This is a genomic window from Aestuariicoccus sp. MJ-SS9 (assembly GCF_032586235.1).
In the GTDB taxonomy this organism is placed as follows: Bacteria; Pseudomonadota; Alphaproteobacteria; order Rhodobacterales; family Rhodobacteraceae; genus Aestuariicoccus.
In genome coordinates this window covers 1-52,407 of the sequence record NZ_JAWHTD010000018.1, presented here as the reverse complement: position 1 = coordinate 52,407, position 52,407 = coordinate 1, and the positions used below count along the sequence as shown (strand labels likewise).

Here is a 52,407-nt window from a genome sequence, read left to right as displayed (position 1 = left end):
TTACGACCTCTCCCATGCTGCCGCCGAAGACATCACCTTCAGGCGTCAGACCGGTCTTGAGGGCGTAGGCGAGATTGGAAATGGTCCACCCATTGTTTTCCAGGACCTCAGCAGTGATCGGGGGCGCGTCGCTGCCCGGCAGATCGGGGTTGCCCATGAACTTCCGGTCTGACATCCGCGCGCCGGCAAGGTTCCGTTCGGTGTGACAAGCACCGCAATGCGCCGCGCCTTCCACAAGGACACGCCCGCGGTTCCAGGCCTTGTTCATCCCCTCGACCGGATCGGTCGCTGGCTCTGTTAGAAAGGCGGCACGCCAGGCCTTCAACGTCCAGCGCTGATTGAACGGAAAGGCAAGATCGTGGTCCGGCGCATCCTCGGCCACGGGCGCCACGGTCTGGAACGCCGCCCAAAGATCGGCGATCTGCTGATCCGTGAACGAGCCGTAGAAAGGATAGGTGAAAGCGGGGTAGTAAGGATGCCCGTCAGGTGAAATGCCCTGTCGGACCGCGCGGGCGAAATCCGCCGTTGTCCAGGAGCCGATGCCGTGTTCCGGATCGGTGGTGATGTTGGGAGAGATCAGCGTGCCGAACGGCGTCTTGAACGGAACACCGCCCGCAAGCGGGCGGCCGCCATTCTCGAAATCCGTGTGGCACGAGATACAGCCGCTGGCCCGGGCAAGGTAGGCGCCCGCCTGCACATCCCCGATATCGGCGATGTCGGGTGTCTCCGCCGGGATAGGCCAAACCACCAGGGCACCCGTGGTCGTCATGGCCATCAGAAGCATCGCCGCGAAAAGGATGCCAAGCCTGCGCATGCTCAGTCCTCCTCGGCGCGAAAGCGCGTGTGACAGGCCGAACAGGTCTGGCTCATCATTGTGAAGACCGCCTCTGCCGGCATCTCGGCCAAGTGTTCGGCATCCATCATCGGCACGGTTGTAGCCATCATGCCAGACCCGCCCATCATGCCGCTGGAACCGCCCATCATGCCGCCCGTATCGCTCATCATCGTTCCCGAGCCCATAGGGGTGCTGGACGGTTCGTTCCCGGCGGCCCGTCCAAGGCCGGCCGCCATGACCTCCAACTGACGCGCTAAGGCAGAGAAAGTTTCCCACTCTTCCCAGGTTGTGTCCATGGCCTCGGACGGCGTGGCGTTCGAGCCTTCAGGAAACAGATCAGTCATTGCCGAGCCGGAATGGGCCTGAACGATTTCTGCCGCATTACGCACCTGGTTGGGATCGTATGCCACTTCTCCCGAGAACATGGCGCCGACCGTCTTGGTCGCGTCTCCCATCGCCTTCATGGCGTCCATACGCTCTTTCACGACCCCGGTTGCGCTGGAATGCGCAAACACCGCGACGCCTGTGATCGTGAGAAAAACTGCGGCGACAGCCGCGCGAAGATATGTGTTCATGATGCTCTCCTGTCTGAGCAAGCCGTTTCTGGATTTTCGGATTAACGATCAGGAGAGTCGCGGAGGCGGCGGGTCGAAATTCAAGATAATGGAGGAAAAGGAAAAATCATGGACGCCCAGAGCCGCGCCAGCGTCGCTGCGTACCGGGGAAAGCCTTAGACTCTGGGAGGCGAGAACGGCACCTGTGCAAAGCGCCGTGGCATGGCAGCCGGTGTGGGCGCTCGCTGGCTCGTCCCCGGCAGTATGCCCTTGTGTTTCGCCGGCCGCGTGGGTCAGCTGGTGCGCGCTTTCTCCGGTGTGGACGCTTGTTTCGGGCAGGACCATCGCAAGCATGAGCGACAGCGCAAGCGCCGCCATCAGCAGGGGCTTGGCCAGGGTGTTCCGGGTGCGCGCCATCACAGTATCCCGTTTGCCGCCTGCAGCGCGCGGACATAGGTCAAGATGGCGTCCACATCGCCCTTGGTCAGCCCGTCGACCGGCGGCATGCTCCCAAATGTCCAGTGATGCGCCCGAACGCCGTTCTGTGTTGCCAGCCAGAAGGCTGCATCGCCATGATGGCTTGGCTCATAAATCTTGTGCACAAGCGGTGGGCCCGCGCCGTCCACGCCGGCGGCGTTTTCGCCGTGGCAGGAGATACATTTCGCTTCGAAGGCGCGCTTTCCCAACACGGCGCGCTCGGACAGTGCGTCCGGCAAAGCGACTTGCACCAACGCCGCGCCGGGTTCTCCGCTTGCCGAAGCGGCAGGTGCCGCGTCGTCATCGGTGGCGAACCGCATCAGGGCAAAGCCAGCCGCCACGGTAATTGCAGGTGCCGCCACCAAATAGGTCAGTCTGCTCAACGTCTTCGCCTAACCGTTTCTCGTTTCCAGAAATTCGGTGTCGTGTCTCAGTGATAGTTAACGAAAAGATACCAATATTTCAAACCATGGCGGATAGGACGGATGACATTGGGCACAAGCGTGCTCAACCGACATCGCTGTTCTTGACGAAATCGACTGACCCGGCGTGGTTTCTTAGGTTGCCAAAGAATTACTCTTCGGGCTCCAAAAAACAGATAAACAAAGGATAACGCGCTTCCCAGCCATCGCTGATCCTCCTATTTGCGGGACAATCTATCCCAGTCGGTGGACTACGATCACGGGGCTACTCCGATTAGAGATAGTCCACGACAGAGGTCCAGACACTGGGTGCTAGGTCCAGATATATTTGATCCTAGAACAGTCTGTCGCCTCATGACCTGATTTGGAGCTACTTGTAGGGTTCCAAGGACGCCGACAGCATCATAAGGAAAATAACCAACATGCGGTTTCGAACAACGATCAGCCTGATCCTCGTTCTGTCTGTCGTTGGGCTCAGCTACGAGATTGCGGCTGGCCGTGTACTGGCCCCGTTCTTTGGTACGTCGCTTGTGACCTGGACGGTTGTCATCGCGACCGTCCTCGCCGGGTTCTCGCTCGGCAGTGCGTTGGGCGGCCTCATCGCCGAGCAGGAACGCCACGTGGCCTTGCGCAGGGTGCGTGCGGCGTTGGTTGCAACGGCGGTCCTGATGGCGGTGTCGCCGACCGTGATCGGCGCTCTCTATGCCATGGGCGCCCGGGGCACCGGCGGGATGATTCTCGCTGTTTTCGTGGCGTTTTTTCCTGGATCGGTGCTGGTCACGCTGCCCTCGCCACTCCTGGCCAAGCTCGCCGTCGAGGCCCGACCGGGGCGAGAAGGTTCATCGCTCGGTCTGGTCCTGGCGGCCGGCTCGCTCGGGGCGATCTTCGGTGCCGTCCTTGCCGGCTTTGTCACCTTGCCGCTTATCGGCTCGGCGGCGACCTTCGCCGGATGCGGAGCCGCAGCCCTTCTCTGTGTGCCATTCCTACGCGGCGCCGAACCGGCATCCGCGGGGTCTGTTGGTCCCGCGGCGGTTGTGGTGGCGGTGAGCGTGCTGACCGGGCCGGTGTGCAAGTACGAGTCCGGCTTGTCGTGCATCGACGCTGTGCGCCGCGGCAGCACGGTGCATCTCTACGCTGATCGCACCGCGCAAGCCGCCGAGCGGATCGGCCAAGCAGACCAGGAAAGTTTGCCGGGACTGGTGATGCCCTATACCGAATGGCTCTGGGCCAGGATGGATCGTGACCTGGGTCCAGCGCCTTCCGTGTTGTTCATCGGTGGAGGCGGCTACACCCTGCCCACCCGGCTCCTGTCGATGCGGCCTAACGCAGAAGCGGTGGCCGTCGAAATCGATCCGCTTGTCACATGGACAGTCCGACAGCACATGCCCGGGGCTGGTGCTATGATCGAACGGGAAGGGTATGATGCAAGCGCCGATGCGCCCCGGGGCGAGACGGACCGGCTCGGGATCGCCCACGCAGACGGGCGAGTCTACATCAACGAGACAGAGCGCCGATTCGATGCGGTCGTCATGGATGCCTTCTCGTCAGGGTCGGTCCCGGCTCATCTGGCGACACTCGAGACCTACGACAGATTAACTGAGATCAGCGATGGCCCAGTTTACGTGAACCTGATCGATGCGCCTGATGGTCCACTAGCGCGGGGACTCAACGCCATACTGGCGAGCCATTATCCGTATGTGGAGTCGGTTCAAGGACCGGTCAGCACTCGTGGACTCGCCAACATCCTCCTCGCGGCTTCTCGCCACCCTCTAATCCCACTGGAGTCGTTGCCTGCAAACTATGCCGCCGTAAAGATTGCGGCAGGCCGGGCCTTTACGGACGATCGCGGCTGGGTCGGCCATCGGTAGAATGAGCACATGCCCGCACCTGGTCCCTCAGCACGGCATATCCGTTCGACACGCTTGTGGTTCACATGCCAACCTGCGTTGTTCAGCAGGCCAGTCACCATTCGATAACCGTAGCGCCCGCACCCCGATGCATGGGCTCTCGCGAATCAGAAACTTCCACCTCTGATTAGACGCAGGCCTGAAAGGCTCTATTCCGCTCTCATTCTTGCCGCCCCATGAGCGCCGTCGGTCTCGGCGTGGCCAACCATCCCAGAAATTGCGTGAGGCTATCGACCTGATCATCGTGCTTTCCCTTCGGAAAATGTGTTAGCTCCCTACGGAAGTCTGCAATCCACGGAGCGTCTTTTGGTACGGCAATGCGCCCAGCTTCGATCTGGGGGGAGACCGCGAGCAACCTTGTCGCCTTGTCGTTCTTTGGCCGAATACCAATCACGTTGTGTCGCGTCTCCCGTCTCAGGTCTTGAATCAGATTCGTCCCGGAACCGGCATCTTCGATGAGCACGGTGGCCACTTTGTGCCGACTTGCCTCCGAGATGATACGTCTGCGCAAGTCAGGGTATTCCAGTCGCGCGCGAAATAGATCGACCAACCATGCATCTGCACCGCGTACCATCCAGGTGGTGCAAACCGAATAATCATTCGCCTCGTCCGCCTTTGACGCCGTATCCCAGGATTGTACAATCTGGTAGCCTGCTCGCAGATCAGGCGTCCGGTCGTAAGTCTTGAACCAGGACCACTTCACGAGCCCGCCGTCTATCGGGGCAGGTCGTTGCTGATATTGCGCGGAGAACGCATAGGACCCAAGCTCATGTCGATATCGTTCGAGAAGCGGGCGGGGCAATCGCTCTGGATGCAGCAGATGCCCTTCGTCACGATCTATCGTGCGTCCCGAGCCTAGAGGAATTGAGACGGGTGCATCTGAGATCGCCTGTAAATCCAGATGTTCCCAGCCACCTTGCTCCAGCAAGACGCCGGCCAGGTCCGCCTCGTGCACACGCTGCTGAATCACGACAATTGCACCAGACAAGGGGTCATTGAGCCTGCTCAAAAGAGTTGTGCGATACCAGTCAATGACCTGTTGGCGTTTGGCCTCGGACGCGGCCTCGTCGGGTTTGTGCGGATCATCCAGCAGGATAATGTCGCCACCGCGTCCGGTGACCGTGCCGCCGATCGAGGTGGAGAACCGACCACCCCCTCTTGTTGTTTCAAAGTCGGCACGCCCGCCTCGGCCTCTGGCTATGCGCGTGCCTGGAAAGCAGGCGCGATACCAGGGGGCTTCGATGACCTTCTGACAGTCCAGCGCAAGCCTGTCCGAAAGACCTTCGGCATAGGATACGGCCAATATGCGCATCTTGGGATTGCGCCCCAGAAGCCATGCCGGAAAAGCGACGGACGCCGCGATCGACTTGAGTGACCGCGGTGGCATGGTGATGATCAGTCGGGTTATCTCTCCCCCTACGACGCGATCCAGTTGATGAGCGATCGCGTCGACATGCCAGTTGTGCAGATACGCGCTGCCGGGCGCAACGGTGGCAAAGCTGCGCTGGATGAAGGAGGATAGGTCGGATCGCAAGAGCGCGTTCAAGACGGCGATGTCGTCAAGCTCATTCATCGCCCTTGCTTCCTGCTGAACCGTCCTCAATCTCTGCACTGGAAAACTCGTCGAGAACTTTCTGAGCATACCTTTCCAGGATCTGCGCCTCGCTGGCTGTGAGAGACCGATCAGACATTCGCGCGTCCCGATCCGCTTCATATTTGAGGGCAAGACCAAAGAGCTCGGACAGAGCCCTGATGTCCCCCTTGAGGGCGCGTTCGCGCAGGCGCATCAACGCCGCCTGACGGCTGCTGACGCGTTTCGGTTGACCGCCTTCGGTGATCGAGACCGGTGCCGTCAGAACCTCTTCAAGCTCCGTCGCAAAATTGCGACGATCTTTAGGACGTCCCTTGGGATTGCCAGATTGACCTTTCTTGAACCGCGTATGTTCCGGGGGCTTTCCATATCCCACCTCGTATTTGCGTTTATCCGTCATTGCATGTCCTCCAGATGCTGGAGTTGGCATCCATCGGAGACACGGACCGGCTCGTCGCCGGTCTCCTCGCGCCAACGCCGCAGGGCGACGTCCACATAGGCAGGGTCAATGTCCATCCCTCGGGCATCCCGGCCACATCGTTCGGCGGCTATCAGTGTCGCGCCAGCGCCCAGAAATGGATCGAGCACGATGTCACCGCGCCGGGAAACATCTAGGAGCGCGTCCTTGATCATCGCGACCGGTTTGGCGGTCGGATGCGCACGAAGGTCCTCCATGCGCCCGCGGCGAAATGTGTTCACACCGGCGTAGGTCCAGAGGTTCGTTCTGTTCCGGCCATGCCGTCCAAGTTCGACATTGTTGCGATGAGGGGCATCGCCAACCTTGAATACAAATACAAGCTCGTGCTGGCTGCGATAGAGGCTGCCCATGCCACCGTTTGTCTTGGCCCAGACACAGAGGTTCAGCATGGTTCCAAAGGCCGCGCGGCCAGCTGCCTGCATCTCCGCGATATGACGCCAGTCCATACATGCAAACCAAACAGCGCCATCCCGACTGTGTTGCGCGGCCAGTCCAAACGCTTCCGACAGGAACGTCGTGAATTCTGCCTCGTTCATTTCGCCAGAGGCCTCGGCAAATTCACGATGCCGCACCTTTCCTTTGCCAGATACGTGACCGTTTATCGGAACGTTGTACGGTGGATCGCTGAAACCGACATCTGCCTTCGCGCCCTCCATCAGAAGGCCGACATCATCTGCTGTCCGGGCGTCGCCACACATCAACCGGTGGCGACCGAGCGTCCAGACGTCGCCCCGTCGCGATATCGAGGGGACTGAACGATCAGGCTCCGGGGCTGTTTCAGGCTTCGCTTGTGAACCAGCCGCCTGCTCAATGATCAGATCGGTTTCGGGAACCTCGAAGCCTGTTACATTGAGCTCGAAACCGAGGTTCATCGACGAGAGGTCGGCGAGTTCCTCGGCTAGAAGCTCAAGGTCCCAGCCCGCATTCAGTGCGATCTTGTTATCCGCGAGCATCAACGCGCGTTTCTGCGCGTCCGACAAATGTGTGATCTGGATGGCTGGTACGGTCTCCAGTCCAATTGATTTCGCGGCGTCAAGTCGACCGTGACCGGCAATCAGACCGAGGCTTTCATCCACCAGTATCGGGTTGGTGAAGCCAAACGTCTGAATGCTCGCGGCAATCTGGTCAATTTGCGTGGACGAGTGCGTACGCGCATTGCGCGCGGATGGTGTCACGTCGCCAACGGCGACGATCATGAATTGCATGCTCATAGCAAGCTCCATTTGAGTCCGTCAGCGCGGTGCGCCAGCGGAAATGATTAGGGGAATGCACCAAGGTGCATTTGAGAGAATTCCGACGACCAGTCTCTCGCGGGTCACCGGGCCCCTTCCTGGAGCGTGCCGCCACAGAGCATCTTGCTTGTGGGCTTTTCGCTGGAGCCGAGGCGGCCATCCGGCACTCCATCTACCCGTCCAGCGGCACGGCAGATGTCAACCTCATCACATAACATCATACAACATGCGCGAGAACAATCAAGGAACATCTTGCCGTGCAGCATCAACTTGCTCCAAAAGCCACGCTTACAGTCCGTCAGAAACGACTGGACTGCTGCGGCAAAGCACGCATGAGTGTCACCACGCCCGAAGCCGTCTCGGGCGCTCCTCGGTACCGGGCCCGTGATCCGCGGGTCCCATGACAGAGGAGACAGACATGACCAAACCCAAACAGACAAAGACCGCCAAGGTTCAAAGCATGCTGCGACGCCCATCTGGCGCAACCATCGACGCCTTGTGCAAAGCGACCGGCTGGCAGGCGCATTCGGTGCGAGCGGCCCTGACCGGATTGCGCAAGGCCGGGCATGCGATCGCGCGAGAAGAGGCCGACGGCAAAACCGGCAAAACCGTGTTTCGCATCATCGCACCGGCGGAGACGCCGTCATGACCGTGGCAGAGATCGAGGCAATGGACCGGGCGGCTCTTGTAACCGCCTGGACAAAGATTTTTCGCACCCCGGTGCCCAAAGGCCTGAGCAAGGCGTTGATGCGCAGGTTTCTCGCGATCGAGATCCAGACACGGCAGATGGGCGGCCTGTCAAAGAAGACGAAGTCGCTGCTCGACAAACCCTCGGATCAGGCCACGCGGCCGACGAGCCCGGCTTTGCAGCCCGGTGGACGACTGCTGCGGGAATGGAATGGTGTGACACATGTCGTCGACGTGACGAATAACGGCTTCATATGGAAAGATGGAAGGTACCGATCCCTCTCGAAGATCGCCCGTGAGATCACGGGAGCCCATTGGTCAGGACCGCGGTTCTTTGGCCTGACCGGAGCGGCGAAACCATGACTCAGAAAAAGGTCCGCTGCGCCATCTACACCCGCAAGTCGTCGGACGAGGGCCTGAATCAGGATTTCAACTCGCTGGATGCACAGCACGAAGCCTGCGCCGCCTACATCGCCAGTCAGAAACACGAAGGCTGGAAGATGTTGACGACGCGCTATGACGACGGCGGTATTTCCGGCGGCACTCTGGAGCGTCCAGGCCTCCAGCACCTGCTGGCAGACATCGATGCCGGGCGGATTGACATGGTGGTCGTTTACAAGATCGACCGGCTGACCCGCTCACTGGCCGATTTCGCGAAGCTGGTCGAGAGACTGGAAAAGGCCGAGTGCTCCTTCGTCTCTGTTACGCAAGCCTTCAACACGTCCTCCTCGATGGGGCGGTTGACCCTGAACGTGCTGCTGTCCTTTGCTCAGTTCGAACGCGAAGTCACCGCCGAGCGCATCCGCGACAAGATCGCGGCCTCCAAGAAGAAAGGCCTCTGGATGGGCGGCATCCCACCGCTTGGATATGATCCGCACCCCGACAAGACCCGACGCGAATTGGTAGTGAACGCGGACGAAGCCGAGACCGTTCGCAAGATCTTCCAACTCTATGAAACGCACCGCTGCCTGAATACGGTCGTGCGTGAGACAGAGATATTCGGAATACGCTCCAAACGGCATATCTTTGCGACGGGTCGCATCCAGGGCGGCGGGCCATTCACCCGGGGTCAGATCTATCACCTTCTGACCAACCCGGTTTACCTCGGCCGCATCCGGCACAAGGATCAGACCTTCAAAGGCCAGCATCCGGCCATCGTTGACCAAGGGCTCTGGGACAGCGTGCAGCGGCACCTTCAGGCCGCCAGCGCGCGGCGGCGTGGCCTCCCGGCCGGCACCGCATCAGGATCGGACGCACCGCTGAAAGGCAAGGTACGCGACGAGAAAGGTGACATCCTGACACCGACGCACACGACGCGCCATGGAAAGCGGCAACGATACTATGTCTCAAACCGGCTGATCTCGGGCGGTGCCGATCCGACGGGATGGCGCCTGCCAGCCGCGACCTTCGAAGCGGCCGTCGTCGACGCGATGGCCAATCACCTCGAGGAGCAGGCGAAGCGACATGCGGTTCTGAAAGAAGATGATGTCGCCAGATCAGGTTGCGCGTCCAGAGCCGTGGCCGCCTTGGCCAAGAGAATGCGAACCGAGCGATGCAAATATGCGGCGCCACTTATTCGCGCCGTAGCCCTTGGCAACCAAGAGCTCAGTATCCAGCTCGATCGCGACGCCGTCGCCGAAGCGACGGGATTTCAGGCAACGATGCTCAGCGATGCGCTCTGCAAATTGACGCCGTCGTTCGCCTGCAAGAGGCGCGGTGTCGAGACGCGCATCGTTGCCGGGGACCCAAATCCCGAACCAGACCAGACCCTGCTCCGCGCGTTGCGGAATGCGCATGCCTGGTCAGGCGCGCTGAGATCAGGTGAACAACTGAAGGAGCTCGCCCGGCGCGTCGGGCACTCCGAGCGCTACATCCGACGGATCACATCCCTGATCTCGCTTTCGCCGCGCTATCAGGCGGCGATACTCGACGGCACGCAGCCAGCGCACCTGAATCTTGAAACGCTGGTGCGGGGAAATATCCCCCTCGACTGGAGTCATCAGGAGCGGCTGTTCGGACCGAATTCCTGACATTCCCTGATATGGGAAATCGCTTCCCTGTTAGCCTCCCCAAATTCCCTGTTCCGCAGATTGAATTCCCTGTTGTTGGATGTAGGGAATTTAACTGCAACCCACTGATATTACTGACACTATCTCGCCCCGATCCACTCAATGCATACGGAATCGCGAAGATTTCCCTGTAAATTGCCTGTTATCAGGGAAAACGGACCGAGGACTTCAGGCCACTGAGGCTGCCGAGGGAAATGGCGCAGGATGTGGCTGCACGGTCCGTCTCAAGAACAGATACCGGTTCACAAGCCGCTAAACTGACGCGGGAATTCCGGTCAGAACGGAAGTGTCAGATTGAGACAGGGGTGGGTGGCGGACCGAGGAGGATTCGAACCCCCGACCCCTTGATTCGTAGTCAAGTACTCTATCCAGCTGAGCTATCGGTCCACAGGACGTGCAATTAGACCCTGCGCCGAGGCTTTGCAAGAGCCGATTTGGGGAATGCGGGAAGGTTTTCCGCTGGCGCTGCGCGCCTTAGCCGACATGGCCCATCGGCAGGCGGATTTCGAAACAGGTGCCGGTTTCGTCGCTGCGCGCCAGTTTCAGCGTGCCGCCGTGGCCGCGTACCAATTCCGACACGATGGCCAGCCCCAGACCCGAGCCTCCCTTGCGCGCGCCGCCCTGGAACGGCTGGAAGAGGTGATCGCGCGCCTTGGGCGGCAGGCCCGGGCCGGTGTCGGTGATCTGGATCAGCCAGTCGGCCTCTTCGGCCCGCGCGCGGATGTTGATCTCGCCCGGCTGGCCGGACCCGACGATGGCCTGACGGGCATTCCGCACCAGGTTCGAGAGCGCGCGGTAAAGCTGCTCGGGGTCGCCGCGCACCATGAGGTTGGCGGGGATATCCTCGGACAGGCTCAGGTCATGCTCGCCGATGGCCAGCCGCTCGGCCTCGATCACCTCGCCCACGAGGCTGGCGAGGTTGAAGAGCGTCAGCGTGGGCGCGGGTTCCTCGGCGCGGCCGAAGGCCAACGTGCTTTCGCAGAGCGAAACCGCGCGGGTAATCGAGTTCACCAGCTTGGGCGCCATGCGCTTGACGGTGGGGTCCTCGGACATCTCGATCCGGTCGGTAAAAAGCTGCGCCGACGTCAGGATGTTGCGCAGATCGTGGCTGACGCGGGCCACCGCGCCGCCCAGCTGGGCCAGCCGCTCCTTTTGCTTCAGCGCCTGGGTCAGCTGCGTCTGCAGCGATTGCAACGCCTCTTCGGCCTCGCGCAGCTCGCGCACGCTGGCCGAGGGCTGGATGATGCGATGCGCATCCTCAGGCGCGGCGGAATAGCTTTGCATGTGGCCCACGACGCCCTTGATCGGTTTGACCAGCAGCACGCGCACCGCCAGGAACAACAGCAGCGCCGTGATTACCGAGATCACCGCCGACAAGACCAGGATGCGCAGGCCGTAGTCGATCATCGCGGTGCGCAGATCGGCGGTGTCCATGGTCACCTCGATCAGCAGGCCCGCATCGCGCAAGGGGTTGCCGATGATGCGGATCACCTCGGGCTCGGGCGTGGCCAGCCGGATCATCGCATCGCGAATCAGCTCGAGCGCCCCGGCGTCGCGCAGATCGTAAGAACCGCCGATCCGCCCCGGCATCGGCGACGACAGCACCAGCTGGCGCGCCTCGTCCCGGCGCAGGACCACGTTGAAGACGCCTGCGTTGGCCAGCAGTTCCTCTTCCAGATCGGGGTCGATCATGTCGTCTGCCAGCAGCGCCAGCGACGCGATCTGCGCCCGCTCTAGACGCGCCAGCAGGTAATCCTCGCGGAACCGTGCCACCGAGGGCACGAAGATCAGCACTTCGGCCAGCATCACGAAGATCGTGGTCAGGATCAGGAAGCGGCCGGAGAGCGAATTCAGCATGGGCACTTTCGGGTCGTCAGGGCAGCCAGCGTTGCACCAGCCTCACCACTTTCTTGACCGTCTCGTTTTCGAACAGTCTTGGCGAGAAATAAGCGCCCGCGGCCCGTTTGTTAACCTCTCCGACGGTCGGATAGGGCGAAACCATGTTTGCGACGTGCTTCATCTTGAGCCCGTTGGCAATGACAAGCGACCAAAGGTTGATCAACTCGCCCGCCTGATGCCCGGCGATGGACACGCCCACGGGCTTGCCCTTGACCACCATGACCTTGATCAGCCCGGTTGTCTTGCGTTCGGCGATCAGGCGGTCGTTGTGCTGAAACGCAAAACGGACGACCTCGAGCCGGGGGCCGTATTCCTTTTTCGCCTGCGCTTCGGTCAGGCCGACCTGCGCCAGTTCGGGCTGGGTGTAGGTGGCCCAGGGGATGTGGTTCGTGCTTGCCTTGGCCGGAAGACCAAAGAGCGCCGAGCGGATCACGATCCCGGCGTGATAGCCGGCGACATGGGTAAACTGCAGCCCGCCCGCCGCGTCGCCGATGGCATAGACCTTGGGGTTGGTCGTCTTGAGGCTGGCGTCGACCTTTATCCCGGTGCGGGAGGTCTTGATCCCGGCCTTGTCCAGATCGAGCTTATCGGTATTCGCCTTGCGCCCGACCGCCACCAGAATGTGGCTGCCCTTGAAGACGCGGCCGTCCTGGGTTTCGACCTCGATGGCGCCCGGGGTGCCGCGCACCTCGCGGGCCAGGGCCTCTTCGGCGATCTCGATGCCCTCGGCGCGCAGCGCCTCAAGCACGATGGCGGCCATTTCCGGGTCGTCCTTGCCCAGCGCCCGCGCGCCCTCGATCACGGTGACCTCGCTGCCCAGACGCCGGTGCGCCTGCGCCATCTCCATCCCGATGGGTCCGCCGCCGATGACCAGCAGATGATCGGGCCGGTCGTTCAGCGCCCAGAGGGATTCGTTGGTCAGGTAGGGCACGGTGTCGAGCCCGGGGATCGGCGGCACCAGCGGCGACGATCCGGTGGCGATGACGATGCGGCGCGCGGTGATGCGGTGCGCCCCCGCTTCGACCGTATCCTTGCCGACGAAGCGCCCGTATTCGCGGATCACCCGGATGCCGAAGCCCTCGAAGCGTTCCTGACTGTCCACCGGCGCGATCCGGGCGATGACGTCCCGCACATGGTCCTTGGCGGCGGCGTAATCGACCCGGGGCTCGGCATCGGCGATGCCGTATTGCCGCGCGTGAGCCATACCATAGGCCGACTTGCCGCTGGCGATCAGCGCCTTCGACGGAACGCAGCCGTAATTCAGGCAATCGCCGCCCATCTCGTGGCCTTCCAGCAGCACCACATCGGCGCCCATCTGGCTGGCCCCCGCAGCCACCGACAACCCGCCGGAGCCCGCGCCGATGACCAGAAGGTCTGTCTTGATCGTCTCCATCGCTCAGACCCCTTTCTTGCCGCGCAGGGCCTTCAGCGCGATGGGCAGGGCGGCCAGCGCGCAGAGCCCCAGGATCGGCAGCAGGATATGCGGCTCGAAGATGATGCCCAGGTTCGGCGTATCGCCGCGTTCAAAAACCTCGCCCAGCCCGGCGCCCACCGAGGTATAGACCACGCCGCCGGGGATGATGCCCAGAAACGTCGTCACCACGAACCGCCACAGCGGCACACCGACGAAGGCCGGCACCAGGTTGGCCACAAAGAACGGCACGGCGGGCACAAGCCGGATCAGGAACAGCATCGACCACTGGTTCTCGTCGATCCCGTCCTTGATCCTTTTCACAGCGCCGTCGCTTGCCTCCATCCTGGCGGCGAGCCTGTCGCCCAGCCCGTAGCGGGCGGCCAGAAAGATGATCGTCGCGCCGATGGTCGCGGCGGTGATGTTGAAAAGCGCGCCCGGGAAGGTCGCGAACAGGAACCCGCCGGTCAGCGTGGCCACGGTCGCGCCCGGCAGCGAAAAGGCGACGATCCCCACATAGGCCAACATGAAGACGGCCACCGTCAGCGGGTAATTGGCGTCGCGGAAGGCGATCAGCGCCTCGCGGTTGTCCGCCAGCGTCTGAAAGCTGAGGTAGTCGCGCAGCGTGAACGCCCCGGCGATGGCGACCGCGCCGATCACGATCAGCGGCAGATGGCGGCGCCATCCGGGTTTCGGCGGGGTGTCTGTCATATCGGTCATCTCGGTGCTGTCCTCGGGGCTGGTGTCGGGTTGATCTGAACATGCGGTCCAGCCCGCCCGAACAACAGCCGCCTCACAGGCGCTTGATCGCGGGTGACACGAAGCGTGAGGATTTGCGGGGTGCGGCGCCAGACTGAAACATTTGACGCGGTGCTTTCGGGGCGAAATGTTGCATTTCTGCGGGATCGGAGGTTTGACATGGTCGCCAAGCCTGCCTATAGCACGGGCTTCGAACACCCGGCCCTCGCGAATCCGCGCCGGAGGGCCACCAAACGTACGGAGCCGACCGATGTCGAAACGCACCTTCCAGCCGTCGAACCTGGTTCGCAAGCGCCGCCACGGGTTCCGCGCCCGCATGGCCACCAAGGCCGGCCGCAAGATCCTGAACGCGCGCCGCGCACGCGGCCGCAAGGAACTGAGCGCGTAAGGGCCCTGGGCGCCCGCGCCCGGACTGCCGCCATGAGCGACCCGACCGAAACCGCCCCGGCCCCGTCCGCGGCGGTTTTTCGGCGTCTCCAGGTGCTGAGCAAGCGCTCCGATTTCCTCGCCGCCGCCCGCGCGCGGCGTCAGGGCACCGCGTCGATGACGCTCCAGGCCAGGTTCCGCGATGACGGCGATCCGGCGATCCGGGTGGGGTTTACTTGTTCCAAGAAGGTCGGCAAAGCCGTGGCCCGCAACCGCGCCAAGCGCCGCCTGCGCGAGGCCGCGCGCCTGGTTTTGCCCGAGAACGGCCGTCCCGGCTGGGATTACGTCCTGATCGGCCGGCCCGAGGCCACCGCCGCCCGCCCTTTCCCCGCGCTGCTCGACGATCTGCGCCACGCCCTGCGCAAGGTGCACTGATGAGCCGCCTGGCCCGCATCGCCGCCCTGCCCGTGCGCGCCTACCGGCTGGTTTTCAGCCCCTGGGTCGGCCACAACTGCCGCTATCACCCGACCTGCAGCGCCTATGCGCTGGAAGCGCTGGAAAAGCACGGCGCGCTGAAAGGCGGCTGGCTGGCCGCGCGGCGGATCGCCCGGTGCAACCCCTGGGGCGGCTCCGGCGTCGACAACGTCCCCGACGACTGACGCACGGCCCTTGCCGGACCGCGCCCAAGAGCTTATGCCGCCCCCATGCTAGACGACGCCGACGATATCCATCCGCTGTTCTACGGGGCCCCGAAAAGCACCGAGTTCAAGAAATTGCGCAAACGCATCGTGCAGAACGTGCGCGAGGCGGTCGAGCAATACGGCATGGTCGAACGCTCCGGCGGCGCGCCGCCGAAATGGCTGGTGTGTCTCTCGGGCGGCAAGGACAGCTATACCCTGCTGGCCGTTCTCTATGAATTGAAGTGGCGCGGCCTGCTGCCGGTCGATCTGCTGGCGTGCAACCTCGATCAGGGGCAACCGGGCTTTCCGGCGACGGTCCTGCCCGCCTTTCTGGAAAAGATGGGGGTGCCGCACCGGATCGAGTATCAGGACACTTATTCCATCGTGGTCGACAAGGTGCCCGCCGGGCGCACCTTTTGCGCGCTGTGTTCGCGACTGCGGCGCGGGCATCTTTACCGCATCGCCCGCGAGGAAGGATGCTCGGCAGTGGTTCTCGGCCACCATCGCGACGATATTTTAGAAACATTTTTCATGAATTTGTTTCATGGTGGCCGGCTTGCGACAATGCCGCCCAAGCTGGTGAACGAGGAAGGCGACCTTTTCCTTTATCGCCCGCTGGCCCATGTGGCCGAGGCGGATTGCGAGCTGTTCGCGCGGGCGATGAACTATCCGATCATCCCCTGCGATCTCTGTGGCAGCCAGGATGGCCTGCAAAGACAACAGGTTAAGCAGATCCTCGACGGCTGGGAAAAGAACAGCCCCGGTCGCAGGCAGGTGATGTTCCGCGCACTGATGAACGCGCGTCCGTCGCATCTTCTCGACCCCAAGCTCTTCGATTTTGCGGGGCTCGCGCGGGCGGCGGACGACGCCGAGATCTGACCGAAAATCCGGACCGTCTTAACCTGCGGCAAACACTCTGTCCCCTAGTGTCGACTCGCAATTGGACACAAAGGGAACGCCATGCGGGTCACTCTGTCTGCCCAAGCCCGGATCTGGAAAACCAGGCTACAGCACCTGCTTTTGGGGCCGCAATTGCTGGCCTTTCTGCCGGCCATCGTGCTGGCGGCCTTCTGGACGGGCGGCGAAATCGCACTGCTGATCGTGGCGCTCACCGTGCCCGTGCTGTTCGCGTTAAGCGGCGGCTTCAGCGGCGCCGTCGCCACGGTGCCGGCAGCAGAGCAACCGATGGATCTGGTGGACCGGGCGACGGTCGCCTCCCTGACCGAACAGTCAATGCTGCGCGCGCAGAACGCCAAGCTGCAGACGGGCGCCTTCCTGATCGAGGTCGAGGGGCTGGACGGCATCGCGCGTCAGATGGGCGAGGACGCAGCCAGTGCGCTGCGCGAATTATGCCTGTCGCGGCTGCGCAACCTGCTGCGGCGCGACGACATGGCCCTGCGCGTCGGCGATTCGCGCTATCTTGTGCTTCTGGGCCCGTCGCTGCGGCTTGATCTGGAAGCGATGCTGCAAATGGGCAGCCGGTTCCAGATGGGAGTCGAGGAACCCGCCGATATCAACGGCACGACGCATTACCTCTCCGCCGCTATCGGTTTTTGCGGCAGCTCGCGTTTGCCGAGAAACGCCACGGGCCGCGAGCTGATCGACGGCACGCAGGCCGCGCTGGCGGAGGCGATCGCCAACGGCCCGTCGGCGATCCGCGCCTGGTCGGAAAGCATCGGCGCCGAACGGCGCGCCCGAAAGGCGTTGCAGACCGAGGTTGAACGCGCCTTGGCGAACGGCCAGATCCAGGCCTGGTTCCAGCCCCAGATCTGCACCTCGACCGGTGCCATCAGCGGGGTCGAGGCTCTGGCGCGGTGGCTGCATCCCGAACGCGGCGTCGTTCCACCCGGGCAATTCCTGCGAAGTCTCGAGGAAGCCAACCAGATGGAACGGTTGAGCGAGGTCATCGTCCAGCAAAGCCTGACCGCCCTGCGGGGCTGGGACAATGCCCGTCTGGGCGTGCCTCGGGTCAGCGTGAATTTCGCCACCAGTGAATTGCGCAATCCACGGCTGGTGGAACGCATCAAATGGGAATTGGACCGTTTCGGTCTGACGCCGCAGCGGCTTGGCATCGAGGTGCTGGAAACGGTGATCGCAGATGCCCCCGACGGCATCGTCGCGCGCAATATCGAGGCGCTGCTCGATCTCGGCTGCCATGTGGATCTGGACGATTTCGGCACCGGTCACGCCTCGATCACCGCGCTGCGGCGGTTCCCGGTGAACCGGCTCAAGATCGACCGCAGCTTCGTCACCCGCGTAGACCGGGACGAGGAACAGCGCCGAATGCTGACCGCCGTGCTGTCCATGGCCGACCGGCTGGGATTGGAGACACTGGCCGAGGGTGTCGAAAGCGTCGGCGAACATGCGCTTTTGTCGCAACTGGGATGCGACCACGTGCAGGGCTTCGGCATCGCGCGCCCGATGCCCGGAGACGCGATCTACGATTGGGCGAAAACGCACGCAAAGCGGATCGCCTCGGCGCAACGGCTCGGCAGCAACACCGGGTGACCGGCCCGGCTCTGCGGCGCGGGCGGCCTGACCTTTCCGTCCCGCAAGCATCCGGCGACCCGGGCGCGCCTGATAACGATGGTCGCGCGGCGGCATCTCGCCCCACAGGGGATACGTGGTGGGGAAAGCGTCGCACCCGGCCTCTCCCAGTGTGCAAACGCCTCACTTTCCGGTGCGCGCCCCCCGTCTGGCCGCTTGCCACACCGGATTCGGCTTGACCTTTGGGCCGCGTGTCTGTTGAACCCCTCCAACGGATGGAATGGACAAACGGGCGGTCTTTTATGGACGACCAGAACAAGAATCTTCTCCTGGCCACGGCTCTCAGCTTTGCGGTGATCCTCGTCTGGTTCGTGCTGTTCCCGCCACCCGAGCCGCCGGCGGAGGATCCCGCGACCGCGGTCACCGAAACGGCCCCCGCCGACAGCGCCATCGCCACGGCGCCCAGCGCGGCCCCCGGCGCCACCACCGCCGAGCCCATTACCACTGCCGGCGCCACCGAAACGGCCGAGGCCCCTCGCCTGCCCATCGCCACCGAGCGGCTGGAAGGCTCGATCTCGCTCACCGGCGGGCGCATCGACGACCTGAAGCTGCGCGACTACCGGGTCACGCTCGATCCCGGCGCTGAAATTGTCGAACTGCTGCGCCCCATCGGCGCGGACACGCCCTATTACGCGCTTTACGGCTGGGCCCCCGGGGCCGGGCTGACGCTGGACGACGTGCCCGGAGCCAACACACCCTGGACCGTCGAAAGCGGCGAGACGCTGAGCGCCGAAGACGCTGTCATCCTGCGCTGGGACAGCCCCGCGGGCCTGGTCTTCCGCCGCACGATCAGCGTCGATGAGGATTACCTCTTCACTGTCACGCAATCGGTTGAAAACGCCGGCGCGGGCACCGTATCGGCGGCCCCTTATGGCATTCTCGCCCGCCACGGCGAACCCGCCGATCTCAAGAACTTCTTCATCCTGCACGAAGGCGTCGTCGCCATGGCCGACGGCGAACTGGCGGAACTGGATTACGACGATGTCAGCGACGCGCCGGTTGTGCCCAGCGAAGGCGCCCGCGCCGAGGTGACCCAGGTTGCCGAAAACGGCTGGATCGGCTTTACCGATCACTACTGGATGTCGACCCTCATCCCCGCGCCGGGCAGCGCCTTCAAACAGGTCGCCAAGTACGACGAGCGCCGCAACATCTTCCAGACCGAGGCGGTTCTGCCGACCATGACGCTCGCCCCCGGCGACCGGCAGGAGGTCACGACCCAGCTCTTTGCCGGTGCAAAGGAGTGGGAGGCGATCCGCGAATACCAGACGAACGGCGTCGACCGGTTTCTCGACAGCATCGACTGGGGCTGGTTCTTCTTCCTGACCAAGCCGATCTTCGCCGTGCTGCACTGGCTCAACGGGGCGATCGGCAACATGGGCTGGGCGATCATCGGCCTGACCCTGATCATCAAGGCGGTCCTGTTCCCGTTGGCCTACAAATCCTACGTCTCGATGGCGAAGATGAAAGAGCTTCAGCCGAAGATGGAGGAAATCAAGGAGCGCACGGGCGACGATCGCCAGAAGCTGCAGCAGGAGATGATGGAGCTTTACAAGAAGGAAAAGGTGAACCCCGCCGCGGGCTGCCTGCCGATCCTTCTGCAGATCCCGATCTTTTTCTCGCTCTACAAGGTGATCTTCGTCACGCTGGAACTGCGGCACGCGCCCTGGCTGGGGCCGTTCCAGGACCTGTCGGCGCCCGACCCGACCTCGCTGATCAACCTCTTCGGCCTGCTGCCCAACGCGGCGCCGGAACCCGGGTCGATCATGGCGCTGATCTTTATCGGGATCCTGCCGCTGCTGCTGGGTATCTCGATGTGGGTCCAGCAAAAGCTGAACCCCGCGCCCACCGATCCGACGCAGGCGATGATCTTTGCCTGGATGCCCTGGGTTTTCATGTTCATGCTGGGCGGGTTCGCCAGCGGCCTGGTGGTCTACTGGATCGCCAACAACACGATCACCTTCACCCAGCAGTACCTGATCATGCGCAGCCAGGGCTACAAGCCCGACGTCTTCGGCAACATCAGGTCGAGCTTCAAGAAGGACAAGGCCGCGGACGAGCCTGACAAGAAATGACCGCCCGCGTCACCGAGATCTGGCGGCACCCGGTCAAAAGCCACGGCCGCGAGCCGCTGGAACGGGTGACGCTGACAGCCGGAGAGGCGATGCCCTTTGACCGGCTCTGGGCGGTGGCGCATGAAAGATCGACGGCGGATGGCAGCACCTGGGTGTCCTGCGCGAACTTCAGCCGGGTGGCCAAGGTGGCGGCGCTGATGGCGATCACCGCCGAGCTGGACGAGGCGGCAGAGACGATCACGCTGCGCCACCCCGACCGCCCCGACCTGACCTTTGCGCCCGACCGCGACGCGGCGGCGTTTCTGAATTGGGTGCGGCCTCTGATGCCCGAAGACCGGTTGCAATCCGCGCGCATCGTCCGCGCGCAGGGCCCCGCCATGACCGACAGCGATTTTCCCAGCGTGACGCTCTGCAACATGTCCTCGCACCGGGCGGTGGAGCAGCGCGTGGGGCGGCCGCTGTCGATCCACCGCTGGCGTGGGAATATCTGGATCGACGGCCTCGCCCCGTGGGAGGAATTCGACTGGATCGACCGCGATGTCCGCATCGGCGGCGCGGTGCTGCGGGTGCGCGAACGCACCGATCGGTGTGCCTCGACCCATTCGAACCCGGACACGGGCCGGCGCGACACCGATATCCTGTCAGCCCTGGGCAGCTGGGATCACGGGGATTTTTCCGTCCGGGCCGAGGTGATCGAGGGCGGCCCCATCGTCACCGGCGACCATGTGGAGCGGATCTGATGCAATTGCCCTTTCCCCTGGCCGAAGAACCCGACGAGGACGCGCGCGAAGCCGCGCGCAAACTCTTCGCGGGCGAGGTCGAGTTCCTGAAAGGCGTGGTCGCCATGTCCGGCCTGCCCCCCGACGACCGGGTCGAGGTCTGCTTTGCCGGGCGTTCGAACGTCGGCAAATCCAGCCTGATCAACGCGCTAACCGGCCGCAAGGGGCTGGCGCGGGCGTCGAACACGCCCGGCCGCACGCAGGAAATCAACTTCTTCACCCTGGGCGACGACCGCTATCTGGTGGACCTGCCGGGCTATGGCTATGCCAACGCCCCGGTGGCCGTGGTCGAGAAGTGGCAGAAACTGCTGAAACAGTACCTGTCGGGCCGGGCCAGCCTGCACCGCGCCTTCGTTCTGATCGACGCGCGGCACGGGATCAAGGAGGTCGACGATCAGATCATGACCCTGCTCGACCAGTCAGCGGTGACCTTCCAGGCGGTGCTGACAAAGGCCGACAAGGTCAAGGAAAAGGACCGCGAAAAGGTGCTGGAGCAGGTCCGTTCGAGGCTGGCGAAACACGTCGCGGCCTATCCCGAGATCGTCCTGACCAGCAGCGAAAAGGGCGACGGCCTGCCGACCCTGCGGGCGATCATTGCCGGGCTGGGTTGAGATTAGGGGCTTGCGCTGCGGCGCCAGATTGCTGACACAAGGGCAGTCCAAGAGCCAATGCCCGAGATGAAGAAACAAGACATGAACCGCGACTGGATCGCCACCGCCCGCACGCTCAGCCAGGCGCTGCCCTATCTGCAACGCTACACCGACGCCATCGTGGTGGTGAAGTTCGGCGGCAACGCCATGGGCGACGCCGACGCCATGGCCGAATTCGCCCGCGACATCGTGCTGATGCGCCAGGTCGGGCTGAACCCGGTGGTGGTGCACGGCGGCGGGCCGATGATCAACGAGATGCTGGGCAAGCTGGGCATCCAGTCGAACTTCGTGCGCGGCAAGCGCGTGACCGATCAGGCCACCGTCGAGGTGGTCGAGATGGTGCTGACCGGCCTTGTGAACAAGCGCATCGTGCAGGCGATCATGGATCAGGGCGGCCGCGCCGTGGGCCTGTCGGGCAAGGACGACGACCTGATGGTCTGCGAGGCGGACGATCCCGAGCTGGGCTTCGTCGGCCGCCCGGTCGAGATGAATGTGCAGGTGCTGCGCGATCTCTTTTCCGCCGGGATCATCCCGGTGGTGGCCCCGGTGGCCACGGGCATGGGCGAGAACGAGACGTTCAATGTGAACGGCGACACCGCTGCGGGCGCCATCGCCGGGGCGCTCAAGGCTGACCGCCTGCTGCTGCTGACCGACGTGTCGGGCGTCAAGAACGCCGCGGGCGACGTGGTGACCGAACTGACGCCCGAGGATGTCATCCGCATGACCGAAGAGGGCGTCATCGCCGGCGGCATGATCCCCAAGACGGAAACCGCGCTCAAGGCGATTGGCGAGGGCGTGCGCGGCGTGGTCATCATCGACGGCCGCGTGTCGAACGCCTGCCTGCTGGAGCTTTTCACCGAACACGGGTCGGGCTCGCTGATCAAGCCGGCCAAGCTTGAGCCCAGGACGCGGTGACGCTCCAAGAGCTGGACGCACAGGCGCGCAATGTCGGGCTGGCGCTGCGCGGGGCATTCGCCCCGGAACCCGAGGATCAGGCCCCCGAAGGCTGCCGCACTCTGCTGTTGCTGGGACCGGACGAGCCGGGGTTCTGGGATGTCTTCACGCACTCGGCCGAACGGGCCGACGGCGCGCCGCATCCTCTCGACCGCTGGTCGAAACGGGTGATCGGCGCGCTGGCTGTGCTCTGGGGCGGCGAGGCGCTTTTTCCCTATGACGGGCCGCCCTACCACCCGTTCATCCGCTGGGCGCGCGCCTCGGGGCGGGCGCATGCTTCGCCGGTCGAGCTGCTGGTGCATGACGAGGCGGGGCTCTTCATCAGCTATCGCGGCGCTGTCGCCCTGCCCTACGCGCTGACGCTGCCGCCCCCTGCGCCGTCACCTTGTGAGAGCTGCGAACCGAGCCCATGCGTATCCGCCTGCCCGGTCGGAGCGCTGCGCCCCGGTGCGCCTTATGACGTCGCGGCCTGCCAGGCGCATGTCACCTCGGACGCCGGGGCGGAATGCCGGAACGGCTGCCTCGTGCGGCGCGCCTGCCCGGTGTCGCAACGCTTTGGCCGCCTGCCGGAACAGTCCGCTTTCCACATGGCCGCCTTCGTGAAAGACTGACGGGATGAAACATCTGATCCTGATGCGCCACGCGAAATCCGATTGGTCGATGAACCTCGACGATCACGCGCGCGGCCTGAACAAGCGCGGCGAGCGCAGCGCGCGGGCCCTGGGCGACTGGTTGCGCGCGCAGGAATACCTGCCGGATCAGGTGCTCTGTTCCGACGCACACCGCACCCGCCAGACGCTGGAGCTGCTGGCGCTGGAGGCTGAGACGGATTTCGACCCACGGCTTTATCTGTCGGCGCCCGAGACGATGCTGGAGGTACTGCGCGGCGCCACTGGTGACCGCGTCCTTATGATCGCGCATAACCCCGGCATTTGCGCACTGGCCGAGCATCTGGTCGACGAGGCCCCCGCGCATGATCGGTTCGCCGATTACCCCACGGGCGCGACGCTGGTCGCGGAATTCGACATCGACGACTGGAAAAAGCTAAGGCCCGGCACGGGCAGGGCCTTGGCATTCGTCGTTCCGAGGGAGCTGACCTGAGGGTCAGTGACCCAGAATCTGGCTGAGGAACAGCTTGGTCCGATCGTTCTGCGGGTTGTTGAAGAACTCTTCCGGTTCGTTCTGTTCCACGATCTGGCCCGCATCCATAAAGATCACGCGGTTCGCCACCTGACGGGCAAAGCCCATCTCGTGCGTGACGCAGAGCATGGTCATGCCCTCTTCGGCCAGTTCGACCATGGTGTCGAGCACCTCTTTGATCATCTCGGGATCGAGCGCCGAGGTCGGTTCGTCGAACAGCATGATCCGGGGCCGCATGCAGAGCGAGCGGGCAATCGCCACACGCTGCTGCTGACCGCCCGAAAGCTGGCCGGGGTATTTGTCGGCCTGTTCGGGGATCTTGACCTTTTCAAGAAAGTGCATCGCCGTTTGCTCGGCCTCTTTCTTGGGCGTCTTGCGCACCCAGATCGGGGCCAGCGTGCAGTTTTCCAGGATCGTCAGATGCGGGAAGAGGTTAAAGTGCTGGAACACCATCCCGACCTCGGATCGGATCGTGTCGATGTTCTTGATGTCCGAGGACAGCAGCGTGCCGTCCACGGTGATCGAGCCCTTCTGGTGTTCCTCCAGCGCGTTGATGCAGCGGATCAGCGTGGATTTGCCCGATCCGGACGGCCCCGCGATCACGATCCGCTCGCCCCGATAAACGGTCAGGTCGATGTCGCGCAGCACGTGAAACGTGCCGTACCATTTGTTCATCTTTTCGATCTGGATGGCGACTTCATCCGAGATGTTCAATGCAGCTTCGGCCATAGCGTCAGCCCTCCTTAACGGTGATCGGTCTGAAGCTGACGCTCCAGCCATTGTGAATATTGCGAAATGCCGTAGCAGACGACGAAGAACAGGAACGCGGCAAAGCCCAGAAGCTCCCAATAGACGCCGTTCCATTCGGTCGAGGCGAGGATCGGCCCGCGGATCATGCCCACGAGGTCGAACATCGAGATGACCGACACCAGCGTCGTGTCCTTGAAGAGACCCACCGCCACGTTGACGATGCCCGGGATCGAGATCTTGAGCGCCTGCGGCAGGATGATCAGCCGCATCGCTTGCGGATAATCCAGCCCGAGACTGTCGGCCGCTTCGTACTGACCGCGCGGCAGGGCGGCGAGACCGCCCCGGATCACCTCGGCGATATAGGCCGAGGCGAACATGGTGATCATGATGATCACCCGCAGGATCAGGTCGAAGGTCGTGCCCGGCGGCAGGAAGTACGCCAGAACCACGTTCGCCACGAAAAGCAGCGTGATCAGCGGCACGCCGCGGATGAACTCGATGAAGATCACGCAGATCCACTTGATGATCGGCATGTCCGACTGCCGCCCCAGCGCCAGCGCGATACCGAACGGCAGCGACAGCGCCACACAGACCGTGCCGAGGATCATGTTGAGCATGAAGCCCCCCATGTCGCGCGACGGCACGGCGACCAAAGCGGTCTCTTCCGGGGTCAGGGCGGGGACGATATAGCCGCCCACGGTCCAAACCACGAAGGCCGCGACGATGGCGCCGAAGAACCCGGCGGCAAAGCTTTTCGAGACAAGCCTGGTCCAGACCACGTAGCCCGCGACAAAGCCCAGCAGCGCAAAGATCGGCGACCAGATGCTGCCGCCCCAGATCAGCCAGTAGGCCAGGAACGGGTAGAGCCCGGTAAAGAACAGCATGGGCTTGGGGAAGAGCTTGTAGAACATCACCGGTGCGATGGCGACGAACAGCAGCACGAAGGCCAGCGTCGGGCGCCAGTACTCGGTATCGGGGTACTGGAAGCCGAAGAGCAGCTGGTTCCAGCGCTCGGTCAGCACCGCGAAACAGCCGCCGACGCCGCCGTCGAGAATCTCGCGGCAGGCGCGGATCGACGGCGCGTCCCAGATGCCGTTCAGGAACCACGGCAGGAAGTTGGCCAGCAGCACATAGATCGCCACCAGCGCCGCCAGCGTCAGGATGCCGTTGGGGATACTCGAGAACAGGTTCTGGCGCATCCATTTGACGATCCCGCGCTCCGTCACAGGGGGGTCCTGCTCGGGCAGCATGGTTTCGCGGACGAAGACGATGGAGTGTTGATGCGTGTCGGACATGGATCAGCGCTCCTTCAGCTTCATGGCGTTGTTGTAGACGTTCATCAGCGCCGAGATCGACAGCGAGATGACGAGATAGAACAGCATCAGCAACAGAACCGCCTCGATCGCGCGGCCGGTCTGGTTAAGCGTGATGCCCCCCAGCGTGCCGGTAATGTCCATGTAGCCGACGGCGATGGCCAGCGACGAGTTCTTGGTGATGTTGAGGTACTGCGAGATCAGCGGCGGGATGATAACCCGCAGAGCCTGCGGCAGGATCACCAGGTTCATGATCCGCCCCGGACGCAGACCCAGCGAGGCCGCGGCCTCGGTCTGGCCCTTGCTGACCGACTGGATGCCGGCGCGGACGTTTTCCGCGATGAAGGCCCCGGTGTAGATCGCCAGCGCGAACCACAGAGCGATCAGCGACCCGCGGATGTTGATGCCTCCGCCAAAGTTGAAGCCCTTGAGCTCGGGGTATTCCAGCCCGATGGGGCGGCCCAGCAGCACGTAGAACACCAGCGACGGCAGGATCAGGATGGCCAGCGACGGCCAGCCCATCGGCAGCAGCTTGCCGGTGTCATAGAGCAGCTTGGTCGCATAGCGCCGATAGTAGAACACCCCGACGACCGAGAGCAGGAACACCAGGACCACCGCAACCCCGCCCGTCTCGAAGACCGGCTTGGGGATATAGACGCCGCGATTGGTAAAGGCGAAGGCGTCGAACAGCATCGACGCCGCCGGATCGTCGCCGCGAAAGTCGCGCGGCGCGGGCAGGACCGCTGTCATGATCGTGAAGATGATGATGATCCAGATCAGCACCGGCACGTTGCGGAAGGCTTCGACGTAGACCGCCATCAGCTTGCGCACCAGCCAGTTGTTGCTGAGACGCAGAACACCGGCGATCACCCCGATGACGGTCGCGGTGACACAGGCGAGGAAGGCCACCAGCAGCGTGTTCAGAACGCCGACGACCGAGGCGCGCCAATGCGACGAGCGGCTGTCGTATTCGATCAGGGTCTGGTTGATGTCGTAGTTCGACGGCTCACCCAGGAATCCATAGGAAATGTTGAGCCCCGCGTCGCGCAGGTTTTGAACCAGGTTCGACCCAAGATAGCCGAAAAAGGCGATCAGCGCGATCAGAGCGATAAACTGGAATGTATATGAACGATACCGCGTGTCGTTCAACAGCATCGACAGCTGGAACGACTCGCGTGGCGGGTCGGAGAGTGTTGTCATGGGACTTCCCTGGCTGCCCCGGACTCCCTTCCTGCGACGAGTTCACCCCGTTCTACACCGGTCCGGGTATTTTTGTCCTGCGATCAGGAAACGGGGGCGCGGATCATACCGCGCCCCCGGATTTGGTCTTAGCGGAAGGGCGGGCTGTAGAGCAGGCCGCCATCGGTCCACTGCGCGTTCAGACCGCGCGACAGGCCGATCGGAGTGTTTTCCCCGATGTTCTTCTCGAACAGTTCGCCGTAGTTGCCGCCGGCGCCGATGGCGCGCGCGGCCCACTCGCCGTCGAGGCCCAACATCTCGCCGAGGTTGCCCTCGGTGCCCAGCAGACGGTTGACTTCCGGGTTGTCCGTGCCGTTCGACAGCTCTTCGATGTTGGCCGAGGTCACGCCGTATTCTTCAGCGGCGATCAGCGCGTTGAGCGTCCAACGCACCACGTCGCCCCAGTCGTTGTCGCCGTGGCGGACAAGCGGGCCCAGCGGCTCTTTCGAGATGATTTCCGGCAGAACGACGTGGTCCTGCGGGTTCTCGAATGCCGCACGGGTCGCGGCAAGGCCGGACGCGTCGGTGGTGTAGCTGTCGCAGGCGCCGGCAAGATACTGCTGCTGGCCTTCGGCGTTGGTTTCAACCGGAACCGGCTCGTAGCTGATGTTGTTGGCGCGGAAGAAGTCGGCCAGGTTCAGCTCGGTCGTGGTGCCGGTCTGGATGCAGACGGTGGCGCCGTCCAGTTCCTTGGCCGAGCTCACGCCGAGGGCCTTGGGAACGATGAAACCCTGACCGTCGTAATAGTTGATGCCGACGAATTCGAACTTCAGGTCGACGTCGCGGCTGAAGGTCCAGGTGGTGTTGCGCGCCAGCATGTCGATCTCGCCCGAGGCGAGCGCGGTAAAGCGCGTCTTGCCGGTGGTCGGCACGAATTCCACGGCGTTGGCGTCGCCCAGCACGGCGGCGGCGACTGCGCGGCACACGCCGACGTCAAAGCCTTCCCATTCGCCGTTGGCATCCGGCGCGGCAAAGCCGACCAGACCCGTCGTCACACCACAGTTCAGCTTTCCACGTGCCTTGACATCGTCAAGCGTGGCAGCGCCTGCGGTGCCGGCCGCCAGGCCGGCAACGGTCAACGCGCCAAGGATTGCGATTTTCTTCATGTTAACCTCTTCCTGTTTCCGCCCTGTTCCAGAGCGGCTGGATGGGCCATTTGCGGCCCTTTCAAACAAAAGCGGGGGTCGCCCCACCAAGTGGCGCTGAGTGTGGTCGGATTTCTTTGAGAAGGTCAAGCAAGGAAGCCCAAAAAAACGGCTATTTCGGCCCGTTCCGACCAGGTGCCGCCCCGATGTGCGCGCCTATTGCGCAGACCGGCTCAGGGCAAAGAATCGGTCCGCGTGTTCAAACGCTTCGCGCTTGTGCGCGGCCATGGTTTTTGCCTCGTCGTCCTCGCCCCATTGCTCTTCCTGCCAATGCTCGTCGATACGCGAAATATCCCATGCAGCCTCGGCGGAAAGGCGTTTTCGGGCCACCGCAAAGCCGAGAATCAGCGACCCCGAGATTGCCACCAGATCGTGGAACCCGGCCAGTTCGAACGCCGTCAGCGCATGCACCTGACCCGAGAGTCGCGCCAGGGCGTCCGGGTCCTGGGGGGTGTGCATGATGCCGGTCCGCGGCTCTAGACGAGCGCCCAAATCTTGGGCAGCCCAGTCCAGCAGCGGGTCCCAGGCGGCGGCCTGACGCGACACCAGCTCTTCGGGGCTGTCGGCGCGGTAGCACAGCAGGTCGCTGTCGCCATAGGCGGCCAGCATGTCGGCCACCTCTGGCTGCTGCACGGCGACCTTGTCGATCGCCGCGTTGGCGCTGCGGGTATAGGGCATCGACAGCGGGTCGATCACCTTGTCCTGCGCGGCCCATTCGGCGGCCACCGCCTGCGCCAGCGCCCTGGTTGGAACCACCAGCGCGGATTTGGCGGGGGTGCGCACCGGGCGGGTGTCCAGCGTCACGGTCCAGCCGCCCTCGGCCGGCGCGACCTCGGCCGTTTTCCAGAATCGCTTTGCCGTCCAGCCGCCGCTCATGTCTGCCCCCAGATCTGTTCCAGCAATCCCGGCAAAAGCCGGATGTCGTCGATCACCACATTCGCCTCGCGCAGCCGGTCGCGGCCGTGATAGCCCCAGCTGACGCCGATGGCCAAAAGCCCCGCGGCGCGCGCCATTTCCATGTCGTAACTGGTGTCGCCCACCATCACCGCCTGCCGCGGCTCGAGCCCCGTGTCGTCGAGCGCAGCGCGCAGCATCGAGGGATGCGGTTTCGACGGGTGATCGTCGGCGCAATGCTGGGTGACGAACATCGACCCCATCTGATGCGCCTCCATCAGCTTGTTGAGCCCGCGGCGGGATTTCCCGGTCGCCACGCCCAGCAGAACCTCGGGGATCGTGTGCAGTTGATCCAGCACACCGCGCACATGCGGATAAAGCGGCGAGGACACATCGGCCCCGTTTTGCGCGCGCAGCTCGATATAGGCGTCCTTGTAGGCCGCCACCATCTCGCGCCGCTCGGGTGTGGCGATGCCGGGCACCAGCTGCCCGATCGCCTCGGGCAGCGACAAGCCGACGATGCCCAGGATGTCGTCCCGCGCCGGCGCGGCGCGATCCACCCGGGCAAAGGCCGCCGTCATCGCTGCCAGGATATCCGCCTGGCTGTCGACAAGCGTGCCGTCGACGTCGAACACTACCAGCCGCAGGTCGGTCATTGCAGCTCCTCGAAGGGGTCCTCGGCGGCCAGATCCTCGGTCCAGCCGAAGGTCTTCCAGGTGTGGGCCATATGTTCGGGCAAGGGCGCGGTCACGGTGATCGCTTCGCGCGTCACGGGATGTTCGAACCGCATCATCCGCGCATGCAGATGCAGTTTTTTCGAGATAATCCCGCCCAGCTGCGCGCCCCAGCCGTCGCCCTGGTTCTCTTGCCCGGAACCGCCGTATTTGCCGTCGCCGATGATCGGATGCCCGATCTCGGCCATATGCGCGCGAAGCTGGTGCGTGCGCCCGGTCAGCGGCTCCATCGCGACCCAGGACGCGCGGCCCGCCACGCGGTAGAGCGTGGCGTAAAGCGTATGCGCGCGCTTGGCGCCGGGCGTGCCGTCCACATCGCGCGGATGCAGCGCGATCATCTTCTCGCCCTCGCCCTTGGCCCCGCGCCCAGGTGCCTTGACCAGACCGTACTTGATCTCGCCCAGATACGGGGTCGGCACCCCGGCGACGAGCGCCCAGTAGATCTTGCGGGTGTCCTTGTGCCGCATGGCCGCCGTCAGCGCCTGCGCCGCCGCGCGGTTGCGCGCCAGAAGCAGAACGCCCGAGGTGTCCTTGTCCAGCCGGTGCACCAGCCGCGGCTTTTCCTCGGCGTCAAAGCGCAGGGCCTCGGCCAGACCGTCGACATGGCGGGTCTGCTTGCTGCCGCCCTGGGTCGGCAGACCGGGCGGCTTGTTCAGGGCGATGACGTCGTCGTCCATGTAGATCACGCAATCGCGGATCATCCTGGCGTCGGCCTCGGAGACCGTGGATTTCGGTCTTGGCTTGACCTCGCCCGGATCAGGCAGCGGCGGGATGCGCACCTCTTGCCCGGCCTCCAGCCGGGTCGCGGCCTTGACCCGGCCGCCATCGACGCGCAGCTCGCCCTTGCGGCACATCTTTTCGATGCGCCCTTGCCCGAGATGCGGAAACATCCGTTTCAGCCAGCGGTCCAGCCGCTGGTCGCCGTCGCCCTCGGCCACCGTGATCATCTGTACCCGGCTCATTGCACCCATCCCCGCGCGGCCCAAAGCCCCGCCATCAACCCCGCCAGCGACAAGACGACCGACGCCGCCACATAGCCCGCCGCCAAGGCCACTTGCCCGCGTTCGTAGATCGTTATCGCGTCCAGCGAAAACGCCGAAAACGTCGTGAACCCGCCCAGTACCCCCGTCATCAGCAGCGGCGCGTGCCGCATGCCGCCGACATGCGCCAGAACGACGACGAGGCAGCCCATCAGGAACGAGCCGACGATGTTCACCGTCAGCGTGCCCCACGGAAACCCGCTGCCCATGATGCGGATGGCCGCCACGCCCGTCAGGTAACGCAGAACGGCCCCCAGCGCGCCGCCAAGGGCGACCTGTATCAGGGTCAGGCTCATGCGCGCGTCTGTCGCGCGGCGCAGCGCGGTTGTCAAGCACACGGCCCATTGCGCGCGCGCGGCGCGGCGCTACAGTTGTTTCCCGACAGGAGGACCGACACCCATGCCCAGCCGCCGCCAGTTCCTTGGCACGCTCGCCGCCAGCTGCGCCCTGCCCCGCGTTCTGCATGCCACCGGCCCCGCGCCGCTGCGGCTGCGCGCGGCGCCCTCGCGGGCGCGGATCGCGCCCGCAGGTTATCCCGAAACCGATCTGTGGACCTTCAACGGCACGATGCCGGGCGAGGAATTGCGCTTGCGCCAGGGCGAGAGGCTGCGCGCCGAGCTGGTCAACGACCTGCCGCAGCCGACCTCGGTGCATTGGCACGGGATCCGCATCGACAACGCCATGGACGGCGTGCCAGGACTGACTCAAGACCCGGTGATGCCGGGCGAGCGGTTCAGCTATGAGTTCGATCTGCCGGATGCGGGCACCTATTGGTACCACAGCCACGCGCAAACGGTCGAACAGGTGGAGCGCGGCCTTTACGGCGCGCTGATCGTCGAGGAATCGGACCCGCCCGATGTGGACGCGGATCTGGTGTTGGTGGTGGACGACATGCGGCTTGACCGAGACGCCGCGATCACCTTCGATTTCGACGCCCCGCACGACCGCAGCCACGCCGGCCGGATCGGCAATGCCTGGCTGGTCAACGGTCAAATGGACCCGCGCCAGAAGGTGCGGCGCGGCGACCGGCTGCGCCTGCGGCTGATCAATGCTGCCAACGCGCGCGTCTATGTGCTGGGCCTGATGGGGATGACCGGCTGGACCGTCGCGCTGGATGGCATGCCGTTGGCGGCGCCGGAACCCTTGGAGGAACAGTTCCTTCTGGCCCCGGCGCAGCGGATGGATGTGATCGTGGATGTGACCACCGACGAGGCCGAGGCCTTCCTGATCAGCCTTGAACGCGACGGCGGTTATGCCATCGCCACGTTCGACGTGGACCCGGGCGGTGCTGCGCGTGGCACCGCCCCGGCGGCGCTGCCGCCCAATCCCGGCTTTCCCATCGACCTTGCCAATGCGCGGACCGTGCCCCTGCTGATGGAGGGCGGCGCCATGGGCGGGATGAGCGGTGCGGTTCTGGACGGCGAGCGGCAGGACATGCGCGGACTTGCGCAGCAGAATGTCTTTTGGGCGTTCAACGGCACGGTGGGCCGGATGGGCGATTACGGCATCGGCGATCCGCTGATCGAGGTCGATCGCGGCGAATCGGTGCGGATCGGGATCGCCAACGACACCGCCTTCGATCACGCCATGCACCTGCACGGCATGCATTTCGCCGAAGTCCGGAGCGACGGATCGCTTGGGCCGCTGCGCGACACGCTTCTGGTGCAACGCGGCGAAACACGCGAAATCGCCTTTGCGGCGCATAACCCGGGCGACTGGCTCTTTCATTGTCACATGCTGGCGCATCACGCGGCGGGCATGGGCACCTGGCTGCGGGTGCGCGGCTGAGCCGGAGGGCGGGCGAGCGTCCGGCGCCGGAGTGGGGGCCAGCCCCCACACCCCCGGTATATTTATGGATCAATGAAGGGGCGGGTCAGCCCTGGCGGTCACGGCGAAGCTTGGCGAAATAGGTGACGCGTTTTTTCAGCTCGCGTTCGAAGCCGCGTTCGACCGGTTGATAGAAATCCTGCCTTTCGAGGGTTTCAGGGAAGTAGTCCTGCCCGGAAAAGCCGTCTTCGGCATCGTGGTCATAGGCATAGCCGGCGCCGTAACCCTGGTCTTTCATCAGCCGCGTCGGCGCGTTGAGGATGTGTTTCGGCGGCGGCTCGGATCCGCTTTTCTTGGCCTGGGCGCGGGCGGCCTTGTAGGCGGCATAGGCGGCGTTGGATTTCGGCGCGAGTGCGAGATAGATCACCGCCTGGGCCAGCGCCAGTTCGCCTTCGGGCGAGCCGAGGCGTTCGTAACTCTCCCACCCCTGCAGGCAGACCGCCTGGGCCTGCGGGTCGCCCAGCCCGATGTCCTCGACCGCCATGCGGGTCAGGCGGCGGGCCAGGAAGCGCGGGTCCTCGCCGGCCTCGAGCATGCGGGCGAACCAGTAGAGCGCCGCATCCGGATCCGAGCCGCGCACCGATTTGTGCAGCGCCGAGATCAGGTTGTAATGCCCGTCGCCGGATTTGTCGTATTGCGCCGCGCGCCGCATCAGCCGCGTGCTGAGCGCCTCGGTGTCGAGCTTGGCGTCGGTTTTCCACGCCATCACCTGCTCGACCAGGTTCAGGAGCGCGCGCCCGTCGCCATCGGCCATTTCCAGGAGCGCCTCGCGCGCGGGCCCGTCGAGCGGCAGGGCGCGGCCCAGTTCCTGCTCGGCGCGTTGGGCGAGGCATTCCAGGTCGGCCAGATCGAGCCGTTCGAGCACCAGCACCTGCGCACGGCTGAGCACGGCGGCGTTAAGCTCGAAACTGGGGTTTTCCGTGGTCGCGCCGACCAGAAGGATGGTGCCGTCCTCCATATGCGGCAGAAATCCGTCCTGCTGGGCCTTGTTGAAGCGGTGGATCTCGTCGACGAAGAGGAGCGTGCCCTGCCCGTTGGAACGCCGGTGCTTGGCCGCCTCGAAGACCTTGCGCAGATCGGGGACGCCGGTGAAGATCGCGCTGATCTGGACGAAATGCAGGTCGGTCGCATCCGCCAGCAGCCGCGCGATGGTCGTCTTGCCCACCCCCGGCGGCCCCCAAAGAATGAGCGACCCCAGCGCGTTGTTGGCCAGCATCACGCCCAGCGGCGCGTCGGGGCCCAGGACCTGCTCCTGCCCGATGACCTCGTCCAGAGACCTGGGGCGCAGCCTGTCGGCGAGAGGGCGCGGCGCGCTGTCGGGCACCGCCTCGCCTTTGTCGAAGAGATCCGCCATATCAGACCCGGAACCGCAGCGACACGCGGCGATTGCCGCGCAGAAGATCCAGCCGGATCCGCGGCGCTGCGCGGCGCAGCAGGCCGTCGATCGCCCGCGGGCCTGTCACCTCGGCGCCGTTGATCCGGCGCAGCACGTCGCCGGCGCGCAGCCCTGCGCGCGCGCCATAGGGGCCCGGATCGGTCACCACCACACCCTCGGCCTGCAGCGGCAGGCCCATCTCACTGGCCAGCGCCGGGTTGACCCGCGCCACGACGAGCCCGGGCAGGACGCCGCTTGCATCCAGCGCGGTGGTCTCGCGCGGCGGATCGTCCGGTGGCGCGATCATGCGAACGGTCAGGTCCAGCGGGTCGCCCTGCCGCAGCGCCTCGATCCGCGCGTCATGGCCGATCCCGCGGACGGACATGCGGTAGATCATCTCGGCAGGCGTGTTCACCGGCTGGCCGTCGACCGCGCGGATGACATCGCCGACCGCCACCCCCGCCTCGCGGAACGGGCTGAGCGGATGAAGCTGCGCAATCACCACGCCGCCCGGCATGCTGAGCCCAAGGCTCCCCGACAGATCCGCATCGACAGCCTGGCCGACGACACCGGCCCAGGGCCGTTCGAAGCGGATCTTGCCCGCGCGCGCCTGCGCTACGAATTGCGCCACGAGCGCGGAGGGGATCGCGAAACCGATGCCGTTCGATCCACCCGAGCGGGTCAGGATCGAGGTGTTGACCCCGATCAGCCGGCCCTGAACGTCGATCAGTGCGCCGCCGGAGTTGCCCGGATTGATTGGCGCGTCGGTCTGGATGAAATAGCCGCGCGCATTGCCGGTTGCCGTGCCCGACCGCGCCAAGCCTGAGACAATGCCGCTGCTGACGGTCTGGCCGACACCGAAAGGATTGCCGATGGCCAGCACCAGTTCGCCCACCTCGACCGTATCGCTGTCGCGCAGGGTCAGATGCGGCATGTCGCGGGCCTCCTCGAGCTGGAGGATGGCAAGGTCCGCCTCCTCATCCCCCAGCAGAACCCGCGCCTGAAACTCGGTGCGGTCATTCAGCACCACGCGGATGTCGGTGGCCTGTCCCACAACGTGGTAATTCGACACGACGATGCCATCAGGCGACAGGATGACCCCCGACCCGAGCGAATTCTGCACCCGCGGACGCCCGCCGAAATCGCGAAAGAAACCGCCGAAGAAAGGATCGTCGGCAAAGGGGCTTCGGGTCTCCACGACCCGGCTGGCATAGATATTGACGACCGCAGGCGCCGCCTCGCGCACGAGCGGCGCGAAACTCAATGTGATTTCGGCCCTGTCCTGCGGCACGCGCACCTCAGCCGCCAGCGGGGTCGCAAGGGCCAGGCAGAGGATGAGAAACCGCACGATCATGCCTTGGATATGTCCGCACGACACGGTTTTTGCAAGGGTCGGGAATCGCCCCGTCCCCCTGCTTCTTCTTGGCCTAAATACTCAAAACGCCGGTGTCGGGGCCGGGACCACCGCCTACAAAAAAGAGCCCCGCCGTTTCCGGCAGGGCCCGTTTACACGATACGTCCGAAGATCACTCTTCGTCGGCCATCGTCTCTTCTTCGGCGACGCGGGCCTTGTCGGCCGCACCCTTGGCGTCGACATCGCGTTCGACGAATTCGATGATCGCCATCGGCGCCATGTCGCCATAGCGGAACCCGGCCTTCAGCACACGCACAGTGCCGCCGTTGCGGTCCTTGTAGCGCGGGCCGATCACCTCGAAGAGCTTGGCCACATGCTTGTCTTGCTTGAGCTGGGCGGCGGCCTGACGGCGGGCGTGCAGATCGCCGCGCTTGCCGAGGGTGACCAGCTTTTCGATCACGCGCTTGAGCTCCTTGGCCTTGGGCAGCGTGGTCTTGATCTGTTCATGTTCGATGAGAGAGCCGGCCATGTTCGCCCACAGCGCCTTGCGGTGCTCGTGGGTGCGGTTCAGGCGGCGGTAGCCTTTTGCGTGACGCATTTTCTTGTTCCTTCTACGTGTTTTGCTTTGTCCGGGGTCCGATGCGTGTCAGACCCTCACCTTGGGGCGGATGCCCGGGGGCGGTGCGCGGGGACCGCGCACCCTACGGACCGGAACCCGTAGGGTGCGCATTCATTGCGCACCGCGTCTTAGAACGAGTCTTCCAGCTTCTTGGCCAGATCCTCGATATTGTCCGGCGGCCAGTCCTCGACATCCATGCCAAGGTGCAGGCCCATGCCCGACAGCACTTCCTTGATCTCGTTGAGAGACTTGCGGCCAAAGTTCGGCGTGCGCAGCATCTCTGCCTCGGTCTTCTGGATCAGGTCGCCGATATAGACGATGTTGTCGTTCTTCAGGCAGTTGGCCGAGCGCACCGAAAGTTCCAGCTCGTCCACCTTCTTGAGAAGCAGCGGGTTGAATTCCAGCCCGTCGTCCTCATCGGCGCGCGAGGCGCTTTCCGGCTCGTCGAAGTTCACGAAGATCGACAGCTGATCCTGCAGGATGCGCGCGGCATAGGCGATGGCGTCCTCGGGGGTGACCGACCCGTCGGTCTCGACCTTCATGGTCAGCTTGTCGTAATCAAGCACCTGGCCCTCGCGGGTCGGCTGCACGTCGTAGGCCACCTTCTTGACCGGCGAATAGATCGCGTCGATCGGGATGAGGCCGATGGGCGCGTCCTCGGGCTTGTTCTTGTCGGCGGACACATAGCCCTTGCCGGTGTTGACCGTCAGCTCGATGAACAGATCCGCACCGTCGTCGAGGTGGCAGATCACGTGATCGCGGTTCAGCACCTCGATGCCGTTGGTCTCGGCGATGTCACCGGCGGTGACCACACCCGGACCCTTGGCGTTGATCGACACGCGCTTGGGGCCCTCGACCTCCATGCGCAGGCTGACGCCCTTGAGGTTCAGGACGATGTCGGTCACGTCTTCGCGCACACCGGCGACCGACGAGAACTCGTGCAGCACGTTGTCGATCTGCACGCTGGTGATGGCGGCGCCCTGAAGCGACGACAGCAGCACGCGGCGCAGCGCGTTGCCCAGCGTCAGACCAAAGCCGCGTTCGAGCGGTTCGGCCACGACCGTGGCGACCTTTGCGGGGTCGGCGCCCGGTTTCACGTCCAGTTGCGCAGGCTTGATCAGCTCGGCCCAATTCTTGTGGATCATGCGTCCCTCCATTCCTGTCTTCTCCCCATGTCCAAAAGGCGAAGACGCCCGAGGTTTCAATGACACGCCATTTTTTCAAATGGCATCCGGGGCCGTGCGCGCAGGCACAGCCCCGGAAAATTTTTCGGCGGGATCAGACCCGGCGGCGCTTGGGCGGACGGCAGCCGTTGTGCGCAACCGGCGTTACGTCGCGGATCGACGTGATGTTGAAGCCGACGGCGGCCAGCGCGCGCAGCGCCGATTCACGGCCCGACCCGGGCCCCTGCACTTCGACTTCCAGCGTCTTCACGCCATGTTCCTGCGCCTTCTTGCCGGCGTCTTCGGCGGCCATCTGGGCGGCATAGGGGGTCGACTTGCGCGAGCCCTTGAAGCCCATGGTCCCGGCGGACGACCAGGCAATCGCGTTGCCCTGTACGTCCGAGATCAGGATCTTGGTGTTGTTGAAGCTGGAATTCACATGCGCGACGCCCGCCGCGATGTTTTTGGAGACCTTTTTCTTGCCCCGACGTGTATCTCGTGCCATCTCGCGTCCCCCTTACTTCTTCTTGCCGGCGATGGGCTTTGCGGGGCCCTTGCGCGTGCGTGCGTTGGTATGGGTGCGCTGACCGCGCACGGGCAGGTTGCGGCGATGACGCAGACCGCGGTAGCAGCCCAGATCCATCAGGCGCTTGACGTTCATCTGCACTTCGCGGCGCAGGTCGCCCTCGACCGTGTAGTTGGCGTCGATATGTTCGCGGACGGCCAGAACCTCGGCATCCGAGAGTTCGTTGACGCGCCGTGAGACATCGATGTTCACGGCGTCGCAGATGGCCTTGGCCGCCGAATGGCCAATTCCGGTGATATAGGTGAGTGCGATCGGCACCCGTTTGTTTGTCGGGATATTTACGCCGGCAATACGTGCCACGTGTCCGTTCCTTTTCGTTGCGGGTCCGTAGCTCCAGACCCTTTTTTCACAACATGCGGCCCGCGGCGGTGCGCCGTCAGGCCTTAGCTGATCAGGTGATCTGCGGCATCGGGCGCGACCCGGACCGCAAGGCGATTCTCGAACTCGAGATGGCGCTATCTATGAGCCGCCGGGCGCAGGGTCAACCCCATGTCAAGAGGTTTCTTCCACGCCTGCCGTTTCATCCCTTGCGATGGGAGAATTTGGCGGCAAAAGCGCCCGTCATTGGCCCAGTGGGGGCCGGCCCCCACACGCATGTTTTGGTGGGGGCCAGCCCCCACACCCCCGGGATATTTATGGATCAATGAAGGGGCGGGCGCGGTGTGCGGTGTCAGCCGTCGAGCTTTTCGGCGATAGCTGACTTGACCTCGTCGATCTCGCCCAGGCCGTCGACGCGGGTGTGCTGACCTTTGGCGTAGTAATAGCCGATCAGCGGCGAGGTCTGCTTGTAATATTCCATCAGACGCTTCTTGAGGCTGTCCTCGTTGTCGTCGGCGCGGCGCTTGAATTCGGTGCCGCCGCAGTTCGAGCATTTGCCGTCCGCCGGGATTGGCTTGGTGATGTCGTTGTAGACCTCGCCGCAATTGCCACAGGTCGAGCGGGCGGTGATGCGGGCCACCAGTGCCTCGTCGTCGACGCGCAGTTCGACCACGCGGTCGAGCGTCTGGCCGCATTCATTCAGCAGTTGGGCCAGGGCATCGGCCTGCGCGAGCGTCCGGGGGAAGCCGTCGAAGATGAAGCCGTTGCCGCCCTCGGCCAGCTTTTCGCGGATCAGGCCGATGACGATCTCGTCGGTCACCAGATCGCCGCGCGCCATCACGTCGGCCACGATCTTGCCCATCTCGGTGCCGCTGTCTTTGGCCTCGCGCAGCATGTCGCCGGTGGAAAGCTGGGTCATGCCCCGCTCTTCGACCAGAATGCGCGCCTGTGTGCCTTTGCCCGCGCCCGGCGGTCCCAAAAGAATGATGTTCATCTGCGTGCAGGCCCCTTGTTCTTGCGGCCCTTACCCTTGCCGCGAAGCTGCGACTTTTGAATGAGACCTTCGTATTGATGCGCCAGAAGGTGGCTCTGCACCTGCTGGATGGTGTCCATCGTCACGCTCACCACGATCAGCACCGAGGTGCCGCCGAAATAGAACGGGATGGCGTATTGCGCCCGCAGGATTTCGGGCAGCAGGCAGACCGCCGCCAGATAGGCCGAGCCGAGCACCAGCACGCGGTTGACCACGTATTCCAGATATTCCGCCGTCTTCTTGCCGGGGCGGATGCCGGGCACGAAGCCGTTCTGGTTCTTGAGGTTGTCGGCCACGTCATCGGGTTTGAAGCTGACGTTGAACGTGTAGAAATAGGCGAAGAAGACGATCATCGCCGCGAAGAACAGCAGGTAGAGCGGCTGGCCGGGGCCGAAATAGGCCAGGATCGTCGACATGATCGGGCCGGTCTGGCTGCCCGAGAAGGTGCTGATCGTCGTCGGCAGCAGCAGCAGCGACGAGGCGAAGATTGCCGGGATCACGCCCGCCGGGTTCACCTTGACCGGCAGATCGGACATCTGCGCCTCGGTCATTTTCATGCCCACCTGGCGTCGCGGGTACTGGATCTTGATCTTTCGCAAGGCCCTTTCCATGAAGACCACGAAGGCGATCACCGCAACGACCATGATCATCACGCCGATGATGACGGCGGGCGACAGCGCGCCCGAGCGGCCGGATTCGAAGAATTGCGCCAGGGCGGCGGGCAGTTCGGCGATGATGCCGACGAAGATGATCAGCGAGATGCCGTTGCCGACGCCGCGCGCGGTGATCTGTTCACCGAGCCACATCAGGAACATGGTGCCGCCGACCAGCGTGATGACGGTGGAGGCGCGGAAATACCAGCCGGGATCGGTGACCAGGTCCCCGGCTTCAAGCGATACGGCGAGACCGTAGGCCTGGAACGTCGCCAGAAACACCGTGCCGTAGCGGGTGTACTGGTTGATCTTCTTGCGGCCCTGCTCGCCCTCTTTCTTCAGCTGCTCGAGCTGCGGCACCATGGCCGTCAGAAGCTGCACGATGATCGAGGCCGAGATATACGGCATGATCCCCAGAGCAAAGATGCCCATCCGCCCCAGCGCGCCACCGGTGAACATCGACACCATGCCGGCGATGCCCTGCCCGGCCTGTTCGACGAATTCGCGCAATGCCAGCCCGTCGATCCCGGGCACGGGGATGAAGGTGCCCAGACGGTACACGATCAAAAGGCCGAGGGTGAACAGGATGCGGTTGCGCAGGTCGGTGGCTTTGCCCAATGCGGCCCAACTCGTGTTGGCGGCCATTTGCTCTGCTGCGGATACCATGCGGGTCTCTCTTGTCAGACAAACGCCGCCCGGACGGGCTTTCCCACGTCAGGCGGCGTTGTTGGAAAACGTATGTGTGTATGTAAGCGGGCCGTTGCCCGCTCACAAGGCGTTATTCCGCCGCTGCCGCTGTCGTGACCGAAAGCGAGCCGCCTGCCTTCTCGACCGCCTCGACAGCCGATTTCGAGGCTCCGGTGACTTCGATGGTCAGTTTGGCGGTGACGTCGCCTTTGGCCAGCACACGGATGCCGTCGAGCTTGCGGCGCACGAGGCCCGACGCGACCAGCGCGTCCTCGGTGATGGCGGAGCCTGCGTCAAGCTTGCCGGCGTCGACGAATTTCTGGATCAGGCCCAGGTTCACGACGGCATAGCTTTTGCGGTTGGGCTTGTTGAAGCCACGCTTGGGCAGACGCTGGTAGAGCGGCATCTGGCCACCCTCGTAGCCGTTGATTGCCACACCCGAACGGGATTTCTGGCCTTTGATACCACGGCCACCCATCTTGCCCTTGCCCGAACCCGGGCCGCGGCCGATGCGTTTCTTGCGTTTGGTTGCGCCGTCGTTATCGCGCAGTTCATTGAGTTTCATGTCGCTTCTCCATTGCCGGATGTGGCCCCCGAAGCGAATGGGCCAACCGCGGCGTTTCTTGAGTGTCCGAGTCGCGCTGCTGCGCGCCACCGGGGGCATATAGCGGGGCATGCGCAGGCGATCAAGGGGGATGTGGCGCCTTGAGTTAGGTGCACCCTGGACCATAAGATCCCGGCCGCCCGCCTATCCGGCCAACCGCCACGAAAAACCCCCGGGCCTTGCGGTCCGGGGGTCGTGAAAAGCCGGAAGCCGTGGCGTGTCAGCCGCGCTCTTCGACGATTTCCACCAGATGCGGGATCGAGTTGACCATGCCGCGGACCGAAGGCGTGTCCTCCAGCTCGCGGGTCTTGTGCATCTTGTTCAGGCCCAGGCCGATCAGCGTCTGACGCTGCTTGGCGGGGCGGCGGATCGGCGAGCCGACCTGCTTGACGACGATGGTTTTAGCCATGGTTTATGCCTCCTCGGCCACTTGGCTGCTGTCCTGCGGGCTGTCTTCACGCTTGGGCAGAATGTCGGCGACCTTCTTGCCGCGGCGTTGTGCGACCGAACGGGGCGAGGCCTCTTTCGACAGACCGTCCAGCGTGGCGCGGATCATGTTGTAGGGGTTCTGCGAGCCGATCGACTTGGCGACGACGTCCTGGACGCCGAGCATTTCGAAAACCGCACGCATCGGACCACCGGCGATGATCCCGGTACCCTGCGGGGCGGTGCGCATCACCACGCGGCCGGCACCGTGACGGCCCTCGATGTCGTGGTGCAGCGTGCGGCCTTCGCGCAGCGGCACGCGCATCATCTTGCGCTTGGCTTGCTCGGTCGCCTTGCGGATGGCCTCGGGCACCTCTTTCGCCTTGCCCTTGCCAAAGCCGACGCGGCCTTTCTGGTCGCCCACAACCACGAGTGCCGCAAAGCCGAAGCGCTTGCCACCTTTCACGGTCTTGGAGACACGGTTGATCGCCACCAGGCGATCTGCGAATTCCGGCGCTTCGTCGCGGTCGCGACGGCCCCGGCCTCTTTGTTCACGTTCTGCCATGCAGGCATTCCTTTTGTCGGTGGCGCGCTCTGGCGCCGGGTTTGGTCAATCCAGGTGCCCGGACCGGGCCCGGATCATCGAGGCGGCCTGACACGGCCCCCTTCGCTTGTCTTCGACGCAGCGGTGCGCAGTGAATGCGCACCCTACGCCGTCGGTTCTGAACCTGTAGGGTGTGCGCTTTGCGCGCACCGCCCCGTCAGATCTTAAGACCACCCTCGCGGGCCGCATCGGCCAGTGCCTTAACCTTGCCGTGGAACAGAAAGCCGCCACGGTCGAAATAGGCTTCGACCACGCCGGCCTTCTTGGCACGTTCGGCAATCGCGGCGCCCACCTTGGCGGCGGCCTCCACGTTGTTCTTGCCGGCGATGCCCAGGTCCTTCTCGAGCGACGAGGCGGACGCGATGGTCACGCCCTTCACATCGTCGATCAGCTGCACGCTGATGTTCTTGTTGGAGCGGTGCACCGACAGGCGCGGACGCCCGACGTTGACCGCACGAAGCTTGTTCCGAACGCGCAAGCGGCGTTTCTGAAACAGTTGTCTTTTGCTGTTTGCCATTGCCTTGCCGTCCCTTACTTCTTCTTGCCTTCCTTCTGGAAGATATACTCGCCCTTGTAACGCACGCCTTTGCCCTTGTAGGGCTCCGGCCGGCGCCAGTCGCGAATATTGGCGGCCACTTCGCCGACCAGCTGTTTGTCGTGGCCTTCGACCACCAGCTCCGTCGGTTTCGCAGCGGTCACCGTCACTCCAGCGGGAATGTCAAAGTTGACCTCGTGGCTGTAGCCCAGGTTCAGTTTCAGGACATTGCCCTGCACGGCGGCACGATAGCCGACGCCCTGGATTTCCAGCTCTTTCTTGAAGCTGTCGCTCACGCCATGCACCAGGTTCGCGACCATCGTGCGGGTCATCCCCCACTGCTGGCGTGCGCGCTTGGATTTGCCGCGCGGCGCGACCGTGATGGTGTCGCCGTCGAGCGTGATGGTCACGTCGTCGGTGGCGCTGAAGCTCTGGGTGCCCTTCGGCCCCTTCACCTCGACGGTTTGCCCGGACACGGTGGCCGAGACCCCCGAAGGCAGCGTCACCGGTTGTTTGCCAATACGAGACATTGCCTGCTCCTCAGAAGACCGTGCAAAGAACTTCGCCGCCGACGTTCTGGCTGCGCGCGCTTGCATCCGACATCACACCCTTGGGTGTGCTGACAATCGACACGCCCAGGCCCTGACGGACCTGCGGGATGTCCTTGACGCCCATGTAGACGCGGCGGCCGGGGGTCGAAACCCGCTTGAGCTCGCGAATGACGGGGGCGCCGTCGTAGTACTTGAGGCTGATCTCGATGGCCGGGTGACCGTCTGCGCCGGTCGTGGCCTCGTAGCCGCGGATGTAACCTTCGTCCGCCAGCACATCCAGCACCCAGCCACGCAGCTTGGACGCGGGCGTGATGACCGTGGACTTGCCGCGCATCTGCGCATTGCGGATACGGGTCAGCATATCGCCGATAGGATCGTTCATATCTTAACCCTCCTTACCAGCTGGACTTGACCACGCCCGGCAATTGCCCGGCGGAGCCGAGTTCGCGCAGGGCGATCCGGCTGATTTTCAGCTTGCGGTAATAGGCGTGCGGACGCCCCGTCAGCTGGCAACGGTTGTGAAGACGGCTGGGCGAGCTGTTGCGCGGCAGCTTGGCCAGCTGCAGACGCGCCTTGAAGCGCTCTTCCATCGGCTTCGATTCGTCGCTGGCGATCTCTTTCAGAGCCGCCCGCTTGGCGGCGTATTTCTTGACCAGCCGCTCGCGCTTCTTCTCGCGCTCGATCATTGCTTTTTTAGCCATGATATCGCTCCTTTACGCGTTGAAGGGCATGTTGAAATGCTTCAACAGCGCCTTGGCTTCCGCGTCGGTGGCCGCGGTCGTGGTGATGATGACGTCCATGCCCCAGACCTCGTCGACCTTGTCGAAGTCGATCTCGGGGAAGACGATGTGCTCTTTCATACCCATGGCAAAGTTGCCACGGCCGTCAAAGCTCGGCTTCACACCGCGGAAGTCGCGGATACGCGGCATCGCGATGGTGATCAGACGGTCGAGGAATTCGTACATCCGATCGCCGCGCAGGGTCACCTTGGCGCCCAGCGGCATCTCTTCGCGGACCCGGAAGCCGGCGATCGACTTCTTGGCCTTGGTGGTGACGGCGCGCTGACCGGCGATGGTGGTCAGATCGTCGACAGCCGACTTGGCTTTCTTGCTGTCGCGCACGGCTTCGGCGCCACAGCCGATGTTCAGAACGATCTTGTCCAGACGCGGGATCTGCATGTCGTTCTTGTAGCCGAACTCTTCCTTCATCGCGGCCTTGATCGTGTCGCGGAAGGCGGCCTTCAGGCGCGGGGTGTAGGTTGCGGTATCAAGCATCGATCGCGTCCCCCGTGGTTTTGGCAATACGCACCTTCTTGTCGCCTTCGATCTTGAAGCCGACGCGGGTGGGTTTGCCGTTCTTGTCGAGAATGGCGAGGTTCGACAGGTCGATGGGCATCGCCTTGGGCGTGCGGCCGCCCTGCGAATTCTGCGTCTGACGCTGGTGACGGATGGCCATGTTGACACCGTCAACCAGGGCCTTGCCGGACTTGGGATCGACAGAGGCGATGGTGCCCTGCTTGCCCTTGTCCTTGCCGGCCAGCACGACGACCTTGTCGCCCTTACGGAGTTTCGCAGCCATTACAGCACCTCCGGAGCAAGCGAGATGATCTTCATGAAGTTCTTGGCGCGCAGCTCGCGCACGACCGGCCCAAAGATACGGGTGCCGACCGGTTCACCTGCGTTGTTCAGGATGACGGCGGCGTTGCGGTCGAAGCGGATGGCGGTGCCGTCTTCACGACGGACTTCCTTGGCGGTGCGCACGACGACGGCCTTGCGGACATCGCCTTTCTTGACGCGGCCGCGCGGGATGGCTTCCTTCACCGAGACGACAATGATGTCGCCGACGGAGGCGTATTTACGCTTGGAACCACCCAGGACCTTGATGCACTGAACCCGGCGGGCGCCGGAGTTGTCAGCAACATCCAGATTGGTCTGCATCTGGATCATGGGGTTTCTCCTGACCTTTGGGGGGCGTTATTGCCTTGTCCCCATGGTTTCGTTCAAACCGAAAGGTTTTGTCGAAATGAGCAGCTCATCGGTTCCTTGCGGACCCTCCTCGCGAGGAGTGGCCGCAAAGGCACAAGGAGCGGTTATTCCGCCACCACCTCCCAGCGTTTCGTTTTCGAGCGGGGCGCGCATTCGATGATACGCACGGTGTCCCCGACCTGAAACGTCTCGGCCTCGTCGTGAGCCCGGTATTTCTTGGACTTCCGGATCGTCTTTTGCAGAACCGGGTGCTTGAAGCGGCGCTCGACGCTGACGGTCACGGTCTGGGCGTTGGCGGTGCTGGTCACGACGCCTTGCAGGATACGCTTGGGCATGTCTTACGCCTCCGCTGCGGCGGCTGCCGCTTTCTGGTTGAGGATGGTCTTCACACGGGCCACGTCACGGCGCACCTGGCGCATACGGGCGGTGTTCTCCATCTGGCCGGTGGCCTGCTGGAAGCGCAGGTTGAAGGCCTCTTTCTTCAGATTGGCCAGATCGTCACGGAGCTGATCCGGCGTCTTGTCCATAAGTTCCTTGGCGTTCATCGCCTTTTTCCTTTCAACATCACCGGAGAGCCCCTCGTTGCGAGGGTCACCCTGATTCCCGGTGGAGGTGGATGAGCGGGCCGTATAGGCGGGATAGACGCGGTTGGCAAGCGTTTAAGGCAACGCTTTGACAACCCTGTCTCTAAACCACTCTTTTAACGCTTCGAACTCGATCTCGTTCGCAGCGACTGAGACGACCATGTCATCGATTCTCTCGTTGACGGGCACTTCCAAATGATAGCCGCTGCGTTCGATCAGCACTTCGACCAGATGCGCGCGTGATAATCGGAATACGGTCTTGCCAAAGCAGATTCGATCAGATGCAAGCTGACGATGCCGTCCCGTCCGGCATAGCCAATCGCCTCGTCATGCGCCGCAATCGCATCAGCCAGCGTCACGCGGTAATGGCGCCTACCGATCTTTCAACCGTTTCAAAGCGTCTTTTCGACGATTTGAAATGTCCTTGATCGTGGATACGGATGAAGACGACACTTTCGACGTTCCCTTCCCCGTTCCAACCGACATGAAACGACCGCTGGTTCGGTCTCGAACGACCCAGCCACCTTTCACAGGCTGTTTTTCGGTTTTCGTGCTCATCGAACGCATCTCTTTGGTGTCAGCATATCATCCGATATATCATGCGGCGACCGCGCCCTTACAAGCGGCAATCCAGGTCACTCCCACCGATAATTGAAACTCACCGAAATCCGCTCGTCCTCGGCCATGTTCATTGGCACCTCGTGGCGCAGCCAGGATTCCCAGAGCAGCACGTCGCCTACCGCGGGCTTGGCATAGATGAACTGGCGCATCTCGTCCCGCGCATCCTTTCGGCGCGGCGGGGCGGCCATCATCATCGGCAGCCGCGGGTCCTCAAGCTTCAAAGCCGAGGCGCCCTCGGGCATCGCCACGTAGGTCGTGCCGGAAATCACCGAATGCGGATGGATGTGGCTGGAATGCGTGCCGCCTTCGGGCAGGATGTTGATCCAGATGTCCTCGAGCACCAGCGCCTTGTCGCCCAGATCGAACTCCAGATCCGCGGCAAAGGCGGCGACGTGGGCATCCAGCGCCTTGACCAGATAGGCGAAGATCGGGAACCGCCAGGGCAGATCGGTCAGCGATGCGTAAGAGGTGTACCCGGGATAGGCGTTTTCCTCGCACCACTCCTGCCCTGCCTCGTCATCCTCGGCGATGGAATAACACGAGGCCTCGAGCTCGGACGGGTCGATGTCCGGGCCATGCTCGGACAGAGAAGCGCGGTAAAGGCGGGTGACGAAAAGCGATGTGATCTGGGCCATGGCAGCGGTTTACCGCCGGTTCGGCGCCTTGGCGAGCCCTGTTTGCCGGGCACGGTGCGCCGTGAAGGCGCACCCTACGGCAACCGCCCCATTGCGATACGAAAGCGCCCCCGCCAGACGTCTGGCAGGGGCGCAAAATTGTAGGGTGCGCCTTTACGGCGCACCGTGCTTTACCAGTCTTCGCGGACCACGACGCGGGTCTTGACCGGCAGCTTCATCGCGGCCAGGCGCAGCGCCTCGCGGGCGATCTCCTCGCCGACGCCGTCGATCTCGAACATCACGCGGCCCGGCTTGACCTTGCAGGCCCAGTAATCGACCGAACCCTTACCCTTGCCCATCCGAACTTCGGTGGGTTTGGAGGTCACCGGCGTGTCCGGGAAGATACGGATCCAGACGCGGCCCTGACGCTTCATGTGGCGCGTCATGGCCCGGCGGGCGGCTTCGATCTGGCGTGCGGTCACACGCTCGGGCTGAAGCGCCTTGAGGCCGTAGGTGCCGAAGTTCAGATCCGATCCGCCCTTGGCCTCACCCTTGATGCGGCCTTTGTGCATCTTGCGGAATTTCGTACGCTTTGGTTGCAGCATCTTTAGTTCCTCCGACCGCCGCCGGCACCACGGGGTGCGGGACCGTCCTGAAGTTCCTGCGCCTTGCGGTCACGCGCCTGGGGATCGTGCTCCATGATCTCGCCTTTGAAGATCCAGACCTTGATCCCGATGATGCCGTAGGGCGTTACCGCCTCGACATTCGCGTAATCGATATCGGCGCGCAGCGTGTGCAGCGGCACACGGCCCTCGCGGTACCATTCGGTCCGCGCGATCTCGGCGCCGCCCAGACGGCCCGCGACGTTCACCCGGATACCCAGGGCGCCCATGCGCATGGCGTTCTGCACCGCGCGCTTCATGGCGCGGCGGAAGCTGACCCGGCGCTCCAGCTGCTGGGCGATGCTTTCGCCCACCAGACGCGCGTCCAGTTCCGGCTTGCGGACCTCGACGATGTTGAGGTGCAGCTCGCTGTCGGTCATCGCGGCCAGCTTCTTGCGCAGGGTTTCGATGTCCGCGCCTTTCTTGCCGATGATGACGCCCGGACGGGCGGTGTGAACGGTCACCCGGCACTTCTTGTGCGGGCGCTCGATGATGACACGGGCGACGCCGGCCTGCTTGCACTCTTCATGAATGAAGTCGCGGATCTTGAGATCCTCGAGCAGCAGATCGCCGTAGTCCTTGGTGTCTGCATACCAGCGGCTGTCCCAGGTGCGGTTGACCTGCAAACGCATGCCGATCGGATTGGTCTTGTTACCCATTAGGCTTGCTCCTCGACCTGACGCACCTTGATGGTGATCTCCGAAAACGGCTTGTGGATGCGACCGAACCGGCCACGCGCCCGCGGACGGCCACGCTTCATGATCAGGTTCTTGCCCACATAGGCCTCTGCGACGACCAGCTCGTCGACATCCAGACCGTGGTTGTTTTCGGCGTTTGCGATGGCGGACTGAAGGCATTTCTTCACGTCGATCGCGATCCGCTTCTTCGAGAAGGTCAGGTCGTTCAACGCCTTGTCGACCTTCTTGCCGCGGATCAGCTGTGCCACCAGGTTCAGTTTCTGCGGGCTGGTGCGCAGCATGCGCAGCTTCGCCATCGCTTCGTTGTCCGCCACGCGGCGGGGATTCTTATCCTTGCCCATGGCTTACTTCCTCTTGGCTTTCTTGTCGGCAGCGTGACCGTAGTAGGTACGGGTCGGTGCGTATTCGCCGAACTTCTGTCCGATCATGTCCTCGGACACGTTGACCGGAATGTGTTTGTGGCCGTTGTAGACGCCAAACGTCAGGCCCACGAACTGGGGCAGGATCGTCGAGCGGCGCGACCAGATCTTGATGACTTCGTTACGCCCGGATTCGCGCGACGCTTCGGCCTTTTTCAGGACGTAGGCATCGACGAAGGGGCCTTTCCAAACAGAGCGGCTCATGTTTTAGCGCCCTTTCTTCTTGGCGTGCCGCGAGCGGATGATCAGCTTGCTGGACGCTTTGTTCTTGTTCCGGGTCTTGGCACCCTTGGTGGGCTTGCCCCACGGGGTCACCGGATGACGGCCACCCGAGGTGCGGCCCTCACCACCACCATGCGGGTGGTCGATCGGGTTCATCACGACACCACGCACCGACGGGCGGATGCCCTTGTGGCGCATGCGGCCGGCCTTGCCGTAGTTCTGGTTGCTGTTGTCGGGGTTCGACACGGCGCCCACGGTGGCCATGCATTCCTGACGCACCATGCGCAGCTCGCCCGAGCTCAGGCGGATCTGGGCATAGCCGCCGTCACGGCCGACGAACTGGGCATAGGTGCCCGCGGCGCGCGCGATCTGGCCGCCCTTGCCGGGCTTCAGCTCGATGTTGTGAACGATGGTGCCGATGGGCATGCCGCTGAACGGCATTGCGTTGCCCGGCTTGATGTCGGCCTTGGCCGAAGCCACAATCCGATCCCCGATCGCCAGACGCTGGGGGGCCAGGATGTAGGCCTGCTCGCCATCGTCATACTGCACCAGCGCGATGAATGCGGTGCGGTTGGGGTCATATTCGATACGTGCAACCGTGGCGCCGACGTCCGCCTTGTTGCGCTTGAAATCGACGATCCGGTAGAGGCGTTTCGCCCCGCCACCGCGGCGGCGTGCCGTGATACGTCCGGTGTTGTTGCGGCCGCCCGATTTCGTCAGACCCTCGGTGAGGTTCTTGACGGGACGTCCTTTCCACAGCTCCGAACGGTCGATCAGCACCAGCCCGCGCTGGCCCGGCGTCGTAGGTTTGTACGACTTGAGTGCCATGCTTTCTGTCTTCCGTTAGCTTTGCCCGGCTTGCGCCGGACTATGTTTGGGCCTTGCGGCCTTGGGTCATAGGCCCCCGCAGGTGCCCGGTTAGATGCGGTCCTTCGACCAATCGCAAAGCCCCGGACGAATCCGGGGCTTTGCGGATGGGGTCGTGTAGGGGATGAGAGACAGCGGGTCAAGGGGCTGTCGCCATGCCCTCTGATGTGGGTCCCAGCCGCGCCGGAGACGACGCGCGCGGTGGCTCCGCTACAGGTCTTCGGCAGTGCTTTATCCCTGCCACTGGCGCGCTCCTGACGAACGAGGCACCAAGCCCAGCCCAAGAGCCGCCGCATCGGGGCGCGTCGGCTCTGGCGCGGCGACCTTCGGCCTTGATTCCGCGCCCCGGCGCATCGCTCCAACAAAAAGGCCCCCGCGTCGCTGCGGGGGCCTTTCCGTTTCCGTAGGGTGCGCCTTCACGGCGCACCGTCCGCTCAGAGACCGGTGGTCACGTCGATCGTGTTGCCCTCTTCAAGCGTCACATAGGCCTTCTTGACGTCCTTGCGCTTGCCCATCTGGCCGCGGAAGCGCTTGACCTTGCCTTTGGTGATGGTCGTGTTCACGGCCTTCACCTTCACACCAAAGAGGGCCTCGACGGCCTCCTTGATCTGCGGCTTGTTCGCGTCGATGGCCACCTCGAAGACCACCGCGCCGTTTTCCGACGCCATGGTGGATTTCTCAGTGATGATCGGCTTGCGGATCACGTCGTAGTGTTGTGCTTTGGCGCTCATTTCAGGCGTGCCTCCAATGCTTCGACACCCGCCTTCGTCAACACCAGCGTGTCGCGCTTGAGGATGTCATAGACGTTCGCGCCCATGCTGGGCAGCACGTCCAGACCTTCGATGTTGGCCGCGGCGCGGGCAAAGCCCTCGTTCACCTGCGCCCCGTCGATGATCAGCGCGCGCTTCCAGCCCAGGTTCTTGATCTGGCTGGCGAGCGTCTTGGTCTTGCCGTCCGACTCGACCGAGTCGATCACCACCAGCGCGCCGGCCTTGGCCTTGGCGCTGAGCGCGTGCTTCAGACCCAGGGCGCGGACCTTCTTGGGCAGATCGTGCGCATGGCTGCGCGGCGTCGGACCCTTGTAGATACCACCCTTGCGGAAGATCGGCGCCTTGCGCGAACCGTGGCGTGCGCCGCCGGTGCCCTTCTGGCGATAGATCTTCTTGGTCGAATAGCTGACCTCGGAACGGGTCAGAACCTTGTGGGTTCCGGCCTGCGCCTTGTTGCGCTGCCAGCGGACCACGCGGTGCAGGATGTCGGCGCGCGGCTCGAGATCGAAGATCTCGTCCGTCAGCTCGACCGACCCGGCCTTGCCGCCGTCCAGTTTGATCACGTCGAGTTTCATTCGTCGCCTTCCTTCTTCTCGGCCTCGATCGAGGCTTCGGCCTCTTTCAGGGCGGCCTCTTCTGCGGCGGCTGCCTCGGCTGCGGCGGCCTCAGCGGCGGCGGCTTCCTCGGCGGCGGCCTGTGCTGCGGCTTCCTCGGCCAGACGCTTGGCTTCCTCGGCGGCCGAACGCAGGGCTGCGGGCAGGATCACGTTCTCGGGCGTCGGCTTCTTGACCGCGTCCTTGACGGTGACCCAGCCACCTTTGGCGCCCGGAACCGCGCCCTTGATCATGATCAGGCCACGATCGGCGTCGGTCTTGACAACCTGGAGGTTCTGCGTGGTCACGCGGACGGCGCCCATGTGGCCGGCCATCTTCTTGCCTTTGAAGACCTTGCCAGGATCCTGACACTGACCGGTGGAGCCGTGCGAGCGGTGGCTGATCGACACGCCGTGCGAGGCGCGAAGACCGGCGAAGTTGTGACGCTTCATGGCGCCCGCGAAGCCCTTACCGATCGAGGTGCCGGACACGTCCACGTACTGACCCTCGAAGTAATGATCGGCGGTGATTTCCTCACCCACGTCGATCAGGTTCTCAGGCGCGACGCGGAATTCCGCCACCTTCCGCTTCGGCTCGACCGAAGCGACGGCAAAATGGCCGCGCATCGCCTTCGAGACGCGCTTGGCCTTGATGGCGCCGGTGCCCAGCTGAACAGCGGAATAACCGTGCTTGTCAGCGGTGCGCTGTGCGACGACCTGAAGGTTGTCGAGCTGAAGAACGGTCACAGGAACCTGCTTGCCGTCTTCCATGAAAAGCCGGGTCATGCCGACCTTCTTTGCGATGATACCAGAGCGCATGTTCAGTGCCCTCCTTATACCTTGATCTCGACGTCCACGCCGGCGGCGAGGTCGAGCTTCATCAGCGCGTCCACCGTCTGCGGGGTCGGATCAACGATGTCGAGAAGACGCTTGTGCGTGCGGATCTCGAACTGATCGCGGGATTTCTTGTTCACGTGCGGGCCACGCAGAACGGTGAATTTCTCGATCTTGTTCGGCAGCGGGATGGGCCCGCGCACCTGGGCGCCGGTCCGCTTGGCGGTGTTGACGATCTCCTGCGTGCTGGCGTCGAGCACGCGGAAGTCAAACGCCTTGAGCCGGATGCGAATGTTCTGGCTTTGCATTGGTCTAGCCTTCATTGGCGTTGAGGTTGAGAGGAGGGAGCAGGACCACCCGGCCCCCTCGTCGAACCCGTTCGGTTTTTCGCCCGACCCTGACCCGGACTTGATCCGGGTCAGGGTCGGACGAGACCCGTTGTTCTTTCAAACGGTGCGCATGAATGCGCACCCTACGGTGTTGGTGTAGGGTGCGCCTTTACGGTGCACCGTCCGTTTCGCTTACTCGATGATCTTCGACACACCGGGGTTGGCGCGTCTCGGGATCATCGCTTACTCGA

At 63.8% G+C, this 52,407-nt stretch carries 65 protein-coding genes, 1 tRNA gene and 1 pseudogene (1 of these 67 only partly in view); 16 read left to right on the top strand and 51 right to left on the bottom strand.

Annotated elements, in window-relative coordinates; translation table 11 throughout:
* The 4 genes in view from RXV88_RS13345 to RXV88_RS13330 are tightly spaced (at most 48 nt apart) and all read right to left on the bottom strand, a layout consistent with a single transcriptional unit that may run on beyond the window.
* Positions 1 to 814, bottom strand: partial view of a cytochrome c gene (locus RXV88_RS13345; RefSeq protein ID WP_316293635.1) — the 5' portion only. Its footprint begins 92 nt before the window's first position; only the first 814 of its 906 coding nucleotides appear in the window; its start codon is at positions 812 to 814; its stop codon lies beyond the left edge, outside the window.
* 2 nt (positions 815 to 816) lie between these two features.
* A complete protein-coding gene (locus RXV88_RS13340) occupies positions 817 to 1,410 on the bottom strand; it encodes a cytochrome c (RefSeq protein WP_316293633.1) in 594 nt (197 codons plus the stop codon).
* A 48-nt stretch (positions 1,411 to 1,458) separates the two neighbouring features.
* Positions 1,459 to 1,806 (bottom strand): hypothetical protein, encoded by a 348-nt coding sequence (locus RXV88_RS13335; RefSeq protein WP_316293631.1) that lies wholly within the window; start codon positions 1,804 to 1,806, stop codon positions 1,459 to 1,461.
* Positions 1,806 to 2,249: a c-type cytochrome gene (locus RXV88_RS13330; RefSeq protein ID WP_410468827.1), complete on the bottom strand. Its 444-nt coding sequence runs from the start codon at positions 2,247 to 2,249 to the stop codon at positions 1,806 to 1,808. Before RXV88_RS13330 ends, RXV88_RS13335 begins: the two co-directional genes overlap by 1 nt.
* Before the next feature lie 461 nt (positions 2,250 to 2,710).
* On the opposite strand from RXV88_RS13330, the gene RXV88_RS13325 reads away from it, so the two are divergent.
* Positions 2,711 to 4,156: a fused MFS/spermidine synthase gene (locus RXV88_RS13325; protein WP_316293628.1), complete on the top strand. Its 1,446-nt coding sequence runs from the start codon at positions 2,711 to 2,713 to the stop codon at positions 4,154 to 4,156.
* 23 nt (positions 4,157 to 4,179) lie between these two features.
* Here RXV88_RS13325 and RXV88_RS13320 read toward each other — a convergent pair.
* The 4 genes and pseudogenes from RXV88_RS13320 to RXV88_RS13305 form a co-directional block, all read right to left on the bottom strand.
* A pseudogene (locus RXV88_RS13320) lies at positions 4,180 to 4,287 on the bottom strand (IS3 family transposase); the annotation flags it as partial.
* A 68-nt stretch (positions 4,288 to 4,355) separates the two neighbouring features.
* Entirely contained in the window at positions 4,356 to 5,768 is a 1,413-nt protein-coding gene (terL, locus tag RXV88_RS13315) for a phage terminase large subunit (protein WP_316293626.1), read from the bottom strand.
* The gene (locus RXV88_RS13310; protein WP_316293624.1) at positions 5,761 to 6,186 is read right to left on the bottom strand and encodes a DUF5681 domain-containing protein; all 426 of its coding nucleotides are present in this window, start codon (positions 6,184 to 6,186) and stop codon (positions 5,761 to 5,763) included. The genes terL and RXV88_RS13310 overlap by 8 nt, the downstream gene beginning before the upstream one ends.
* Positions 6,183 to 7,475, bottom strand: a complete 1,293-nt coding sequence (locus RXV88_RS13305; protein ID WP_316293623.1) for a DNA methyltransferase — start codon at positions 7,473 to 7,475, stop codon at positions 6,183 to 6,185. Before RXV88_RS13305 ends, RXV88_RS13310 begins: the two co-directional genes overlap by 4 nt.
* 439 nt (positions 7,476 to 7,914) lie before the next feature.
* Between RXV88_RS13305 and RXV88_RS13300 the strand changes: the two genes are divergently transcribed.
* From RXV88_RS13300 to RXV88_RS13290, 3 genes are read left to right on the top strand one after another with little or no spacing between them, the layout of a single operon-like run.
* Positions 7,915 to 8,145 (top strand): DUF3489 domain-containing protein, encoded by a 231-nt coding sequence (locus RXV88_RS13300; RefSeq protein WP_316293622.1) that lies wholly within the window; start codon positions 7,915 to 7,917, stop codon positions 8,143 to 8,145.
* The gene (locus RXV88_RS13295; protein WP_316293620.1) at positions 8,142 to 8,546 is read left to right on the top strand and encodes a DUF2924 domain-containing protein; all 405 of its coding nucleotides are present in this window, start codon (positions 8,142 to 8,144) and stop codon (positions 8,544 to 8,546) included. The genes RXV88_RS13300 and RXV88_RS13295 overlap by 4 nt, the downstream gene beginning before the upstream one ends.
* On the top strand, positions 8,543 to 10,213 hold the full coding sequence (locus RXV88_RS13290) for a recombinase family protein (RefSeq protein ID WP_316293618.1): 1,671 nt from the start codon (positions 8,543 to 8,545) through the stop codon (positions 10,211 to 10,213). Before RXV88_RS13295 ends, RXV88_RS13290 begins: the two co-directional genes overlap by 4 nt.
* Before the next feature lie 349 nt (positions 10,214 to 10,562).
* Here RXV88_RS13290 and RXV88_RS13285 read toward each other — a convergent pair.
* The 4 genes from RXV88_RS13285 to RXV88_RS13270 form a co-directional block, all read right to left on the bottom strand.
* Positions 10,563 to 10,639: transfer RNA gene (locus RXV88_RS13285), tRNA-Arg, on the bottom strand.
* Positions 10,640 to 10,726: 87 nt separating this feature from the next.
* A complete protein-coding gene (locus RXV88_RS13280) occupies positions 10,727 to 12,109 on the bottom strand; it encodes a HAMP domain-containing sensor histidine kinase (protein ID WP_316293617.1) in 1,383 nt (460 codons plus the stop codon).
* A 16-nt stretch (positions 12,110 to 12,125) separates the two neighbouring features.
* Positions 12,126 to 13,544, bottom strand: a complete 1,419-nt coding sequence (locus RXV88_RS13275; protein ID WP_316293615.1) for a dihydrolipoyl dehydrogenase family protein — start codon at positions 13,542 to 13,544, stop codon at positions 12,126 to 12,128.
* Between the two features lie 3 nt (positions 13,545 to 13,547).
* Positions 13,548 to 14,282 carry a TVP38/TMEM64 family protein gene (locus tag RXV88_RS13270; RefSeq protein ID WP_316293613.1) on the bottom strand — a complete coding sequence of 245 codons (735 nt, stop codon included), beginning with the start codon at positions 14,280 to 14,282 and terminating at the stop codon, positions 13,548 to 13,550.
* Between the two features lie 289 nt (positions 14,283 to 14,571).
* On the opposite strand from RXV88_RS13270, the gene rpmH reads away from it, so the two are divergent.
* From rpmH to RXV88_RS13215, 11 genes are all read left to right on the top strand, one after another.
* Positions 14,572 to 14,709, top strand: a complete 138-nt coding sequence (gene rpmH / locus RXV88_RS13265; RefSeq protein ID WP_316293611.1) for a 50S ribosomal protein L34 — start codon at positions 14,572 to 14,574, stop codon at positions 14,707 to 14,709.
* Positions 14,710 to 14,741: 32 nt separating this feature from the next.
* Positions 14,742 to 15,122 (top strand): ribonuclease P protein component, encoded by a 381-nt coding sequence (gene rnpA / locus RXV88_RS13260; protein ID WP_316293609.1) that lies wholly within the window; start codon positions 14,742 to 14,744, stop codon positions 15,120 to 15,122.
* Positions 15,122 to 15,346, top strand: a complete 225-nt coding sequence (yidD, locus tag RXV88_RS13255) for a membrane protein insertion efficiency factor YidD (protein ID WP_316293607.1) — start codon at positions 15,122 to 15,124, stop codon at positions 15,344 to 15,346. Before rnpA ends, yidD begins: the two co-directional genes overlap by 1 nt.
* A gap of 45 nt (positions 15,347 to 15,391) precedes the next feature.
* Positions 15,392 to 16,246: a tRNA 2-thiocytidine(32) synthetase TtcA gene (ttcA, locus tag RXV88_RS13250; protein WP_316293605.1), complete on the top strand. Its 855-nt coding sequence runs from the start codon at positions 15,392 to 15,394 to the stop codon at positions 16,244 to 16,246.
* Positions 16,247 to 16,327: 81 nt separating this feature from the next.
* On the top strand, positions 16,328 to 17,875 hold the full coding sequence (locus RXV88_RS13245) for a GGDEF domain-containing phosphodiesterase (RefSeq protein ID WP_316293603.1): 1,548 nt from the start codon (positions 16,328 to 16,330) through the stop codon (positions 17,873 to 17,875).
* Positions 17,876 to 18,156: 281 nt separating this feature from the next.
* On the top strand, positions 18,157 to 19,986 hold the full coding sequence (gene yidC / locus RXV88_RS13240; RefSeq protein WP_316293680.1) for a membrane protein insertase YidC: 1,830 nt from the start codon (positions 18,157 to 18,159) through the stop codon (positions 19,984 to 19,986).
* Complete coding sequence (locus RXV88_RS13235; protein WP_316293600.1) at positions 19,983 to 20,726, top strand: MOSC domain-containing protein; 744 nt, start codon at positions 19,983 to 19,985, stop codon at positions 20,724 to 20,726. The genes yidC and RXV88_RS13235 overlap by 4 nt, the downstream gene beginning before the upstream one ends.
* Positions 20,726 to 21,376 (top strand): ribosome biogenesis GTP-binding protein YihA/YsxC, encoded by a 651-nt coding sequence (gene yihA / locus RXV88_RS13230; RefSeq protein ID WP_316293598.1) that lies wholly within the window; start codon positions 20,726 to 20,728, stop codon positions 21,374 to 21,376. The genes RXV88_RS13235 and yihA overlap by 1 nt, the downstream gene beginning before the upstream one ends.
* 66 nt (positions 21,377 to 21,442) lie before the next feature.
* Complete coding sequence (argB, locus tag RXV88_RS13225) at positions 21,443 to 22,330, top strand: acetylglutamate kinase (RefSeq protein ID WP_316293596.1); 888 nt, start codon at positions 21,443 to 21,445, stop codon at positions 22,328 to 22,330.
* Positions 22,327 to 22,980: a ferredoxin gene (locus RXV88_RS13220; protein ID WP_316293595.1), complete on the top strand. Its 654-nt coding sequence runs from the start codon at positions 22,327 to 22,329 to the stop codon at positions 22,978 to 22,980. Before argB ends, RXV88_RS13220 begins: the two co-directional genes overlap by 4 nt.
* Positions 22,981 to 22,984: 4 nt before the next feature.
* Positions 22,985 to 23,470, top strand: a complete 486-nt coding sequence (locus RXV88_RS13215) for a SixA phosphatase family protein (RefSeq protein WP_316293593.1) — start codon at positions 22,985 to 22,987, stop codon at positions 23,468 to 23,470.
* A 3-nt stretch (positions 23,471 to 23,473) separates the two neighbouring features.
* Here RXV88_RS13215 and RXV88_RS13210 read toward each other — a convergent pair whose 3' ends face one another.
* The 8 genes from RXV88_RS13210 to crcB all read right to left on the bottom strand — a co-directional run bounded on the left by RXV88_RS13210 (position 23,474) and on the right by crcB (position 30,920).
* Positions 23,474 to 24,238 (bottom strand): amino acid ABC transporter ATP-binding protein, encoded by a 765-nt coding sequence (locus RXV88_RS13210; protein ID WP_316293592.1) that lies wholly within the window; start codon positions 24,236 to 24,238, stop codon positions 23,474 to 23,476.
* Between the two features lie 14 nt (positions 24,239 to 24,252).
* Entirely contained in the window at positions 24,253 to 25,554 is a 1,302-nt protein-coding gene (locus RXV88_RS13205; protein ID WP_316293590.1) for an amino acid ABC transporter permease, read from the bottom strand.
* A 3-nt stretch (positions 25,555 to 25,557) separates the two neighbouring features.
* Complete coding sequence (locus RXV88_RS13200) at positions 25,558 to 26,772, bottom strand: ABC transporter permease subunit (RefSeq protein ID WP_316293588.1); 1,215 nt, start codon at positions 26,770 to 26,772, stop codon at positions 25,558 to 25,560.
* A 128-nt stretch (positions 26,773 to 26,900) separates the two neighbouring features.
* Positions 26,901 to 27,917, bottom strand: a complete 1,017-nt coding sequence (locus RXV88_RS13195) for an amino acid ABC transporter substrate-binding protein (protein ID WP_316293586.1) — start codon at positions 27,915 to 27,917, stop codon at positions 26,901 to 26,903.
* 195 nt (positions 27,918 to 28,112) lie between these two features.
* Positions 28,113 to 28,832 carry an ATP12 family chaperone protein gene (locus RXV88_RS13190; RefSeq protein ID WP_316293583.1) on the bottom strand — a complete coding sequence of 240 codons (720 nt, stop codon included), beginning with the start codon at positions 28,830 to 28,832 and terminating at the stop codon, positions 28,113 to 28,115.
* Positions 28,829 to 29,506, bottom strand: coding sequence for an HAD-IA family hydrolase (locus RXV88_RS13185; RefSeq protein WP_316293582.1), 678 nt, complete (start codon positions 29,504 to 29,506; stop codon positions 28,829 to 28,831). Before RXV88_RS13185 ends, RXV88_RS13190 begins: the two co-directional genes overlap by 4 nt.
* Positions 29,503 to 30,546 (bottom strand): RluA family pseudouridine synthase, encoded by a 1,044-nt coding sequence (locus RXV88_RS13180; RefSeq protein ID WP_316293581.1) that lies wholly within the window; start codon positions 30,544 to 30,546, stop codon positions 29,503 to 29,505. The genes RXV88_RS13185 and RXV88_RS13180 overlap by 4 nt, the downstream gene beginning before the upstream one ends.
* The gene (gene crcB, locus RXV88_RS13175) at positions 30,543 to 30,920 is read right to left on the bottom strand and encodes a fluoride efflux transporter CrcB (RefSeq protein WP_316293579.1); all 378 of its coding nucleotides are present in this window, start codon (positions 30,918 to 30,920) and stop codon (positions 30,543 to 30,545) included. The genes RXV88_RS13180 and crcB overlap by 4 nt, the downstream gene beginning before the upstream one ends.
* Before the next feature lie 103 nt (positions 30,921 to 31,023).
* Between crcB and RXV88_RS13170 the strand changes: the two genes are divergently transcribed.
* Positions 31,024 to 32,412: a multicopper oxidase family protein gene (locus tag RXV88_RS13170; RefSeq protein ID WP_316293577.1), complete on the top strand. Its 1,389-nt coding sequence runs from the start codon at positions 31,024 to 31,026 to the stop codon at positions 32,410 to 32,412.
* Positions 32,413 to 32,497: 85 nt separating this feature from the next.
* Here the strand turns inward: RXV88_RS13170 and RXV88_RS13165 are convergent, their stop codons facing one another.
* The 31 genes from RXV88_RS13165 to rpsJ all read right to left on the bottom strand — a co-directional run bounded on the left by RXV88_RS13165 (position 32,498) and on the right by rpsJ (position 52,135).
* A complete protein-coding gene (locus tag RXV88_RS13165; protein WP_316293575.1) occupies positions 32,498 to 33,805 on the bottom strand; it encodes a replication-associated recombination protein A in 1,308 nt (435 codons plus the stop codon).
* Position 33,806: 1 nt separating this feature from the next.
* Positions 33,807 to 35,180, bottom strand: coding sequence for a trypsin-like peptidase domain-containing protein (locus RXV88_RS13160; protein WP_316293573.1), 1,374 nt, complete (start codon positions 35,178 to 35,180; stop codon positions 33,807 to 33,809).
* Between the two features lie 172 nt (positions 35,181 to 35,352).
* Positions 35,353 to 35,778 carry a 50S ribosomal protein L17 gene (rplQ, locus tag RXV88_RS13155; RefSeq protein WP_316293571.1) on the bottom strand — a complete coding sequence of 142 codons (426 nt, stop codon included), beginning with the start codon at positions 35,776 to 35,778 and terminating at the stop codon, positions 35,353 to 35,355.
* Positions 35,779 to 35,927: 149 nt separating this feature from the next.
* A complete protein-coding gene (locus RXV88_RS13150; protein ID WP_316293569.1) occupies positions 35,928 to 36,944 on the bottom strand; it encodes a DNA-directed RNA polymerase subunit alpha in 1,017 nt (338 codons plus the stop codon).
* Between the two features lie 133 nt (positions 36,945 to 37,077).
* Positions 37,078 to 37,467: a 30S ribosomal protein S11 gene (rpsK, locus tag RXV88_RS13145; protein WP_316293567.1), complete on the bottom strand. Its 390-nt coding sequence runs from the start codon at positions 37,465 to 37,467 to the stop codon at positions 37,078 to 37,080.
* Between the two features lie 12 nt (positions 37,468 to 37,479).
* The gene (gene rpsM / locus RXV88_RS13140; RefSeq protein WP_316293566.1) at positions 37,480 to 37,848 is read right to left on the bottom strand and encodes a 30S ribosomal protein S13; all 369 of its coding nucleotides are present in this window, start codon (positions 37,846 to 37,848) and stop codon (positions 37,480 to 37,482) included.
* A 370-nt stretch (positions 37,849 to 38,218) separates the two neighbouring features.
* Entirely contained in the window at positions 38,219 to 38,860 is a 642-nt protein-coding gene (locus tag RXV88_RS13135) for an adenylate kinase (RefSeq protein ID WP_316293564.1), read from the bottom strand.
* Positions 38,857 to 40,218 carry a preprotein translocase subunit SecY gene (gene secY / locus RXV88_RS13130; RefSeq protein WP_316293562.1) on the bottom strand — a complete coding sequence of 454 codons (1,362 nt, stop codon included), beginning with the start codon at positions 40,216 to 40,218 and terminating at the stop codon, positions 38,857 to 38,859. The genes RXV88_RS13135 and secY overlap by 4 nt, the downstream gene beginning before the upstream one ends.
* Positions 40,219 to 40,330: 112 nt before the next feature.
* The gene (gene rplO, locus RXV88_RS13125; RefSeq protein WP_316293560.1) at positions 40,331 to 40,804 is read right to left on the bottom strand and encodes a 50S ribosomal protein L15; all 474 of its coding nucleotides are present in this window, start codon (positions 40,802 to 40,804) and stop codon (positions 40,331 to 40,333) included.
* A gap of 259 nt (positions 40,805 to 41,063) precedes the next feature.
* Entirely contained in the window at positions 41,064 to 41,252 is a 189-nt protein-coding gene (gene rpmD, locus RXV88_RS13120) for a 50S ribosomal protein L30 (RefSeq protein WP_316293558.1), read from the bottom strand.
* Between the two features lie 3 nt (positions 41,253 to 41,255).
* Complete coding sequence (gene rpsE, locus RXV88_RS13115; RefSeq protein ID WP_316293557.1) at positions 41,256 to 41,834, bottom strand: 30S ribosomal protein S5; 579 nt, start codon at positions 41,832 to 41,834, stop codon at positions 41,256 to 41,258.
* Positions 41,835 to 42,030: 196 nt separating this feature from the next.
* Positions 42,031 to 42,390: a 50S ribosomal protein L18 gene (gene rplR, locus RXV88_RS13110; protein ID WP_316293555.1), complete on the bottom strand. Its 360-nt coding sequence runs from the start codon at positions 42,388 to 42,390 to the stop codon at positions 42,031 to 42,033.
* Positions 42,391 to 42,404: 14 nt separating this feature from the next.
* Positions 42,405 to 42,938, bottom strand: a complete 534-nt coding sequence (rplF, locus tag RXV88_RS13105) for a 50S ribosomal protein L6 (protein WP_316293553.1) — start codon at positions 42,936 to 42,938, stop codon at positions 42,405 to 42,407.
* A gap of 10 nt (positions 42,939 to 42,948) precedes the next feature.
* Positions 42,949 to 43,341: a 30S ribosomal protein S8 gene (gene rpsH, locus RXV88_RS13100; protein ID WP_316293552.1), complete on the bottom strand. Its 393-nt coding sequence runs from the start codon at positions 43,339 to 43,341 to the stop codon at positions 42,949 to 42,951.
* A 13-nt stretch (positions 43,342 to 43,354) separates the two neighbouring features.
* Positions 43,355 to 43,660, bottom strand: coding sequence for a 30S ribosomal protein S14 (gene rpsN, locus RXV88_RS13095; RefSeq protein WP_316293550.1), 306 nt, complete (start codon positions 43,658 to 43,660; stop codon positions 43,355 to 43,357).
* 12 nt (positions 43,661 to 43,672) lie between these two features.
* Positions 43,673 to 44,233, bottom strand: a complete 561-nt coding sequence (rplE, locus tag RXV88_RS13090) for a 50S ribosomal protein L5 (protein WP_316293548.1) — start codon at positions 44,231 to 44,233, stop codon at positions 43,673 to 43,675.
* Positions 44,226 to 44,537: a 50S ribosomal protein L24 gene (rplX, locus tag RXV88_RS13085; protein WP_316293546.1), complete on the bottom strand. Its 312-nt coding sequence runs from the start codon at positions 44,535 to 44,537 to the stop codon at positions 44,226 to 44,228. Before rplX ends, rplE begins: the two co-directional genes overlap by 8 nt.
* Positions 44,537 to 44,905, bottom strand: a complete 369-nt coding sequence (gene rplN, locus RXV88_RS13080) for a 50S ribosomal protein L14 (RefSeq protein WP_007427594.1) — start codon at positions 44,903 to 44,905, stop codon at positions 44,537 to 44,539. Before rplN ends, rplX begins: the two co-directional genes overlap by 1 nt.
* Before the next feature lie 143 nt (positions 44,906 to 45,048).
* Entirely contained in the window at positions 45,049 to 45,279 is a 231-nt protein-coding gene (gene rpsQ / locus RXV88_RS13075; RefSeq protein WP_316293541.1) for a 30S ribosomal protein S17, read from the bottom strand.
* A gap of 3 nt (positions 45,280 to 45,282) precedes the next feature.
* Entirely contained in the window at positions 45,283 to 45,489 is a 207-nt protein-coding gene (gene rpmC, locus RXV88_RS13070) for a 50S ribosomal protein L29 (RefSeq protein ID WP_316293540.1), read from the bottom strand.
* Positions 45,490 to 45,743: 254 nt separating this feature from the next.
* Positions 45,744 to 45,887: a hypothetical protein gene (locus RXV88_RS13065; RefSeq protein ID WP_316293538.1), complete on the bottom strand. Its 144-nt coding sequence runs from the start codon at positions 45,885 to 45,887 to the stop codon at positions 45,744 to 45,746.
* Between the two features lie 276 nt (positions 45,888 to 46,163).
* Positions 46,164 to 46,784 carry a 2OG-Fe(II) oxygenase family protein gene (locus RXV88_RS13060; protein ID WP_316293535.1) on the bottom strand — a complete coding sequence of 207 codons (621 nt, stop codon included), beginning with the start codon at positions 46,782 to 46,784 and terminating at the stop codon, positions 46,164 to 46,166.
* Between the two features lie 170 nt (positions 46,785 to 46,954).
* The gene (gene rplP / locus RXV88_RS13055) at positions 46,955 to 47,368 is read right to left on the bottom strand and encodes a 50S ribosomal protein L16 (protein WP_316293533.1); all 414 of its coding nucleotides are present in this window, start codon (positions 47,366 to 47,368) and stop codon (positions 46,955 to 46,957) included.
* A gap of 2 nt (positions 47,369 to 47,370) precedes the next feature.
* Complete coding sequence (gene rpsC / locus RXV88_RS13050) at positions 47,371 to 48,084, bottom strand: 30S ribosomal protein S3 (RefSeq protein WP_316293531.1); 714 nt, start codon at positions 48,082 to 48,084, stop codon at positions 47,371 to 47,373.
* Positions 48,084 to 48,464, bottom strand: coding sequence for a 50S ribosomal protein L22 (gene rplV, locus RXV88_RS13045; protein ID WP_316293528.1), 381 nt, complete (start codon positions 48,462 to 48,464; stop codon positions 48,084 to 48,086). Before rplV ends, rpsC begins: the two co-directional genes overlap by 1 nt.
* A gap of 3 nt (positions 48,465 to 48,467) precedes the next feature.
* Positions 48,468 to 48,746, bottom strand: coding sequence for a 30S ribosomal protein S19 (rpsS, locus tag RXV88_RS13040; protein ID WP_057794973.1), 279 nt, complete (start codon positions 48,744 to 48,746; stop codon positions 48,468 to 48,470).
* Positions 48,747 to 48,749: 3 nt separating this feature from the next.
* Positions 48,750 to 49,592 carry a 50S ribosomal protein L2 gene (rplB, locus tag RXV88_RS13035; RefSeq protein WP_316293525.1) on the bottom strand — a complete coding sequence of 281 codons (843 nt, stop codon included), beginning with the start codon at positions 49,590 to 49,592 and terminating at the stop codon, positions 48,750 to 48,752.
* Positions 49,593 to 50,065: 473 nt separating this feature from the next.
* Positions 50,066 to 50,362, bottom strand: coding sequence for a 50S ribosomal protein L23 (locus tag RXV88_RS13030; RefSeq protein ID WP_316293523.1), 297 nt, complete (start codon positions 50,360 to 50,362; stop codon positions 50,066 to 50,068).
* On the bottom strand, positions 50,359 to 50,976 hold the full coding sequence (rplD, locus tag RXV88_RS13025; protein ID WP_316293521.1) for a 50S ribosomal protein L4: 618 nt from the start codon (positions 50,974 to 50,976) through the stop codon (positions 50,359 to 50,361). The genes RXV88_RS13030 and rplD overlap by 4 nt, the downstream gene beginning before the upstream one ends.
* Positions 50,973 to 51,812: a 50S ribosomal protein L3 gene (gene rplC, locus RXV88_RS13020; RefSeq protein WP_316293519.1), complete on the bottom strand. Its 840-nt coding sequence runs from the start codon at positions 51,810 to 51,812 to the stop codon at positions 50,973 to 50,975. Before rplC ends, rplD begins: the two co-directional genes overlap by 4 nt.
* Positions 51,813 to 51,826: 14 nt before the next feature.
* Positions 51,827 to 52,135: a 30S ribosomal protein S10 gene (gene rpsJ, locus RXV88_RS13015; RefSeq protein WP_316293516.1), complete on the bottom strand. Its 309-nt coding sequence runs from the start codon at positions 52,133 to 52,135 to the stop codon at positions 51,827 to 51,829.
* Positions 52,136 to 52,407 lie beyond the last annotated feature (272 nt).

What these genes read in the sequence shown, in the direction of transcription:
- terL (WP_316293626.1), bottom strand. Translation starts at nt 5,768, where the DNA reads ATGAATGAGCTTGACGACATCGCCGTCTTGAACGCGCTCTTGCGATCC.
- RXV88_RS13210 (WP_316293592.1), bottom strand. Translation starts at nt 24,238, where the DNA reads ATGGCCGAAGCTGCATTGAACATCTCGGATGAAGTCGCCATCCAGATC.
- RXV88_RS13290 (WP_316293618.1), top strand. Translation starts at nt 8,543, where the DNA reads ATGACTCAGAAAAAGGTCCGCTGCGCCATCTACACCCGCAAGTCGTCG.
- RXV88_RS13325 (WP_316293628.1), top strand. Translation starts at nt 2,711, where the DNA reads ATGCGGTTTCGAACAACGATCAGCCTGATCCTCGTTCTGTCTGTCGTT.
- RXV88_RS13030 (WP_316293523.1), bottom strand. Translation starts at nt 50,362, where the DNA reads ATGAGCGCCAAAGCACAACACTACGACGTGATCCGCAAGCCGATCATC.
- rpmH (WP_316293611.1), top strand. Translation starts at nt 14,572, where the DNA reads ATGTCGAAACGCACCTTCCAGCCGTCGAACCTGGTTCGCAAGCGCCGC.
- RXV88_RS13270 (WP_316293613.1), bottom strand. Translation starts at nt 14,282, where the DNA reads ATGACCGATATGACAGACACCCCGCCGAAACCCGGATGGCGCCGCCAT.
- RXV88_RS13235 (WP_316293600.1), top strand. Translation starts at nt 19,983, where the DNA reads ATGACCGCCCGCGTCACCGAGATCTGGCGGCACCCGGTCAAAAGCCAC.
- rpsQ (WP_316293541.1), bottom strand. Translation starts at nt 45,279, where the DNA reads ATGCCCAAGCGTATCCTGCAAGGCGTCGTGACCAGCACCGCCAACGCC.
- rpsK (WP_316293567.1), bottom strand. Translation starts at nt 37,467, where the DNA reads ATGGCACGAGATACACGTCGGGGCAAGAAAAAGGTCTCCAAAAACATC.
- rpsE (WP_316293557.1), bottom strand. Translation starts at nt 41,834, where the DNA reads ATGGCAGAACGTGAACAAAGAGGCCGGGGCCGTCGCGACCGCGACGAA.
- rplP (WP_316293533.1), bottom strand. Translation starts at nt 47,368, where the DNA reads ATGCTGCAACCAAAGCGTACGAAATTCCGCAAGATGCACAAAGGCCGC.
- RXV88_RS13300 (WP_316293622.1), top strand. Translation starts at nt 7,915, where the DNA reads ATGACCAAACCCAAACAGACAAAGACCGCCAAGGTTCAAAGCATGCTG.
- RXV88_RS13305 (WP_316293623.1), bottom strand. Translation starts at nt 7,475, where the DNA reads ATGAGCATGCAATTCATGATCGTCGCCGTTGGCGACGTGACACCATCC.
- rpsS (WP_057794973.1), bottom strand. Translation starts at nt 48,746, where the DNA reads ATGAGCCGCTCTGTTTGGAAAGGCCCCTTCGTCGATGCCTACGTCCTG.
- rplD (WP_316293521.1), bottom strand. Translation starts at nt 50,976, where the DNA reads ATGAAACTCGACGTGATCAAACTGGACGGCGGCAAGGCCGGGTCGGTC.
- RXV88_RS13335 (WP_316293631.1), bottom strand. Translation starts at nt 1,806, where the DNA reads ATGGCGCGCACCCGGAACACCCTGGCCAAGCCCCTGCTGATGGCGGCG.
- ttcA (WP_316293605.1), top strand. Translation starts at nt 15,392, where the DNA reads ATGCTAGACGACGCCGACGATATCCATCCGCTGTTCTACGGGGCCCCG.
- rplC (WP_316293519.1), bottom strand. Translation starts at nt 51,812, where the DNA reads ATGCGCTCTGGTATCATCGCAAAGAAGGTCGGCATGACCCGGCTTTTC.
- rplO (WP_316293560.1), bottom strand. Translation starts at nt 40,804, where the DNA reads ATGAAACTCAATGAACTGCGCGATAACGACGGCGCAACCAAACGCAAG.
- RXV88_RS13160 (WP_316293573.1), bottom strand. Translation starts at nt 35,180, where the DNA reads ATGATCGTGCGGTTTCTCATCCTCTGCCTGGCCCTTGCGACCCCGCTG.
- RXV88_RS13295 (WP_316293620.1), top strand. Translation starts at nt 8,142, where the DNA reads ATGACCGTGGCAGAGATCGAGGCAATGGACCGGGCGGCTCTTGTAACC.
- yihA (WP_316293598.1), top strand. Translation starts at nt 20,726, where the DNA reads ATGCAATTGCCCTTTCCCCTGGCCGAAGAACCCGACGAGGACGCGCGC.
- RXV88_RS13245 (WP_316293603.1), top strand. Translation starts at nt 16,328, where the DNA reads ATGCGGGTCACTCTGTCTGCCCAAGCCCGGATCTGGAAAACCAGGCTA.
- rplF (WP_316293553.1), bottom strand. Translation starts at nt 42,938, where the DNA reads ATGTCTCGTATTGGCAAACAACCGGTGACGCTGCCTTCGGGGGTCTCG.
- rpsJ (WP_316293516.1), bottom strand. Translation starts at nt 52,135, where the DNA reads ATGCAAAGCCAGAACATTCGCATCCGGCTCAAGGCGTTTGACTTCCGC.
- RXV88_RS13340 (WP_316293633.1), bottom strand. Translation starts at nt 1,410, where the DNA reads ATGAACACATATCTTCGCGCGGCTGTCGCCGCAGTTTTTCTCACGATC.
- argB (WP_316293596.1), top strand. Translation starts at nt 21,443, where the DNA reads ATGAAGAAACAAGACATGAACCGCGACTGGATCGCCACCGCCCGCACG.
- rpsC (WP_316293531.1), bottom strand. Translation starts at nt 48,084, where the DNA reads ATGGGTAACAAGACCAATCCGATCGGCATGCGTTTGCAGGTCAACCGC.
- RXV88_RS13170 (WP_316293577.1), top strand. Translation starts at nt 31,024, where the DNA reads ATGCCCAGCCGCCGCCAGTTCCTTGGCACGCTCGCCGCCAGCTGCGCC.
- rplE (WP_316293548.1), bottom strand. Translation starts at nt 44,233, where the DNA reads ATGCTTGATACCGCAACCTACACCCCGCGCCTGAAGGCCGCCTTCCGC.
- RXV88_RS13280 (WP_316293617.1), bottom strand. Translation starts at nt 12,109, where the DNA reads ATGCTGAATTCGCTCTCCGGCCGCTTCCTGATCCTGACCACGATCTTC.
- rplR (WP_316293555.1), bottom strand. Translation starts at nt 42,390, where the DNA reads ATGGCAAACAGCAAAAGACAACTGTTTCAGAAACGCCGCTTGCGCGTT.
- rplN (WP_007427594.1), bottom strand. Translation starts at nt 44,905, where the DNA reads ATGATCCAGATGCAGACCAATCTGGATGTTGCTGACAACTCCGGCGCC.
- RXV88_RS13195 (WP_316293586.1), bottom strand. Translation starts at nt 27,917, where the DNA reads ATGAAGAAAATCGCAATCCTTGGCGCGTTGACCGTTGCCGGCCTGGCG.
- RXV88_RS13215 (WP_316293593.1), top strand. Translation starts at nt 22,985, where the DNA reads ATGAAACATCTGATCCTGATGCGCCACGCGAAATCCGATTGGTCGATG.
- RXV88_RS13185 (WP_316293582.1), bottom strand. Translation starts at nt 29,506, where the DNA reads ATGACCGACCTGCGGCTGGTAGTGTTCGACGTCGACGGCACGCTTGTC.
- RXV88_RS13205 (WP_316293590.1), bottom strand. Translation starts at nt 25,554, where the DNA reads ATGTCCGACACGCATCAACACTCCATCGTCTTCGTCCGCGAAACCATG.
- yidD (WP_316293607.1), top strand. Translation starts at nt 15,122, where the DNA reads ATGAGCCGCCTGGCCCGCATCGCCGCCCTGCCCGTGCGCGCCTACCGG.
- RXV88_RS13135 (WP_316293564.1), bottom strand. Translation starts at nt 38,860, where the DNA reads ATGAACATCATTCTTTTGGGACCGCCGGGCGCGGGCAAAGGCACACAG.
- RXV88_RS13060 (WP_316293535.1), bottom strand. Translation starts at nt 46,784, where the DNA reads ATGGCCCAGATCACATCGCTTTTCGTCACCCGCCTTTACCGCGCTTCT.
- RXV88_RS13180 (WP_316293581.1), bottom strand. Translation starts at nt 30,546, where the DNA reads ATGAGCCGGGTACAGATGATCACGGTGGCCGAGGGCGACGGCGACCAG.
- rpmD (WP_316293558.1), bottom strand. Translation starts at nt 41,252, where the DNA reads ATGGCTAAAACCATCGTCGTCAAGCAGGTCGGCTCGCCGATCCGCCGC.
- RXV88_RS13190 (WP_316293583.1), bottom strand. Translation starts at nt 28,832, where the DNA reads ATGAGCGGCGGCTGGACGGCAAAGCGATTCTGGAAAACGGCCGAGGTC.
- RXV88_RS13310 (WP_316293624.1), bottom strand. Translation starts at nt 6,186, where the DNA reads ATGACGGATAAACGCAAATACGAGGTGGGATATGGAAAGCCCCCGGAA.
- rplX (WP_316293546.1), bottom strand. Translation starts at nt 44,537, where the DNA reads ATGGCTGCGAAACTCCGTAAGGGCGACAAGGTCGTCGTGCTGGCCGGC.
- yidC (WP_316293680.1), top strand. Translation starts at nt 18,157, where the DNA reads ATGGACGACCAGAACAAGAATCTTCTCCTGGCCACGGCTCTCAGCTTT.
- rnpA (WP_316293609.1), top strand. Translation starts at nt 14,742, where the DNA reads ATGAGCGACCCGACCGAAACCGCCCCGGCCCCGTCCGCGGCGGTTTTT.
- rplQ (WP_316293571.1), bottom strand. Translation starts at nt 35,778, where the DNA reads ATGCGTCACGCAAAAGGCTACCGCCGCCTGAACCGCACCCACGAGCAC.
- rplB (WP_316293525.1), bottom strand. Translation starts at nt 49,592, where the DNA reads ATGGCACTCAAGTCGTACAAACCTACGACGCCGGGCCAGCGCGGGCTG.
- rplV (WP_316293528.1), bottom strand. Translation starts at nt 48,464, where the DNA reads ATGGGCAAGGATAAGAATCCCCGCCGCGTGGCGGACAACGAAGCGATG.
- RXV88_RS13200 (WP_316293588.1), bottom strand. Translation starts at nt 26,772, where the DNA reads ATGACAACACTCTCCGACCCGCCACGCGAGTCGTTCCAGCTGTCGATG.
- RXV88_RS13275 (WP_316293615.1), bottom strand. Translation starts at nt 13,544, where the DNA reads ATGGAGACGATCAAGACAGACCTTCTGGTCATCGGCGCGGGCTCCGGC.
- rpmC (WP_316293540.1), bottom strand. Translation starts at nt 45,489, where the DNA reads ATGAACGCCAAGGAACTTATGGACAAGACGCCGGATCAGCTCCGTGAC.
- rpsH (WP_316293552.1), bottom strand. Translation starts at nt 43,341, where the DNA reads ATGAACGATCCTATCGGCGATATGCTGACCCGTATCCGCAATGCGCAG.
- crcB (WP_316293579.1), bottom strand. Translation starts at nt 30,920, where the DNA reads ATGAGCCTGACCCTGATACAGGTCGCCCTTGGCGGCGCGCTGGGGGCC.
- RXV88_RS13165 (WP_316293575.1), bottom strand. Translation starts at nt 33,805, where the DNA reads ATGGCGGATCTCTTCGACAAAGGCGAGGCGGTGCCCGACAGCGCGCCG.
- RXV88_RS13150 (WP_316293569.1), bottom strand. Translation starts at nt 36,944, where the DNA reads ATGATCCACAAGAATTGGGCCGAGCTGATCAAGCCTGCGCAACTGGAC.
- secY (WP_316293562.1), bottom strand. Translation starts at nt 40,218, where the DNA reads ATGGTATCCGCAGCAGAGCAAATGGCCGCCAACACGAGTTGGGCCGCA.
- rpsN (WP_316293550.1), bottom strand. Translation starts at nt 43,660, where the DNA reads ATGGCTAAAAAAGCAATGATCGAGCGCGAGAAGAAGCGCGAGCGGCTG.